This is a genomic window from Pseudoalteromonas sp. APC 3358 (assembly GCF_030408075.1).
GTDB lineage: Bacteria > Pseudomonadota > Gammaproteobacteria > Enterobacterales > Alteromonadaceae > Pseudoalteromonas > Pseudoalteromonas arctica.
In genome coordinates, this window is the sequence record NZ_JASDCE010000001.1 from 230,686 (window position 1) to 288,356 (window position 57,671).

The window sequence follows — 57,671 nt, forward strand, 5'->3', positions numbered from 1 at the left end:
GTTTGGTAAATGCCCCGGAAAGTTATACGGGCCAAAAATAGCCACAACGCCATGCGGTTTGTGTCTAATAAACGCTTTTGCACCTGGCATTGGGTTTTCGGTTGTACCGGTACGTTCATGGTACGCTTTAACTGAAATAGCTACTTTGCCTGTCATTGCGCCCACTTCTGTGCGGGTTTCCCATAATGGCTTACCTGTTTCGCATGCAATTATGGTCGCAAATTCTTCGCTGTGTTCTTTTAATTGAGCTGCGAAGTTTTCTAAAATGGCTATACGCTCTTCAAGCGGCTTATCTGCCCATTGTACCTGTGCTGCTCTGGCTGCTTTTATAGCTGAGTTTACTTGATCAGCGTTTGCGCCATTACCTTGCCATACCACATCGCCATTACTTGGATTGATTGACTCAAATGCTGGACCTTGCCCTGCATGCCACTGGTTATTAATTAGGTGTGTATTCATAAATAATTTACAGGCGGAAAAATCGCGCTGCATCTCCTTGACTTAAATTAAGTGCTTTAGCCACATCTTGGCTAATGACGAGAGTATGTTTTGCATGATTGTAATGTGCGTCTTTGGTAAATGTTGCTCTAAAGCCACTTACGCCTTGATTACATACAGCCAGCGTATCAGAGCTATTTTGTGATATGTGATCGAGCTCACCAATAGTAATAGGGCAAACTTGAGAGTCGCGAATGCTGCGAATATTACCAAGCTTTGCTTCAACCGTTGGGCCTGCGTCAAATAAGTCAACGTAGCCTCTGTGCTCAAAACCTTCTTTTTCTAATAATTTTAGCGCAGGTTTTGTTTTTTCATGCACATGCCCAATAACTGCTTGGGCTTTCTTGCTAAGCAAGTTCACATAAATAGGATATTTAGGCATTAACTCGCTAATAAATACCTTATCGCCTAAGCCAACTAAGTGATCCGCTTCTGGAAATTCAATACTAAAAAAGTGCTCTTGCAGCCATTGCCAAAAAGGAGAATGGCCGTCTTCGTCGCTAACACCGCGCATTTCTGCGATAACAGTATCGGCAAAACGCTCGCTATGCTGAGCCATAAATAAAAAGCGTGAACGCGATAAAAATCGACCCGTTAAACCTTTGCGGCTATTTTCGCGCAAAAATAATGTGCATATTTCAGAGCAGCCTGTGTAGTCGTTACACATGCTTAAAATATCAACGGTGTTATATACATTTAAAGTAGGCGAGTGGTGTACTGTTTTACCTAAATGATAATGATATAAAGGCACCGATAAACCTACCGCAGCTTCTATAGCGGTTGTGCCAATAACGTCACCTGTTTCACTGTCTTCTAAAACAAATAAATAGCTTTCATCAAGTGGCTGGTTAATGTTTTTGGCAAAGCTTTTTTCAGCACGTTCAATTTTTTCTTTAAGCTGTGCATCGTCCACAGGTAAAGAGGTAAACCCATGACCGGATTCAATCGCTATTTGTTTAAGCGCGTCAAAATCATTGGCAGTAATAGGACGTAATACTTGCATTTATTGCTTGCTCCAATAGCACGCCTGTAGGCGTGCTAATTTAAACTATATTAACCGTTTACTACATCGCTAACGGCTTTTTCAAAGCGCGCTAAGCCTTCTTTAATATCTTCAAACGGGATAACTAAAGACGGTGTAAAGCGAATTACATTCATGCCCGCTACAAGGTTCATTAAACCATTATTAGCACTTGCTACTAAAAAGTCGCGTGCACGTCCTTCAAATTTATCATTTAGTACTGCGCCAATTAATAAGCCTTTACCACGTACTTCGCTAAATACGTTGTATTTTTCGTTAATTGCGTTTAATCCGTCACGGAATAATTGCTCGCGCTCTTTAACACCGTTTAGTACGTCTGGTGTATTTACTGTATCAAATGCCGCTTCAGCAACAGCACAAGCAAGTGCGTTTCCGCCATAAGTAGAACCGTGAGTACCAATTTTTAAATGCTCAGCAATTGGTGTACGAGTGATCATAGCGCCAATTGGAAAACCACCACCCAATGCTTTTGCCGTTGTTAAAATGTCAGGAACAACGCCTAAACCTTCATAAGCGTATAAATCGCCTGTGCGACCAACACCCGTTTGTACTTCATCAAAAATAAGTAACGCGTTATGTTTAGTACAAAGTTCACGTACTTTTTTAGCAAATTCATCTGTTGGTGAAATAATACCGCCTTCACCTTGTAATGGTTCCATCATAACAGCACATGTTTTATCGCTGATCAGCGCTTCAAATGCTGCTATATCGTTAAAATCACAATGTACTATGTCAGCAGGTTTAGGACCAAAGCCGTCAGAATATGCAGCTTGACCGCCCACAGTGACTGTAAAGAATGTGCGACCATGAAAACCTTTATTAAATGCAATAATTTGCGTTTTTTCAGCGCCATATACATCCAGTGCATAACGACGCGCTAGCTTAAGGGCTGCTTCGTTTGCTTCTGCGCCTGAGTTTGCAAAGTAAACTTTATCAGCGAATGTTGCTTCAACCATTTTTTGAGCTAAACGAAGTGCTGGCTCATTAGTCATAACATTCGATAAATGCCAAATTTTTTCGCCTTGCTCTTTTAATGCTTTAACTAATGCAGGATGACAGTGACCCAAACAGTTAACGGCAATACCACCAGCAAAATCGATAAACTCGTTATCATTTTGATCCCAAACGCGTGAACCTTCACCACGAACTGGAATGATTGCTGATGGATTATAGTTTGGTACCATTACGTCGTTAAATAAGTCTCTTGTTACTTGCATTTTTACACCTAAATTTAATGGGCTTAGATAAAAGATTAGTTGCTAACTCAAAGAAGAATATAGCCTTTATTCTTCAGCAAACACGTTATTATTTCTTGTAGAGGTCATTATCGAAGGTTAGCTATTAAAATTGCAGTGCTATTTTGTGAAAAATGATTAAAATAAAAGACAAAATAACGAAGGAAATAACCATTATGATAACTCCACAAGATGAAAAGCTACTTTCTGTACTAAAAACAAACGCTAGAGCGAGTATTTCTGATCTTGCTCGCATGCTTGACTTATCTCGTTCAACGGTACAAAGCCGTATGCTCAAACTAGAAGAAACGGGTGTAATTAAAGGCTATAGCGTTGATTATGGAGATGACTACCTCAGTAAAATGGTATCAGCTCATGTGTCTATAAAAGTAAGACAAAAACTAACAACTAAAACAAATATTGAGCTTAAGCAAATTGATGCAATTTCGCAGCTCTATGCCATAAGTGGTGAGTTTGATTTAATTGCTGTAGTACAGGCTCAAAATTTAGAGCAGCTTAGCCATTTACTTGACGATATAGGAAATCTGGATGGAGTAGAGCGCACAACATCTTCTGTTATTTTAGAAACTAAATTTAAGCGCTAGAGTCAGTGAGTTTTTGTTTTAGTCGTTAAGTGAACACTCGGTATACTTTAGGTAAGTAATAGAAAGGCTAGGGTTTGTTGATCTTTCAAGGTTGAATTTTCAGTAGCCTGTTTAGTATTCAGGCAAGGCAGAGCCTATGCAGTGTGGTTACTCCCCATAAATGGGCGATAACGTAGCATTAATGCCAAACAGGCGCTGCTCAAAGGGTTCTTCCTAGGCGCTATTTACTCTTTGTTGCCTGCATGGATGTAGGTAAGGGGCGTGAGCAAGACGCGGAAGCTTTGCTCGGTTTTTACTTATTCTTACATGGGTGTAAGCCATTAGAACAACGCAGGAGCAGTTATTGAGCCTACTAGGTTACAAATCTCGCGCCGCGATTAAATAGCACCTAATTTGAACAAATTTTAATCCTCAAAGATCAACAGACCCTAGATATAAATGCATTAATTTAAATATTTAAGTGTACTTTTTATAAGCTAATAGCAGTAGAACATAGATTTAAATATTGAAGCCATTGATAAGATACAAAATTTTGTAAGGAGAATTTATGCTTTTTTAATATGCATGACTATACTCATTTTAATTTGTACAATATTTAGTAATGGATTATGCCTGCATATTTTTTTACCCTCTTATTGGGTTTAACTGAGCCTCTTCAGTTTGGAACAAACTTACCCACCAGTGCACCTGATAATGCAGTCAACCAAGTTGAGTGTATTTTATTTGAAATGGGAGCCCCTTTTCAGCTACAAACCTTGCCATGGTTACGTGCACGTCGAGAAGTAAAGTTAGACCGCTTAGATGGTTATTTCACAACTCATTTAATGCCTGAAATGAAGGCCTATGGGCGCATATCATCCCCCATATTTTTAGAAAGCTGGTACTGGTTTACTCATCCAGAGAGCATTAATAAACCAAAAAATAAAATGCGTTATGGTGCAGTAAGAGGGAGTTACCAGGCTAATTGGTTTAAAACTCAGAATATTATTGCTGAGGTAGAAGTAAATTCATTAGAAGAAATAGTAAATGTTATGCACCATAAGCGGATTGATAGAATTCTACTTGATTTAGACGATTTTGAATTAGCAGCCTCAAAGCTAGGCATTAATGAAGATGAGTATCAAAGAGAATTTTTTAGGTATGTACCTTTGGGATTATTTGCTTCGCATTCACTTATTAAACGCTTCCCTAAATTTATGCAGCAGTTTGATGAAAATATAAATACTTGCGCGCAGGCTCCATTTTCACTATCAAAAAGTGAAGAAAAGCAAATACTTGATAGATTGTCCAGTAGCGCTAAAATCTTACTAAACTTACCTAGTTTAGTAGAACAAGTTCAAATAAGTAATGAGTCTCCCTTAAGTGAATCTGAAATTAAAAAACTAGACCGGCTATGGATAAAAGAAAGTAAACAAGTTGAGCACCCTGATGGGTTAACTATGCTTAATTTACCGTTATCTAAAGTATTTAAAAAATGGCAATCTCAATTCAAAGGTGTTGTTACTGAGCTAATATTGACTGATAACCAAGGAAAAAACATCGCTATTAGTAAGCTAACCAGTGACTACTGGCAAGGAGATGAAAATAAGTTTATTAAAACATTTAAACAGTCAAAAGGTTTTAACTTTGATAGCGTCACATATGATGCATCAACACATCATTTTCAAGTTCAGCTAAGTTTTCCTGTTTTAGATGATAATAATAGTCATATTGGAGTGTTGATTTTAGGTGTTGATGTAGAAAAAGCACTTCATTCGTCAAACGAAAAGAGTAATTAACTCATTACCTTTTACATAAGTTAGCTAAGCTTTAATGCTTTAGCTTAGCTAACTAGATGCTATGGAAGTGTTTTTTCTGAAATAGGTTTTTTTCTTATAACTTCTTTTTTGGCTTTATCAAGTTTTATAAAATAAGCATTACCGCCTATGCCTTTAAACTCTTCATCTGTAAATACAATCGTGTTGTCATCAAAAAAGGTGACTGCTTCTTTTTGAGTAACAATCCCTAGGTCTATTTTTGATACATCACCAGAGAAAAACTTATCACCTTCAAAGTTTTCAAATAACCAAAGACTGGTTGAATCAAGTAAGACTAATTTTTTACGATCGGGGCTGAGCGCTGCAGAGGTTATCCAGCATAGTTTTTCAAGCGTGGTACACGTTTTAAAAGAGTCAATTAGCTCAGCATCAAAATTTGCTGCATGATCGCCCACTTTATACACTTTAGTAATACCATCGAAAGGTTCAGTGCGGTTTTTAGTAAATAAATATAAGTGACGACCTAGTGCTACAAATGCTTCTAAATCAAAATTTCGGTCGTTGGGTTTTATTGGACTGCCATCCATTTCAGGGTAGGTAAACTTAATTATTTCGGCTTGGGTTGTGTTTGTTTTTATATCTATTGGGTTTTCTATTTTATAAATAGTGAGCCATCTACGATCGTTTTTGTTATTACCAAAATCCCCTAAAAAAAAGTGCCCAAATTTGTTTTGGGTCATGTCTTCCCAATCAATGTTTTTAGCGTTTTCAACCAAAATTTCTTTGGCAATAGAACCATCTTTGTTAAGGCGGTAAAGCTTGGGTTCGTTGCCTCCGTCGTTAATAGCCCATAGACGTTTTTGTTTATCAAATTCAATACCTGAGATTTCTTTTAATTTAGGATCAACTGAGATTTCTTTTTTACTATAAAGGGTATAGATTGAAGAACCAACAAGTGTGGCTATTATTAAAAAGATGATGGCTATAGTTATTAAAATGCTTTTTTTCAACATGAAAATTATGATATTTCAGAGTATTAAGATGCTGTGTATTATCGCTGATGAAAGTACAGAACAAAAGAATTTTATAAATTTAGGCAATACTTTTGGATTATTTAACTTTAAATTCGATTAAATAAATAATATGTGATGTACGCTTAGTTGGTTCAAATATTGCTCTGTACTACTTAGCTTTTTAAAAAAGATTGTTTATATACTAACCGCACTTTTTAAGTGCAGAAAAAATGAATTGTTGCACTGTAATAATGCGTAAATAAAGTTTTGGTTAACTTACAACGTGTTTAATGATTTTGAATGGAATCCACATCGCCTTTTTGTTTAGTTGTATGGCCTGTGGCAAAGATTAAGTACCCTTTTTGGTTTAGTTGGAGCCTGCTATGTTGAATAAACGTTTTTTTAAAACAAAAGATGAAGCTGAAGTAACCTTTGAATTTTCTCATCCAGAGGCAGAAGAAGTTTGCTTATTAGGCGAATTTAATGATTGGCAACCTGTGCCAATGAAGCTTAATAAAAAACAAGGTGTGTTTAAATTTAAACAACGCTTACCTATCGATCAACAATTTCACTTTCGTTATTTAATAAATGGAGACATTTGGGATAACGACCACCAAGCTGATGGTTATATTGGCAATACATTTGGCACAGAAAACAGCATAGTAAATACTCAACGCATTAATTAAGGCGATTCAATGGATGCTCTTTCGCAGTTGTTTTACCTGCATGGTATTGGCTTTGAATTCACTAAGTATACAGGTGAACAGGTGTTTTTTAGCGAAGACACGCGTAAACGTGCTTTGCAATGTTGCGGTGTTGATACAAATAACGAAGCCGAAATAACTCAACTAACTTATGATTTAGATGCATCGCTTTGGCTGGATTTAGTACCCAGTGTGAGTTTGGTTGACCAAAAAAAGTGCGCTTTAAAGCTTCGTATAGACGAACGTCAGCAGTATTTAGCCGCTACCATTGATGTCCCTTCACTTGGAATGCACATAGCATTTGACAACCTTTATAACTTGGCTGTCACTGGTGAATATTACTTACACGGCGTTCGCTATATTGAGCTGGCACTACCCATAGATAATATGCCAATTGGCTATCATGACGCCAATGTTCAGGTAGGTGAGCAACACGCTATTACACAAATTTGGTGCGTGCCTGAGCAAGTCTATCAAGTTGAAGACACAAAGCGCACAGGGTTATCTATTCAGCTTTACACATTAAAAAATAAAGCGCATTTAGGTATTGGCGATTTTGACGATTTACTAACGCTTACAAAATTATGTAGCTCGCAAAATATGGATTACATATTACTTAATCCACTGCATTTGTTATTTGCTGATATGCCAGAGCGTGCAAGCCCTTATAGCCCTAGTAGTCGGGCTTTATTAAACCCTCTTTATATTTCTATAGTATTAAGCGAAGACGCACAAAATAACGCAGTTCTACATGACCTCATGCAACGAGACGATGTAATTACACTTATAAAAAGTAATGATCAATTTATAGATTATGAAAATGTAAGCCGTATAAAGTATGCGTTATTTGAAGCGCTTTATAATCAGTTTGAATTAACGGCAAGTGATGAGCGTCGCCAAGCGTTTACTGATTTTTGTAATACTCATTCAACTACGTTAAATACCCTCGAATCAGATAACTTAACATTTGATTATTACCTGCAGTGGCAAGCGCATACGCAATTGGCACTGTGTCAACAAAGTTGTGCAGAGCGAGGTATGGCTATTGGCTTAATAAATGATTTAGCTGTTGGTTGTGCGGGTGATGGGGCCGAGTTTAAAAATCAAAAGCCACTATTTAGCCAAGGTGCAAGTGTAGGTGCTCCACCAGATCCATGGGCCGAAGCTGGCCAAAACTGGGGGCTTCCAGCACTAAATCCTCAAAGTCTTAGTAATAATCACTACCAATTCTATCGCTCGCTCATTCGCGCAAACATGCAAAATGTAGGTGGACTTAGAATTGACCACGTAATGGCTATTAGGCGCCTATGGTGGTGCTTTGAAAGCAATGGTGAACAAGATGGCTGTTATGTTTACTACCCGTTTGAGCACTTACTCGCCATTTTAAAAATTGAATCACATATTAATCAGAGTATTGTTATTGGAGAAGATTTAGGCGTTGTGCCGCCAGAGGTAAGGCAGGCTTTGGCATCTAGCGGTATTTTTTCTAACAGCTTATTTTATTTTGAAAAACAACACAGTGGTGAGTTTTTATCGACAGATGAGCTAGCAACACAGTGTTTGTTAATGATAGCCAATCATGATGTACCGCCTTTTACAGGTTGGTGGCAGCATGCTGATTTAAATATTAAGCAACGATACAAGCTTATTACTTGCAATGAATACGAGCAATTAAAGCAACAACGAATAGAAGAGAAACATAGGATACTACGATTTATTAATCGCCATACCAATACAACCGAGCTTCTATTACATAGTAATTCAGTCGAAGTATATAACGCACTAGCATTGTGTTTAGCGGGTTCTCAATCGCGTTTATTTGCAATACAAATAGATGATTTAGATGAGCAGAAGTATCCGGTTAATATCCCCGGGACAGACAAAGAATATCCTAATTGGCGACGTGTATTAACGCATACCAGTGAAGAAATTTTTACCAAAAATGCCTCACTTTTAGCTGCTATCGATTCAATAAGGAAAGGTTAAATGAGCAGTACAACTAATGAAAATAGTTACGATGCACAGGTGCATGCATTAAATACAGGACGATTTAAAGACCCATTTAGCTTTTTAGGGGCACATAAAACGGATGCTGAGGTTGAAATTCGTTTTTACTTACCTTGTGCAATAAGTGTGAGTGTTACATTAAACAATAAAAGTATTAAGGCGCAGCGCTACCAACAAAGTGACTTATTTATAGTCAAAGTTGATGCGCTGCCCACTGCGCCTTATCAATGCATTGCTCAGTACACAAATAGCAGCACTACCTTTTATGATGAATACAGCTTTGAAAGCACACTTGATGCAGAGGCAATGTATTTATTTAACGAAGGCAGCCTTGAACATGCGTACTCTCATTTTGGTGCACATTTTAGCACTCAACAAAATGTAGAGGGTGTGCGCTTTTGTGTATGGGCGCCTAATGCTGCAAGTGTCTCTATTATTGGTGAGTTTAATTTTTGGCAAGCTAATCGCCACTTTATGCGTTTTCATCCTGCAAGTGGTGTATGGGAGCTATTCGTACCAGGCCTTAAAGCCGACATGTGCTACAAATTTGCAATTACCGCTCAAAGTGGAGAAGTACTCGAAAAAGCCGACCCCTATGCATTTAAAATGCAACAAGCACCAGGTACTGCAAGTGTACTGCAGTATAAACCAGAACCTATAACGCTCGGCGCTCAGGCACTTCAAAACAGACAAAAGCGTAATCATATTGATGCGCCAATTAGTATTTATGAAGTGCATTTAGGCTCATGGCAACGCGCTGAAAACAACCGCTATTTAAGTTACACAGAGCTTGCTGACAAACTGGTTAGCTACGCCCTTGAAATGAATTTTACCCATCTGCAACTTATGCCAATAAGTGAATACCCGTTTGATGGTTCGTGGGGGTATCAGCCTGTTGGTTTATTTGCACCTACCAGCCGTTTTGGCGATTACAACAGCTTTAAATACTTTGTAGAGCAATGTCACAAAGCTAATTTAGGTATTTTACTTGATTGGGTGCCTGGGCATTTTCCTAGCGATCCGCATGGCTTACATCGATTCGATGGCACTCATTTATATGAGCATGCCGATAAGCGCCAAGGTTTTCATCCTGATTGGAATACCTACATTTATAACTACGACCGCCCTGAAGTTAAAAGCTTTTTGATTTCAAATGCTATGTATTGGTTACATCAATTTGGTTTAGATGGTCTGCGTGTAGATGCCGTTGCTTCTATGTTGTATTTAGATTACAGCCGAAAAGAAGGCGAGTGGATTGCTAATTGTTACGGCGGGCGCGAAAACTTAGGTGCGATTGAGTGCCTAAAGCAAGTCAATATGCGCAGCTATAAAAACAATCCAGGCATTATGATGGTGGCTGAGGAGTCAACAGCGTGGCCGGGCGTCACCCAAAGTGTTGAGCACAACGGCTTAGGCTTTGGCTATAAGTGGAATATGGGTTGGATGAACGATAGTTTGCATTACATGCAGCACGACCCTTTATACCGTCAGCATCATCATCACGAAATGACTTTTTCGATGGTATACGCTTTTAGTGAAAACTATATATTGCCATTAAGCCACGATGAAGTAGTCCACGGTAAAGGATCGTTAATTGAAAAAATGCCAGGCGATGATTGGCAGAAATTTGCTAATTTACGCGCTTACTACGCATTTATGTGGGCACATCCGGGTAAAAAACTCTTGTTTATGGGCGGTGAAATTGCACAGCGAAAAGAGTGGGGACACGATCATTCTATCGATTGGCATTTACTTGAGCACCAAAGCCACAGCGGTATAAAGCACACCGTAAAAGCGCTCAATACCGTTTATAAAAACCAACCCGCGTTGTATGAGCTAGATTCGAGCGCGGCTGGTTTTACCTGGATAGATAACAATAATAATCAGCAGAGCATTTTAAGCTTTGTTCGCTATGCTAAAAACGCAAAAGACTTTGTGGTTGTTATTGCCAATTTTACCCCCGCGTCCTATGAAAACTACGTTATTGGCGTACCGAGTAAAGGGCGTTATAAAGTTGTTTTAAATACAGACGATACTCAGTTTTTTGGCTCTGGCGTTGAGGTAACTAAAGATTCATCGCAGATAGTTCAGGCAATAAACGAATCAAATCATGGGTTTAAACACAGTATTTCAATTGCCATCGGTGGCTTAACAACTATTTACTTACAAAAGGTTGATGATGAGTAACCAATTTGATGTAGCCCCCGGTAATGTAGAACCACTTGGCTCTAGTGTTATTAATAATGGGGTTAACTTCGCGCTTTATGCGCCAGGTGCAAGCCAAGCCTATGTGTGTTTGTTTGATAAAAGTGGCCATTCAGAAATTCTAAAAATGGCGATGAATATTAACGAAGGGGGTATTTGGAGTATTCATATTTCGCCATTAAGCGCCGGCGCACTTTATGGCTTTAGAGTTGAGGGTGAATATAACCCTAAAAATGGTCAACTATTTAACGAAAATAAACTACTGATAGACCCATACGCAAAAGACTTGTTTGGTGAGTTTACATGGAGCGAACGCCATTATGGGCAAATGCCAATTGGCACTAAAAGCACCGTAAATAATGCGATTGATATACCTAAGTCAAAAGTAGCACCCCCTACGTTGTATGCGCATAAAAAGCCAAACCACCGTTGGTCAAACACGGTTATTTACGAGTGCCATGTTAAAGGCACAACGTGTCGTCATCCTAAAATACCTAAATCTCTACAAGGAAAGTTTTTAGGGTTAAGTCACCCAAGCTTTATTGAGCACTTACAAAGCTTTGGAGTTACAGCAGTTGAGCTTTTACCTGTTCATTCTTTTATTAGTGAGCAATTTTTAACAGGAAAAGGGCTGCAAAACTACTGGGGTTATAACACGCTTAACTTTTTTACCCCCCATAAAGACTATTTGGTAAACGACGATATAAACGAGTTTAAGCAAATGGTGCGCGAGCTTCATGCTGCCGACATAGAAGTTATTTTAGATGTTGTTTATAACCATACAGCAGAGGCGGGGGCCGATGGCCCTATATTATCGCTAAGAGGCTTTGATAACTTAGCGTATTACCGCACAGTGGAGGGTCAGCCTAATGTATATATAAACGATACCGGCTGTGGGAATACCATAAATATTGATCACCCTAAAACACTGCAACTTGTACTTGATAGCCTTCGTTATTGGGTTGAGGTAATGGGAGTTGATGGATTTAGGTTTGATTTAGCGACCATTTTAGGGCGCTCAAAAGCAGGCTTTAGCTCTGCACATACTTTTTTACAAGCAGTAGCCCAAGACCCTGTGCTGAATAAGGTTAAGCTAATAAGTGAGCCTTGGGATATAGGTCCTGGTGGCTATCAGCTTGGGGCATTTCCGCCGCCATGGCGAGAATGGAACGATCAATACCGCGATGTAATTAGACGTTTTTGGCAAAGTGAAACGGGCATTATTGCCAACGTTGCAAAACGTTTGCACGGATCGTTTGATATTTTTGAGCACAGCCAACGTGGACCACTTAATAGCATTAACTTTATAACGAGTCATGATGGTTTCACGCTTGCCGATTTAGTGAGTTATGAAGAAAAGCATAACGAAGCTAATGGTGAGCAAAACAGAGATGGGCACAGTGCAAATCACTCGTTCAACTGTGGAGTAGAAGGCTTTACCAGTGACTCAAAAATAAACGCACTGCGTTTGCAACAACAAAAGAACTTTTTACTTACTTTAATACTCTCAAAAGGTGTACCCATGATTGCCGCTGGCAGCGAAATGGCGCACTCTCAAGGGGGTAATAACAATGCTTATTGCCAAAATAATCGCACTAGCTGGCTTGCCTGGAAAGATTCTCAACTTAATCATTCGCTAACACGATTTATTGATGATGCTTTAAAAATTAGACGTGCGCACAGCGCGTTCAAACACAGTGTATTTTTAGATGATATAGACGAGCGTTTTACCGTTAAGTGGTTTACTGAACAAGGTAAAACCATGACCGACGCTCATTGGCATGAAGATACCAGACAGTTTTTAATGTATAGCTTACTTGATAAGCAAAATAATCATGCATTACTGATGGTATTTAATGCCAGTAAAAAAACAGTTTTTTGCCAAATGCCGCCTTCGCCTATTAATGCGCCGTGGCAAATGGTTTTATCAAGTGTAAATAATGCATCTGTGAGTAGTAATGAAGATGCGATGGTTGAAATTTCAGCACAAAGTAGTTGGGTTTTTAGTGCTAATTTAGAGGATGTAAGTCATGGCTAAACAAAGTGAACAAGTGTGTGTAGTAAAGGGCTGGCAAGAAGGTCCTGTTATAGATGAAAGTACGCTTAAAGATGACTTAACACGGCATTTTTATTATACCCTAGGTCGCGATAAGGTCGGCGAATCAAGACTGTATTTATACCATGCTTTAGCGCTGACTATTCGCGACAGACTTGTTGCCCGCTGCAGAGAAACGAATCAACAAATTAAGCAAGAGAAACGCCGGAAAACGGCTTACCTTTCTCTTGAGTTTTTAATGGGACGTGCGCTGGGTAATGCAATACTAAACCTAGATTTAGACGACCAAGTTGCTGCTGCATTACAAGAATACTGCACAACACTAGAAACGCTTGAAGATGCTGAGCACGACGCAGGTTTAGGTAACGGTGGTTTAGGCCGCCTAGCTGCTTGTTTTTTAGATAGCTGTGCAAGTCTAGCGTTACCTGTCATTGGTTATGGCCTTCGTTACGAATACGGCATGTTTAACCAATCAATTAAAGATGGTAACCAAATTGAGCAACCAGATAACTGGCTGCGCGAAGGGCACCCATGGGAGCTAAGCGCGCCAGAGCATGCAAAACGTGTGAAATTTGGCGGCTACGTGCAAAGTTACACGGATAAATTTGGCCGAGAGCATCGTCAATGGATGAGTTCACAAGATGTATTAGCTGTACCTTACGATGTACCTGTTCCAGGTTATAAAAACAATATTGTAAATACGCTACGCTTATGGAAATCAGAAGCGACAGATGAATTTAATTTGACCGAATTTAATGCAGGCAGTTACTCAGAAGCCGTCGCACAAAAAAACCTAGCTGAACAAATTACCATGGTGCTGTATCCAAACGACAGCAGCGAAAATGGTAAAGAGCTTAGATTGCGCCAACAATACTTTTTATCATCTGCGAGTATTCAGGACGTAGTTGATCAGTGGGTTTCCCAACATGGCGAGAACTTTAGCGACTTTGCTGATTTTCATGTTTTTCAGTTAAACGACACGCACCCAAGTATTGCTGTTGCAGAGCTGATGCGTATTTTAATTGATGATTACGAACTTGATTGGAACGATGCTTGGCAAATCACTACTAAAACAATGGCCTACACAAACCATACGCTACTTCCTGAAGCGCTTGAAAAGTGGTCTGTTTCGTTGTTTTCAAAATTATTACCACGCATTTTAGAAATAGTTTACGAGATAAACGCACGCTTTTTAGCACAAGTTGCACAACAATGGCCGGGTGATGTTAATAAACAGCGTGCATTGTCGTTGATTGAAGAGGGCGATGAGCCGCAAATTCGTATGGCTTACTTAGCCATTGTAGGGAGTTACTCTGTAAATGGCGTAGCAGCACTGCATACCGAACTGTTAAAAGCGGGTTTATTTAAAGAGTTTTACGCACTGTGGCCAGATAAGTTTAATAACAAAACAAATGGTGTAACACCTCGTCGATGGCTTGCACATTGTAATCCCGTTTTAAGTAAATTAATCAGCGAAAAAATTGGTCATGACTGGGTTAAAAACTTTTCAACAATTAGCGACCTACGTCGCTTTTACGATGACAAAGCATTTCATGAGCAATGGCAAAATGCTAAACGCGAAAACAAACAGCGTTTAGTTGATTTAGTTAAGGCGCGCTGCGATGTTGATTTTGACGTATCGATGATGTTTGACGTACAAGTAAAACGTATCCACGAATACAAACGTCAGCTATTAAACATACTTCATGTGATTCATTTATATGACCGTATTCGCCGTGGTGATACCCAAGGGCTTGTTCCTCGCTGTGTGTTATTAGGCGGTAAAGCAGCACCGGGTTATTACATGGCTAAAAAAATTATTAAGCTTATTAATAACGTGGCAGAGGTTATAAATAAAGATCCGTTAGCGGCCCCGTATTTACGCGTCGCCTTTTTACCTAATTACAATGTAACCGCTATGGAAGTGATTTGTCCTGCAACCGATTTGTCAGAACAAGTATCTACCGCAGGCAAAGAAGCGTCGGGTACTGGCAACATGAAGTTTATGATGAATGGTGCATTGACGATAGGCACGCTGGATGGTGCAAACATTGAAATTAGAGATGCTGTCGGCGCTGATAACTTCTTTTTGTTTGGGGCACAAGCTCATCAAATTGATGATATTAAATCGCGTTACAATCCTGAGCACTTAATCGCACAAAATAGCGATTTAAATAATGTAATGCAACTACTCGAAAGCGGCCATTTTAACTTGTTTGAACCATGCTTATTTGACGATATTACAAATGCAATTAAGAGCCCGCACGATCCATGGCTTGTTGCGCACGATTTTGAAAGTTATGTAGCAGCTCAAAAAGAAGTTGATAAAGCTTACGCAGATCAAACCTACTGGACACAAATGAGTATTTTAAATACGGCAGCCAGTGGAATGTTTTCAAGTGATAGAACCATAAGCCAATACAGTGAAGACATTTGGCATTTAGAACCCCTCAATATTAGTGAAACAGACTTAACGACAACTAAAAGCCATGCCACTAACAGCCTAGACTAAATGGAGAGAGTATTATGCCCAATTATGCAAATCGCTACATAAGTAGCCTAACCAGAGAAACTTACGCGTTAATACTGGCAGGCGGACGCGGTTCTCGCCTGCATGAGCTAACCGATTGGCGAGCAAAGCCAGCAGTTTACTTTGGTGGTAAACATCGAATTATTGATTTTCCACTATCAAACTGTATTAACTCGGGTGTGAGACGTGTTGGTATTGCCACACAATATAAATCGCATTCATTAATTCGCCATGTAAACCGCGCGTGGGGGCACTTTAAAAAAGAGCTGGGTGAGTCGGTTGAAATACTACCTGCATCTCAGCGCCAAGGTGATGATTGGTATTGTGGAACCGCAGATGCTGTTTTTCAAAACATAGATATTATTCGTCACGAGCTTCCTAAATATGTGATGATTTTGTCTGGAGATCATGTGTATCGCATGGACTATGGTGCTTTATTGGCTGAACATGTGCAAAAGGGCGCAGATATGACAGTGTGTTGTATTGAAGTGCCCGTAGAGGAAGCCGCAGACACGTTTGGTGTAATGACCGTTGATGAAGAAAACAGAGTGTGTCGTTTTGATGAAAAACCAGCAATGCCTAGCTCCGTACCTGGCAAGCCAGGTACATGTTTAGCATCAATGGGAAACTACATTTTTAATACTGAATTTTTGTTTGAGCAACTTAAAAAAGATTCTGAGAATGAAGGTTCTGGCCGAGATTTTGGTCACGATATTATTCCAGCAATTATAGAAGAGCATAATGTATTTGCTTTCCCATTTAGAGATCCAAACCAAGAAGGGCAGCCTTATTGGCGCGATGTAGGTACGCTAGATTCGTTCTGGGAGGCTAATATGGAATTGGTAATGCCAGAACCACAACTTGATTTATACGACCCAACGTGGCCAATATGGACATATCAAGAGCAACTACCACCTGCAAAGTTTATTTTTGATGACGAAGATAGGCGCGGTATGGCATTAGACTCAACTGTGTCGGGTGGGTGTATTATTTCGGGCTCTGCGGTTAGAAAGTCACTCTTGTTTTCTAATGTCCACGTTCGGTCATTTTGTACCATTGAGCAGTCGGTAATTTTACCCGGTGCGGTTATAAATCGAGGTTGTAAAATTAAGCGTGCGATTATAGATAGGAGCTGTGAAATACCGGCAGGTCTCGAAATCGGTTTTGACAAAAAAACAGATGAAGAAAACGGCTTTAGAGTATCTAAGAAAGGCATCGTTCTTGTTACTCGTGATATGCTCACTGAGCTTGCAAAAAAGTTAGAGCGCCAAGCGCGTGAGAATAAAAAGCTAGCGTAAAACACGTTAAATATTAAGCACGACAACAAAGCTTGCTCATTTATGAGCAAGCCCACACAGGTTAAAGGAAGTAGTAAATTAATGCATGTATTAATGGTTGCAGCAGAAAATGACGCGTTACCAGGCGCAAAAGTAGGCGGTGTGGCAGATGTAGTACGCGATGCCCCAAGGGCGCTCGCAAAGCAAGGTATAACGGTTGACGTTGTTATTCCTGACTACGGGTTTGAGCCGCTTGAGCGTATTTATATAGGTGAAGTAACCGTTGCATTTAATGCTCAACCCCATGTATTAACAGTTTTTCAAGTACAACAAGCCCAAAATAACGTAAGCCAAATTGTTATTAGCCACCCGCTATTTAGTGAATCAGGCAGTGTATATTGTAATGATGCACCGGGGAGGCCTTTTGCAACTGATGCGACTAAATTTGCTTTATTTAATGCAGCTGTCTGCGAAGCATTATTACAAGGTATATTAAAGCGCCCTACAGCGCTACATTTACATGATTGGCACAGCGCCTGCGTTGCAGTTTTACTTAAGTTTGAGCCACGTTATAGCTCACTTAATACCTTACCCATTGCCTACACAGTGCATAATATTGCACTGCAAGGTATAAGACCTTTTAAACACGACGACTCAAGCTTAGAGGCATGGTTTCCGTCACTTAGTTATAATGGCCAGCAACTATGCGACCCGCGTTACCCTCATTGCTTTAATCCTATGCGCAGTGCAATAAATCTTTGCGATAAAATACATGTTGTATCACCAACCTACAGCCAAGAGGTTCTTGAACCTAGTAATTACGAGCATGGTTTTTTTGGTGGCGAAGGGCTTGAGCAAGATCTGCAAAATGCAGCAAGCCAAGGTAAGCTTGTCGGTATTCTAAATGGCTGCGAATATCCAAGCAATGCACTTGAAGGAGCAACTCTCGCTGATTTTTATAGCCAAGCAGAGAACACTTTATTTACTTGGATGGCAAATAGCGAGCAGTTACAAAGCGGCTACTATATTGCTCACCAACGACTACAGCAATTTAAAGCAACGGTTAATAATGGCCCATTAATCACAAGCGTTGGCCGACTTACAGAGCAAAAAGTGTTGTTATTGTGCCAGCAGGTTAATGAGGCTTTAGCTATTGATAAAGTGTGCCAAGTCATTAATGAACATAACGGCAGACTTATTATTCTAGGCTCGGGTGATAAAGAGCTCGAAAGCATATTTACCAAAGCAATGGCGCGTAATTCTAATCTTTTATTTTTGAAGGGCTATGGTCAAGGTGTTGGCGATTTAATGTATCAACTAGGTGACTTATTTTTAATGCCAAGTTCGTTTGAACCTTGTGGTATTAGCCAAATGCTAGCAATGCGTGCGGGGCAACCGTGTTTAGTTCACAGTGTTGGCGGATTAAAAGATACAGTTAAACACCACGAAAATGGTTTTAGCTTTAATGGCGACACGTTAGCAACACAAACGCGTAATTTAATTAGCTGTTTAGACGAAACTCTCTTAATTAAAAAGCAAAATCCTAAAAAGTGGCATAAAATTAAGCACAGCGCAGAGCAAATGCGTTTTTCGTGGCCACAAGTGGCAACTGATTATATAACAACCTTATACCGGTAAATCGTTGCTGTACTTTAAAGTTTAGTGACAAATGTACCTGCTTAGGGTTTAATTACTTAGTATTATATAAAAACTAAGAAGTAGGTAATGTGTCTGTATTTGTTGCAAGGCAAGCAATATTCAATCGAAGTAAAAAAGTAGTAGCCTATGAGCTACTTTTTCGTGATAGTCCAAAAAATTATTTTCCAGATATTGCAGAAGGCCAAGCAACAGCAAGGCTTATTATGGAAAATCAATTAAATTTAGGTACACGCCATATTACATCAGGCAAAAAAGCGCTTATTAATATAGGACCAGAATCATTAAAGCTCGATTTATGTGCTTTCCTACCATGCCAAGACGTTGTGATTGAGTTACTCGAAACCATAGAACCCACCGACGATAACTATGAACTATGCCGAGGTTTATTTCATAGTAACTACAAACTCGCACTCGATGACTTTGTATATAAACCACAGTGGGATCGTTTTTTAAAGCTTGTGAAGCTCATTAAATTTGATATTGCAATTACACCTCTTAGCGAAATACAGCCCATAATTAATAAGTTACAAGCGCATAAACAAATAAAAATACTAGCCGAAAAAATAGAAACACAAGAAGACTATAAGCTCGCCTTTGATATGGGGTTTGATTATTTTCAAGGCTATTTTTTTGCAAAACCTACCATGATCAAACAAAATGACATTGATTATAATTATGGTTTAGTCGTCGCTATTTACGCCGAAATAATGAAAAACAGTCCAGATATAAAAGCTATATCTGGACTGTTTGAGCTTGATGCTGCACTTGCATATAAATTACTGCGTTTAATTAACAGCGGTGTTTTTCCTATACAAAGCCAAATATCGTCATTAAAGCAAGCGCTTGTGTATTTAGGCCATGAACGCCTTAAAAAGTTTGTGAGCCTTATTGTTACTGCTCATACTGCGGGTAAAAAGCCTGCAGAGCTAATGCAAGTGTGTGTTGTACGTGCTCGTTTTTGTGAGTTGTTAGCAAAAAAGGTTAATAAGAGCCAGTCAGGCGAAGCATTTTTAACAGGGTTATTTTCACTGCTAGATGCAATCCTTGATCAACCAATGAGCTTACTTGTTGAAAAACTACCTTTCCCTGATGAAATAAAAACGGCATTATTAGGGGATAAAAACACACTTTATTATATTTTAAACGTTGTTAAAGCATACGAAACAGGAAGCTGGTGGGCACTTGAACAAGCTGTACTTTTGCTAAATATAGACAGTGCTATACTTCCTCCACTTTACCAGCAGTCAGTCGATTGGGCTGACAGTTATAAGAATAATATTTAACGGATAATAGCTTTAATGCGCAATTATAATATGGACTTTATTCGCGGCGTTGCCGTGCTTGGCCTAGTTTACATGAATGCTTACGCCTTCGGCCTTTTTGAATACGGGTATACCTCTTTAACTAATCCTCCTGTTAGCGATTCAATTATTCACACCTTTAGCAGTTTGTTTGTAGACGGGCGTTTTAGAACACTGTTTAGTTTGCTTTTTGGCGCCGGGCTTTATATTCAGTGGCAACGTTATAAGTCTGAATTGCAGTTAAAAAGCAGGCTCTATTGGTTAATCCTCTTTGGTTTAGCGCATGGTTTTTTACTTTGGGCCGGTGATATTTTATTTGTTTACGGTGTATCTGGCTGGTTTGTTATTAAATATTTAGAGAGTGATAGCACTGTTCTTTTAAAAAGAGGACTTGAGTTTATTTTGTTATCGGGTGTAGCTACAGTGCTTATTGTATCTAACGTACCCGATGAAGTGATTTACCGTGATTCAGCACAGTTTATAGATTTATATAACCCACACTATATTGATTACTTTATTAGTAACCTCGCCATGAACACATTGATGCTTGTTATGGTGCCAATAATGACAATGTGGATGTGCGTGGGCCTTATGCTCATTGGCATTTATTTATATAAACAAGACGTTTTTAGTAAAGGCTTAACGACTCAGCAATTAATAGTTTGCGGTGCAATGACCCTTGTTTTTTGTGGAATCAGGCTTTATGCATCACAGCTTAATGGCAGCTTAGGATATGGGGTGCAAGAATTTGTAAATATGTTTGCGGCCCTAGGTATGGCTACGCTATATATTCATTTAATTGTTAAATTTTGCAATAACAGGGCACACGTCGGCATGCTTATTCAACAAGCAGGGCGCTTAGCATTTACTTTATATATTAGCCAAACACTCATACAACTGTTGTTATATAAAGTGCTATTTACCCACTGGGTGCTCAGTTTTGATCGTATTGACTATTGGTTAGTTGCAACGGCATTAGTTGCGCTGCAGCTCATATTTACCTTTTTATACAGCCGCTATTTTAATCAAGGTCCGCTTGAATGTGTATGGCGTAAATTAACTAAAGTAAAAATTAGTGCTTAAACGCCTATAAATAGTAAATTAGGGGCGAAAAAATAGTGTGGGTGGTTTACACTACTCGCCTTAAAAATTACTACGCTATAAGTGCCATGACCGAATTAAAACGTTTAAATAAATTTATTAGTGAAACAGGATTTTGTTCACGCCGCGAAGCCGATAAATATATTGAGCAAGGTCGTGTCAGCGTTAATGGCTACTCACCAGAAATGGGCGTAAAAGTAGCCGCTACCGATGTTGTACTAATTGATGGTAAGCCTCTTAAAGCCACGCCAAAGCGCGTTTACATTGCCTACAATAAACCCGTTGGTATAACGTGTACTACCGAAAGTAAAATTCAAAGTAATATTATTCGCGCGGTAAATTATCCTACGCGTATATTCCCAATAGGGCGCTTAGATAGACCGTCTGAAGGGCTTATATTTTTAACTAACGAAGGCGATATCGTTAATAAAATTTTACGTGCGGGCAATAATCACGAAAAAGAATACGTTGTTACGGTAGATAAACCGCTTAATCGTCAGTTTGTTACAAAAATGGCGAATGGTGTGCCTATTTTAGATACCGTTACTAAAGAATGTAAAGTAACGCAAAGTGGCCCCAAAGAATTTAAAATAGTACTTACTCAAGGTTTAAACCGTCAAATACGCCGCATGTGTGAATACTTAGGCTACGAAGTTGTAACCTTAAAACGTACGCGCATAATGAACGTAACACTTAAAGGTTTAAAAGTAGGGCAGTGGCGTCACTTGTCAGATATTGAAATGGCGCAAATAAACGATTCGATTTCTGATTCTGGTAAAACCCAAGAGCACTCGCTTGATACTAATAAGCAATCAGAAAATAATGCACCTTTAGCACCTAAAAAACGTGATTTTCAGGGCGAAAACCCACGACGCTTTAATAATGGTGATCGAAATAATGAGCGTAGTACTGAGCGAAATACAAATCGTAACTCTGAGCGCAGCAACGCTAACACAGAGCGCAAAAATGAGCGCAGTAATACTCCTTACCAAAAGCGTTCTACAACGTATGTGGGTAAGCCAAAAAGCATTAAAGAGAACAAGTCGTCTAATGCTAAATCAGACTCAAAACCAAGTTCGGACCGTATTCTCAGTCTAAAAAAATAATGTGGAGCTAAGTGGTATTCTACTACCACTGTATTTCTTGTACTATTTTACCAAGTGGGCTTTTAACGCCCACTAAGTTTACGTTGTTATTTTGCAAACCCACCAATCTACCTTTATCTAAATACCATCTAAAAGTGTGCTTTTTATAGCTTTTTAAATCCAGTACAGTCAGTTTTGCGCAACTGTATTCATAATCAGTTGGGCAAGTACCTACTTCGAGTAACTGATATTCTTGCTGCCATATATTATCGCCATATTTATTAGCCAGTAACTTTACTGAAATACATACTGACGTCCACAACCATAAGTAAATTAAAATAGGTAAACCGATTGGTATAAATACTGAACGGAATTTCCCGTGCTCAACAATATAATCTTTAACCGTATGTTTAAATTCAAAGTTATTATTGTATTTTTTATATAGGTGCCTAAATAAAGCAACCGATAACACGATCGTCATTATTGGAAATAACGTAAATGTTAAGGTGTTATATATACCGTTGGGAATAAAAGCGGGATCAGCTTGTTCATCCCATGCAAGTAAAACCAGTGGAGGAGCCGTTGCTAAAAGTAGCAGAGCGCTGTTGAATAGTTGTTTAAAGGTCACAGGTATTCACTTATAAAATGCTGCTTGTATAAAGCCCAAATTAGCGCTTAATGTTTAGCTATTGAATGCTAAAGCCAATATAAAATAAGAGTATACCTAAATAAATTGTAATCGCCGATAACGAGTTTTTAGAGCGCAGGCGCTTAACAAGGTCGCGTGTGCCATCAACCATACCGGAAATAACCAGTAGTATGCCCCCTGTAAAACGGTAGTTGTTTAAGTTCACGTTACCACTATCGTCAGTTATAAAGCGTAAATAACCAAAAAGTATAAAAAGACTGCCTGCTATTAGTACTGCAATTTTAAAGTTTTCCAAGGCTTTTCCATAATATTGAGTTAGATATTAAAACGCCACTGAGTCTAGTCAGTGGCATTTAACTATATTACGAATTTGGTATTTATCCATATTTACTTTGCAAAACCACCTAGAGGCTTTAATAGAAGTGGTGACAGTGCAGCATGTTTATCGGTTAGTTCTTTAGGTAAATCACCCAAATGAACCATACGTGTTGGTGTTGCTGCAGCAATCCAGCGCTCTGCATGATCATCCCAGTTTTGGATGTGTATGTGCGAGGCTTCTAAATCTCTAAAGCGCTCATAAACCATAATATCGCCATCTTCAGACATGTAATATTGGTAATTTAGTGTACCAGGCTCTGTTTTTGCACGTTCTACTTGTGAATTCATTACTTCACGAAAGGCATCTAACTGGCCAGGGTTTAGCTTGGCTTCAACAATCCAGCCAAAATTATCAAATGTCGTATCACCGTTTTTGTTAATTTGACTCGTTTGTTCTTCTTCGCGAGAAAAGCCACCAAATGGTTTTAGCCAAAGAGGGCTTAAAGCCGCATGACGCTCACGAACATCATCAGGTAATTCGCCTAAATGCACCATGCGTGTAGGTGCAGCAGCCGCCATCCAACGTGCTGAATGATCGTCCCAATTTTCAATATGTTCGTGTGAAGAGTCTGCATCAGCAAAGCGTTCGTAAACTAAAACATCGCCAGCATCAGACATATAATATTGATAATTTTTAGTGCCAACTTCATTAAGTGCGCGATTAACTTGTGAATTCATCACCGCTTTAAAGTTTTCAAGTTCACCAGCATTAAGTTTAGCTTCTACTATCCATCCAAAATTTTTAAACATGACTTTCTCTACTTAAATAAATTTCCTCTGTATAAGTGAGGCTAAAAAGTTAAAGGCAATTTCTATCGCCCTAGTTAGCATACCTATCGCTTAATTGGTAAGTGCTTAGATAACGAAGCTAAGTGTACAGAGTATTTAAATATTGATAATAATCGCATTTATTTAATCAGTTTATAGTAAATCTATATAATAGTGGTTAGCCTATTTTGCAGGCCATTTAAATTTTTAAGTTAAAATTGCTTTATAGACGTGTTGTTAAGCTATTTACAAGTACACTTAGTTATATGAAGGGTAAGCTGTTAAGATGCGCCGTCTTAATAATGTAGAAAGGTTATAGAAGTAACATGTCAAAATTTTTCTTTATGGGTAAGCCCGACATAATGGGTAAAAATAACAGTAATGGATTTGCGCCAAATCGTACTGCAAAGGTAGGCACAGAGTTGCATCCGTTAACGCTAATTGTAAACTCAGCTGAACGACAATCGGAAATAGAAGCAATACTAGAAGAGCATTCGCTGTTTGCTTCAATTGAAGTTAAAGCAGACGTACCAGAAGATATTCGCGAACTAGACTTTGCGCTTAGCAAGTCAACACCACAAGTATTTGATAAAGTACCAGAGCGTAACGCACCTTGTGTATGTGGTAGCGGCAAAAAATATAAAAAGTGTTGCGGTTAGTTTCTTAACAACTAAATATGTAGCCTTTCTTTTTTAATCGGTATTAAATAAAAATGCCACAGGATTTTGAGCCTGTGGCATTTTTTAATGTTAACCAATTATATGTTTAACTACTTACGTGGCTCGTAATCAATTCTAAATATAACCGTGTAAAGTACTGGCACTACAATGAGGGTTAGTATGGTGGCAAAGCCCAAACCGAACATTATGGTTACCGCCATTGACTGAAAAAACACGTCAAATAGCAGCGGGATCATACCCAAAATAGTAGTTATAGCTGCCATTGCAACTGGTCGTACACGGCTCACACCAGAGTCAAACACGGCTTCATAGGGCGATTTACCTTCCCTTAATTCAAGATTTATTTGATCAACTAATACAATACCGTTTTTAATTAGCATACCGCTTAAGCTTAACAAACCAAGTAGCCCCATAAAGCTAAACGGCGCATTCATAGCTAACAAACCCGCGCTTACACCAATAATAGCCAACGGCACAGTTGCCCAAATAACAAGTGGCTGTTTGAGCGAGTTAAAAAGTAGTACGGTTACTGCAAACATAGCTAAATAGCCCAGTGGTAATGAGCCAAATATTGCTTTTTGAGCTTTGCTTGATGACTCAAATTCGCCGCCCCATTCTAGTTGGTAACCACGTGGTAGTTCCATGTTCTCTATTGGGCCGCGAATACGCGCAAATAATTTAGCGGGCGTTTCGTCCCCTAATACATTGTGATCGGCCATTACTGTAATAGTACGTTTGCGATCGCGGCGCATTATTAGGCTGTCTTCCCACTGCACATCAAATTCGTCTACAACTTGAGTCACTGGTACAAATACACCCAATACTGGGCTGTATATTTGAAGGTCGTGTACGCTTTCTACGTTTAAGCGCTCGTTAGCAGGAGAGCGAGCAATAATGGGTAGCAATTGGGTACCATCGCGATATACACCCACTTGTTTACCCGATAAGCTCGTTAGTAATACATTGTCTAAGTCTGATTTACTAATACCTAATCGACGTGCTTTTTGCTCGTTAAATTGCGGGCGAATCATTTTGGTACGTGCGCGCCAGTCATCACGAATATTGTATGCACCATCGTCGCTACCAATCAATTCTTCGGCTGTAGCAGCGAGTTGTCTTAAAACAACAGGATCAGGGCCCGAAAAACGTGCTTCTATTTTTGCATCAGTAGAGGGGCCGATTTCCATCGGTTTAATTTTAAGCTGTGCAGAGAGTGCATGATTGCTTGAGTAATCACGCACTGTTTGCATTACAGTTGCTACGGCTTCTCTGTCGGCAACACGAATAATTAATTGGCCGTACGCTGGGTATGATTTTTCTGGCGCGTAGGTAAGCATAAAGCGCGGTGCACCTTGGCCTGTAGTACTTGTTACTTCTTCAACAAGGTCTTCTTTTTGCAAAAACTCTTCAAGCTTTTTAACGCCCTCAAGGGTTGAACGAATATCAGAGCCTTGCTCTTGCCAGTAATCTACATAAAACATAGGTGTATTAGAGGCAGGAAAAAACGACTGTTTTACAGAGCCAAAACCAACAACCGCAGTACACAGTAAAACAACCATTAATATAAGCGTGGTTTTTCTAAAGTGCAGCGCTAAATCTAAAATCGCTTTGTAACCGTTAAAAATAAAACCTTTATATGGGTCTTCATCTTCTTGGCCTTCTTCGTTTTTAAATTCGTTTTCTTTAAACATTAAATTGGCAAAAAATGGCGTTAGCGTAATGGCTGTTATCCAGCTTAATAAAAGCGAAATAAACAACACCCAAAACAAGCTACCGGCAAATTCACCACTGGCATCAGAGCTTAAACCAATTGGCGCAAAGGCAGTGACTGCAATAACTGTTGCACCTAATAAAGGCCATTTTGTTTGCTCGACAATATTAATAGCCGCTTTGAGTTTTGTTTGGCCACGTTTAAGGTTTATCAGTATGCCTTCAGTGACGACTATTGCGTTATCAACCAGCATCCCTAGAGCAATAATAAGTGCCCCAAGCGATATGCGTTGCAAGTCGATAGCAAACAACTTCATAAATATAAACGTACCCAGTACAGTAAGCAGTAAAATACCACCAATTAAAATGCCGCTTTTTAAACCCATAAATAACAGCAGTACAACAATAACAATCGCAATGGCTTCAAGTAAGCTGATAATAAAACCATCAACCGATTTTTGAACCTCTTGTGGTTGGTTGTATACCGAATTTATGTGAATACCATGAGGGCGTTGATATTCAAGTGATGCTAAATGCTCGTCTATGTTTTTACCCACATCAACCACGTTAACACCCGACATAAACGACACGCCAATAAGTAAAGCTTGCTGAGAGTTATAACGAATAATGTTATTTGGTACTTCTGCGTACTCTCTGTAAACCTTTGCTACATCGCCTAAGTAAATAAGCTCATTGGCACCTGATTTTGAAATTAATAAGGTTTCGAGCTCTTTTACATCTTTAAATTCGCCAGTAGGATGCAAGCGAATTGATTCATCGCCCACGCGAATTTTACCCGCGTTAGATACCGTATTTTGCGATTGCAATAACTGGAATATATGGCTTGGCGCAATACCTAATTGAGCGAGTTTACGCGTAGAAACTTCAACCATTACTTGCGCTTGTTGTTGGCCCGCAACGGTTACTTTACTAACGCCTTTAACCAATACCAGTTCGCGCTTTAAAAAATCGACGTAATCTTTAAGCTCATCATACGAATAACCATCGCCGGTTACCGAATACATAACACCGTAAACATCGGCAAAGTCGTCCAAAATAGTGCTTGGGTAAACACCACTAGGTAATGACGGAGAAAGGTCGTTAATTTTACGACGCATTTCATCCCAAATTTGGCGAAGCTGCTCTTTACGATAATTGCTTTTCATTTCTACAGAAATTTGTGATTTACCGTTAGATGAAATAGACGTAACGTAATCAACATAAGGCAATTGCTGAATCGCGTTTTCAATCGGAAAAGTAACTTCTTCTTCAACTTGTTGCGGCGACGCGCCAGGGTACATAGTAATAACCATGGCTTTTTTAAGCGTAAACTCAGGGTCTTCTAGTTGCCCTAAATCAAAGTACGACACACTACCGCCAATTAATAGCAGCAGCGTAAACATCCAACTGATTACTTTTTTCTCTATGGAGAGTTGTGCAAAGCTCATAATTATAAGCCTCGCTCTTTATTCCATGCTCTTACTTTCATGCCTTCTTTTAGTGAATGCACACCGGCAGAAACCACAATTTGGCCTTCTTCAATACCGCTTAATACTTCAATACCATCGCGGTGCAACTGGCCAACCTTTACAGCTTGTTTATGCACTTGGCTAGTTTTTGAATCAAAAAGCCATACGTAGGCGTTATCTTCAATTGATTCTTGCGGCTCAGAAAACACCGACTCGATAGGTAAGATTGTATAAGCAACTTGCGAGCGCGTTACTTTACTTAAATCAATAAGCACGCTACCCGTCATACCGGCTAGTAAATTAAAGTCCTCAGGTACTGGTAGCGAAAATACAACCTTATAAGTAAGTGTTGCAGGATCTGCTTGGGTATCCCACTCTTTAATATCAAGTATGTATTCTTTGTCGTCAAAGCCATCAAACTTTACAGTAGGGTGATAATCGGTGCCTTTTTTAAAGCGAGCGACAATTTTTTCAGGAACCTGAATTTCTACGTCCATTAAATCGCGTGTTTCTAAGCGTAATATATTTTGCTTTGCTTGAATATTTTCAAAGTTTTTAACAAACACCTTAGCCACTGTGCCTGAAAATGGTGCGCGTAGTTCACTGTACTCAAGGTTCGTTTGTGCAATTTTAAATGCAGATTCAGCAATTTGCATATTAGCAGTGGCTTGATCTAATTCTGATTGGCTGGTGATTTTTTTCTCAAACAATTGCTCAATACGACCAAGTTGTGATTTTGCCAATTCAAAGCGCGCTTTACGTTCGTCAAACTGTAATTGAAAATCTTCTGGATCCAGTTTTGCTAATAAATCACCTTTTTCAACGTGTTCACCAGCAAGCACAGGAAACTTAACAAGTTCGCCGTTTACCCTAAAAGCAAGGTACGAGCCTTGGTTTGCAACAACTTCAGCAGGAAAACTACGAATGTTAATTTGCGTATCATGACCTATGTTGAATAATTTAACAGGGCGAATAGGCTCTTCTTTAACTTGTTGTTCTGGCTCAGAACAGGCTATTAAGCTAAGTAAGGTCGTTGTTAATAAACATAGACGAAAGAGTTTCATGTCTTCTCCGTTGCAATGATGGCAAAATAATTAAGTGCAGCATACGCTGCAAACATATAAAATAAAAATCATTAAATTTTAGAAACTCAATAAGTTTTATTTATGATGTTGCAGAGCGGTATATGAAGCTGAATCAATTAATAATTTTAGATGCCATAGTGCAAAGCGCAAGCTTAAGCGGAGCAGCATTAAAGCTACATAAAACGCAGCCCGCGCTTACACTCGCAATTAAAAACTTAGAAGCCAAAATAGGATTTGAGTTACTAGACAGAAGTAAGTACCGATTACAGCTTACTGAAAAAGGGCGTGTTTTTCACCGCGAAGCGCAGCAACTACTGCATGCCAACGACGAGCTAGCACAGCTCGCTAAAGAATTGGCACTCGGTAATGAACCCCAATTTAGAGTTTGTTACGAGCAACTTTGTCATATGCAGAGTTACAACGAGATCATAAGTAATACTTTTAGGTTGTTTACCAGCACAGAGTTTAGCTTAACAAGCGGGAAGCGCTTTATTTCGTTAGAGCAAGTAAATAGTGGGCAAGCCGAATTAGGCATTGGCCCGTGGTTTGATTTATTTCATGCGACAGGCGATTTAGAAAGTGTACCCATAGGCAGGCTTGATATTGGTATTGTGAGCGCTAAAGGCTTGCTCCCTCAAAAACTCACCTATAGCGAACTGCAAACGTATCCGTGTTTAGCCATGTTTGAAAGTGACTTGAGTATCGACAGCGACAGGCTATCGTACTCAAAAGGCTCCGCCATGATGAAAATTGATGATGTATCGACCCTAAAATCGTTTTTACTCTCAGGTGCGGGTTGGGCAATGATGAGCCTAGAGCACTGCGACCCTGAAATAAAAGCAGGCTTACTTCAAGAAATACACATAACTGACCGAGAGCATAAATTTAGCGCGCAAATTAGAGCCTTTAGGCAGCATGCAATGCACCACGGCCCTGTAGCGCGTACTATCTGGGAGCAATTTAAACAATTAAGTAAGGAATATTCTAACAACAATGGATATTGATAAAGAAACGCTTATTTATACTGTTATCGCAGGCATACCAATAGGCAAAGTAGCAAGTTACGGGCAAGTTGCAGCTCTTGCAGGCTACCCGCAAAACTCACGGTTGGTGGGGCGCTTATTAAAAATGATGCCAAACGACTCGGTTATACCTTGGCATCGCGTAGTGAATAGCCAAGGTAAAATATCATTCCCTGAAGATAGCGAAAAATACCAAGAACAGCGCGAAAAGCTACTATCAGAAGGTGTGCTGTTTAAAAGCGACAAAGTGAATATGCGCGAGTGCAGGTGGGAGTGATGTGACTATTATGGGCAGGTAAGGTGCGAAGCCACGCCATCCGACAAAAATGATGAATTTACTACAAACAACTAGACTTACCGCGTTGATGAAACTGAAGATTACTTTTTAAAGCAAAATATCAGTTTTGAGTGTTTTATAACTTGGGAGTTAAGTGGGTGAGCAAAGAGATGGACGGCTTTGTGCTAACTGCAGACGGTCAGATGTCATAATGTCTGAAGTCAAGATTTGATAACCATATAGAAAGCTCTTTGAGTTTTCCGATACAGTTGTGTTAACCAAAACATAAACTGTACCTCGAGGAACTTAGTATGAAACTATATGGTGGAATTGACTTGCATTCAAATAATAGTGTGATTGCTATTATTGATGAACAAGGTGAAACGCTTAGCTGTAAGCGTTTAAATAATGACATGTCTGTCATTTTATCTTTTTTAGCCCCTTATAAAGACAAGCTAGCAGGACTTGTTGTTGGATCAACATTTAATTGGTATTGGTTAGTTGATGCATTAATGGATGATAAGCTTTGTTGTTTTGTTTAATACTGATTCATCATACTTCACATCTCCTTCAACACATGCTTAGAGAGCCTAATTGTTTTTTATTTTAAGAACCTTTAAAGATAAAGCTTTATAGTGGCTTAAATAATGCATGTATTTTGTATGAATCATGCTGAAACTTAAAAGGACGTTTTAATGGCGCTATCAGTAGTAACAAATACAGCATCACTCAACGGGCAGCGAAACCTTAATAAATTCGGTAAAGACCTTGAGGTTTCAATGCAACGTCTATCTTCAGGTATGAGAATTAATAGTGCAAAAGATGATGCAGCTGGTATGCAAATATCAAATCGTTTGACTTCCCAAATTAATGGTATATCAGTTGCTCAACGCAATGCCAATGATGGAATATCTATATCGCAAACTGCTGAAGGAGCTATGGAAGAGTCTTCGAGTATCCTACAGCGAATGCGAGTATTGTCTTTACAATCTGCGAATGGCTCAAATAATGGAGATGATAGGGCTGCACTACAAAAAGAAGTGACAGCGTTGCAGCAAGAAATAACCCGCATAGCGGAAACTACTCAATTTGGAAGTATTAGTTTACTTGATGGTACGTTTGGTACAAAGCAGTTTCAGGTAGGTGCTAATGCAAATGAAACAATTAATTTAAATTTGAATGATGTTTCTGCTGACGCTATTGGAATTTATAAAATTGAACCAATTTATTTTCCTGCAGCACCATACCCTTTAGATACAATTACATCTTTGAGGTTTTCAACTTCTGATTTATGGACCTTAAATGGCGAAAGTATCAGTATTCCAGCAGGTACTGGAGCTAGTATTGTTGCTGACGTTATTAACAATAGTGGTGCTGATGTACTTGCCTCTACAAAGTTAGAAGCTCGGATAGAAGGACTAACTTCAGCAGATAATGGTGTTATGAGCTTTAAGAAGGGAGGCATAGTTATAGATAGCTATGATCTGAGTAAATATAGCGGTAACTTTGACAGATTAATGGAAGATCTTCAGTCTGATGGTTATGAAGTGATAGAAAGAGATAATGTAGCAGGGGCTACATCCACTTCATTTGATGTGTTCGGTGTTGATGTTGATGGCTTAGATATGACATCATCTCCAACAGTTAAGCTAGGCCAACTTGTTGATGGCGCTCCAGTTGGTGCTCTACAGTCACCAGTAAACCCTAACAATGGAGCATCTGTTTTCTCTAAATTAGAATTGTCCTCTTCAGATGAAATTAGCGTCAATGGAGGAGATGTTAATCGTTACTTAAATGTACCTCAAACTGGTGGAGTAAGTATATTAGATCATGTTGATGACATAGATATCTCAGGTGAAAACTCTGATGGGGCACAATCAGCTATCGAGGTAATTGATGCTGCTTTAAAACAAATAGATGCAAATAGAGCAAATTTAGGTGCAATACAAAATCGACTTAATCATACGATTAATAATTTAGCAAATATTTCTGAGAATGTTTCTACTTCCCGCAGTCGTATACAGGATGCCGATTTTGCTATTGAAACAGCTATAATTACAAAAAATCAGATATTACAACAAGCTAGTACTACGGTTCTCGCTCAAGCAAATCAGGTTACTCAAGCAGCCATTAATTTACTTGGCTAAATTACGTAGTCATAAATTTGAGCTATTCGAATTATACAAGTAGTTCTAGCTTATTTAATAAACGTAATTGCTAATTGAAATATAATGGCAAACACACCCAGCAATAACAAATAAGTGCCAAATTGCGTGGCTAAATTGGGTGCTTTTAGCGCTGTAAAATAATGTACCTAAACTATAAAAAATACCGCCGGCAAGTAGCCAATAAAGTGCTTTTACATCAACACTAGAATAAAGTGGATACACTATAGCCAGTGCAAACCAACCCATGAGCAAGTAGGTGGCGAGTGATATTTTTTTATTACCGTTTTTTACAAATACTTTGTACGCAACTCCTGCTAGTGCCACAGTCCAAATAAATGTAAGTGTGGCCCATGACCAAGCACCGGTTAATGAGATTAATAAAAAGGGAGTGTAGGTGCCGGCAATTAATAAGTATATGGCGCAGTGATCGCACTTTTTATAAAAGGCTCTTAAGCGCGGTTGAATACTGGCGTGGTACAAAGTGGACGACAAAAACAGTACAAATAGACTGCTGCCATAAATTACAGTACTTACATACGCTTTAGTGCTGGTGGCTTGGCTAAATAAATCCCACATAACAAATGCGGCAAATACAATACCAAGTGCATGGCTAATTACGTTTAGTTGTTCTTCTTTTTTAGAATAGGGCGCTTCTAACGACATAACAGATCCTACCACTATTTGAATGAATTTTAGTGTACAAGTGTACGCTGAGTTTTTCAATATTATAATTTTTATATGAATACAATAATTTATTGTTTTTCATAAAGTTGAAACATCAATTTAACCAACGCGTAATTAATAAGACGTAAAAAAGTCGTAATAGTTCGTTAGATTACTGGTAATTCCTAAAAACAATTAACCGGACGAACAGTGAAAAACATGAAAAATAAATTAACAACACGGCCTTTTCTTAAACTTACTAAATTGTCTGTGGCGATGATTTGCGTTACATCAACAAATAGTTTTGCAGATCAAACCATAAATAAAGAACTTGATGAAATAGTGGTTGTTGCTCAAAAGCGTGCGCAATCAATACAAGATGTGCCCGTAACAATAAGCGCCTACGATGGCGACTTTTTAGAAAGCTTGGGTATAGGTGAACTAGATACTTTATCTGAAATAACACCAGGGCTTGTTATTCAAGAGCAAAGCCCTAACAACCCGGGCTTTGTAATTCGTGGTATTACGTCTGATAGTGGGTCGTCTCAATCATCCCCTCGTGTGTCTATTTATTATAACGGAGCAGATGTATCACGCTCTCGTGGCTCATACTTTGAGCTTTTTGATGTAGAAGGGATTGAAGTTGTTAAGGGACCACAAGCGACACTGTTTGGAACAGCAGCTTCTGTAGGTGCTATTAGTGTAGCAACACGTAAACCAGAAAAAGATTTTTCGGCTCAATTAAAAGCATCCGTTGGTAATTACTCGGCCAAAGGTGCTAGTGGCTTTGTAACGGGTGGCAATGATTTATTGCAAGGCCGTGTTGCTTTTACTTATCGTGAACGTGATGGGTTTATAAAAAATATTGCAGGAGATAGTAACTCCCAAAATCCGGCTGGGTTTAAGCAAGATGATATGCATGCTATTGAGCGTTTTTCTTATCGTCCGTCTTTACGTATTACACCTAGTGACGATTTAACGATTGACTTGGTGTATACGTATGAAAAAAATGATGATTCGGGTACATCTTTTAAAAATGGGCTTTATGCACCAACCGGTGGTGATACAAGTCCATATAGCTTTGTTGAAATGCCAGGTAGTCCGTATGCAGAGTCTGTGTTTGGAAAAAAAGACTTAGGTGTGGATCGCACAGTTAACGATTTAAATTTGACTGTAAATTGGGATGTAAGTAACGATTTAACAATCACCTCAATTACTGCAGGGCGTAATTTTGACTCTTTAGAAGTGTTTGATGCTGATGGTACGCAAGCATGGTTTTTAGAATTTGCAGAAGCTGCTGAGGGCGATCAATTTAGCCAAGAATTACGCGCTGTTTATACGCAGAATAAGTTTACTAGTATTTTTGGTGTGAGTTACTTTGAAGAAGATGGTAGCCAGCGTATTCCATTTAGTACAGAGGAGTCTATATTTTTAAATTGCTTGGGCGTATTGGGTTCAGGTGTTCCTTGTATTAATAATGATGGAAGCGTTAATATTTTAACGTCAGCATTAACAGGTGGTGCAATAAACGAGTTGCCATATTCACTAGAGTTTACAAACTATGGTGAAAACAAAGCGTATTCAGCGTTTGCTGATGTAACTTATGCTGCAACTGAGGCACTAGAGTTAACAGCGGGTCTTCGTTATATTAAAGAAGAAAAGCGCAGTGGCTATAGCTCTGCTGCACCCAATAGTGTTTTAACACAAGCGCCATTGTTTACGGTTGATACAAATGGTGAAACATTCTATGGCGATGCTGATTATGATGATTGGCTGCCACGTTTTAATGCGCTTTATATAATAAACCCTACTACAAATATGTATGCGACTATTTCAAAAGGGCGTCGTTCGGAAGTACTAGAAGTGAGTTCGGCTAACAACGAACAAGGAAATGTCGAAGCCTCTATATCAGAAGTCCCAGCGGAAATTATTTGGAACTACGAAACCGGTATTAAAGGCAAAGCGCTTGACGGGCGTTTAGATTACTCTGTCGCTGTATTTTATCAAGATTACTCTAACTTTCAGGTTACGTTACAGGATGATGAAGGCGTTGCGTTTTCTGCTGATGCGGGCTCTGCCATTAATGTTGGCGCAGAGGCTGAGGTAAGGGCGTTAATTAATAATGAGTTTGAGGTATTTGCCAATACGGCTTACCTTGATGCTGAAATAGATGATGATAGTAATAATGGTAACCTCGCAGGCAATAAATTTAGACTACAACCAGAGTGGACGTTTAGTACGGGGCTGTTTTATTCAACAGAATTGTCGAACTCACTTAATTTAACGAGCTCTTTAATATATAGCTACCGCTCTGAAGTGTTTTTTGAGCCAGCAAATGTGCCAATATCAGGCTTAGATATTAGCCAACCAGCGCTTGGATTAGTCAGTGCGCGCTTAGGTATCGCAAATGGTGATGACTGGGCTGTTAGTGTATTTGCTAGTAACTTATTAGATAAAGAGTATTTAGTTGATGCAGGTAATACTGGAGGGGGATTTGGCAACCCAACATTTGTTGCAGGGGCACCTCGCTTTGTTGGTATTGAGTTAACTCTCGGGTTTGGTGGACAATAATACATTTAACTACTTGATATTTTAATTGAGCCACTGCAAAGTGGCTTTTTTATGTGATCACGTTAAAGTGAATTTATATTAGGTAAAAATGAAACAAGATCTAAAAGCTGCTTTACTTACCGCCATTGTTTATCCTGGAGCGGGGCATTTTTCTTTAAAAAAACACCTTATAGGCGCTATTTTTGCGGGTGTATTCTCTGTTCTTTTAATTTTAACCTTTCAAGATATATTTGCGATTGCACAGTGTACTGCAAATGAAATTGTAAACGGAAAAATCCCCATGTCGGTTACGGCCATTTTAAAAGCAGCGCAACAACCATCTGACGCTTGCGCTCAACTCGCTGAATATAAGTATGTACCTTTAATGATTATAATTTGGGTGCTGAGCATTATGGATGCATACCGTTTGGGCAGAAAAGCGCTGCCCACTAAAAAATAAGCCACTTAATCAGAACTCGGTTTGGTTGGCTTATTAATTTTCTTCCCGCATATTTATCCCTGATATTTAGCTATTATTGATGGCGGTAATAATTATTATTACCGCCTTTTCATTTTTATACATATTTTTTGTAACCGAGATTTTTTGCCCGCATCATGTAAACATCGTGTAAATGCCTGTATATACCCAGTAAAATCCTCAAACCTCGTTAAATCGCTCACTTGTTGATATTTAGTTAACTAAAATCCTTATCTTTGTACCTTTTTATTCATTTAATGTTAATAAATAAATGGTACTTTCTGCTCGCCAAATTAACTTTATTTGACTATTAAGTATTGGTTTGGTGTCAATTTATTACGTCAAGCAATGACGACTGATAATTTCAATTTAAGGAAATACGATGAATAACAGTTCAAATAATCACAAAAGAAAGGATTTTAAAGTGGCGAGCTTATCGTTAGCTTTATTATTAGGATGCTCAACAATGGCCAATGCCGCTGTTGAAAAGTTAACGGTGAGTGGAAATCAAATTCTTGCGGGTGGGGAAAGCACAAGCTTTGCAGGACCTAGCCTATTTTGGAGTAACACGGGGTGGGGCGCTGAAAAATTTTATACAGCAGAAACAGTAGCAAAGGCAAAAACTGAATTTAATGCAACATTAATTCGTGCCGCTATTGGCCATGGTACGAGTACTGGTGGTAGTTTGAACTTTGATTGGGAGGGCAATATGAGCCGTCTTGATACTGTTGTAAACGCAGCTATTAGCGAAGATATGTACGTTATTATTGATTTTCATAGCCATGAAGCACATACCGATCAAGCAACTGCAGTTCGCTTTTTTGAAGACGTAGCTACCAAATATGGGCAGTACGACAATGTTATTTATGAAATTTATAACGAGCCGTTACAAATCTCATGGGTTAACGATATTAAGCCTTACGCAGAAACAGTTATTGATAAAATTAGAGCAATCGATCCTGATAACTTAATTGTGGTTGGAACGCCTACGTGGTCGCAAGATGTTGATGTGGCATCACAAAACCCAATTGATCGTGCCAATATTGCTTACACTCTGCATTTTTATGCTGGCACGCATGGTCAATCGTATCGAAATAAAGCACAAACAGCACTCGATAACGGCATTGCACTATTCGCCACAGAGTGGGGAACAGTTAATGCTGATGGCAATGGTGGTGTTAATATCAATGAAACCGATGCATGGATGGCATTTTTTAAAACAAACAATATTAGCCACGCTAACTGGGCTTTAAACGATAAAAACGAAGGTGCATCGTTATTTACTCCAGGCGGTAGTTGGAATTCACTAACATCGTCAGGCTCTAAAGTTAAAGAGATCATTCAAGGTTGGGGTGGTGGTAGTAGCAATGTTGATTTAGATAGCGACGGGGATGGCGTAAGTGACAGCCTTGATCAGTGCAATAATACTCCCGCAGGTACAACGGTTGATAGTATTGGTTGTGCAGTAACTGACAGCGATGCCGATGGTATTAGCGATAATGTTGATCAATGTCCTAATACACCAGTAGGTGAAACTGTTAATAATGTAGGTTGCGTTGTTGAAGTAGTTGAGCCACAAAGCGATGCGGATAACGATGGTGTGAATGATGATATTGATCAGTGCCCAGATACACCTGCAGGTACTAGTGTTGATACAAATGGATGCAGTGTTGTAAGTTCAACAGATTGTAACGGTATTAATACATACCCTAATTGGGTGAACAAAGATTACTCAGGTGGTCCGTTTACTCACAATAACACCGACGATAAAATGCAATATCAAGGTAATGCATACAGCGCAAATTGGTATACAAACAGCATTCCAGGAAGTGATGCTTCGTGGACGCTTCTTTATACTTGTAATTAAGCACGTTTTATAAAATATGCGAAGAAGGTAAATAATACATTTACCTTCTTTTTAAAAGTATTAGCCTTTATAAACACTTTGGTGTTGAGCAGCAATGTTGTAGCTTGGAGAGTTTATGTTATCTATATAGCGCCAATCGGTTGTGATTTGCTCTTTAGTAATAGTCAGTAACATATATCCACGGTGTGATAAGTCACAATAATTTAAGTCGTTTATTAGCAATGTAAGCGAGTCAGCCATTTGCTTTGCTTGTGCTGTATTAAGCGCTAAATAATGCTCCATACCCGGGGATGTAACACCAGGTGTTGCAAACTCTACTCCTACGCTTTCGCCTTTTGCATTTTTTAATGTGCCATGCCACGCATTGTGCGTATCACCTGCAACCACGACTAACTTTTTATTTAATGCGGTAATGCTTTTGTATAATGCTTCGCGCTCGCTTGGGTAACCATCCCACGCATCTAAATTATAAGGCATTAAAGTATTTACGCGTGCGAGTTGCTCGGGTGTTACCGCTTTATGAGCTAACACTGCTTTTTTAATGGTAACAAGCTCTTTTAACACCTGAGGTATTTTAGTGCGATCGGATTGCGAGAATATTTCAGTAGGTAGCCACATTTTAGTCATCAATACTTGCTGGCCCAATACTTGCCATTTTGCATTTGATTTAGTTATTGCACTCGCGAGCCAGTTTAGTTGTGTGTTACCTAGTAACTGCCTATTTGGATTATTTAAATCACTGACAAAGCGCGCAACATCCATTTGTTTGGTCTCTAGGTTTTTATAGTCGCTGTAAGCAAGTTGTTTATCGCGTGCTATTACGCGCGTATCTAGCATGTGCAAGCTTATTAAATTACCAAAATCGAAGGTGCGATATATTTGCGGGCTTTGTTCGCCCATAGGTGGCCTAATTGGCAGCCATTCGTAATAGGCTTGAATAGCTGCTGCGCGGCGCTTAAAAAAGTCACCTTCATCAGGGGTATGATTTTCAGCACCACTTTTATAGGTATCGTTGGTAACTTCGTGATCATCCCATATTGCGATAAAAGGCGCTGCAGCGTGAAGTGCTTGAAGGCCTTGGTCTGTTCTGTAAATAGCATAGCGCTTACGATAGTCGCTAAGGGTAATAATTTCACCGCTGTTATCGGCTGCTAATTGGCGGCCAATTTTTTCAGCATTTTCGGTAGCGTATCCGCCCATTGGGTATTCGTAAATGTAATCTCCCAAATGCAGTACTACATCTAAATCTTTTTGCTTAGCGGCATCAGTGTAGGCATTAAAGTACCCTGCAGGGTAGTTTGAGCACGACACAACAGCCATTTTTATTTGTTCAATATTTTTTATTGGTAGTGTTTTAGCACGGCCTATAGGGCTTTGTGTTTGCAAACCTATAAAACGATAAAAGTACTCTGTGTTTGGAGCAAGTTCTTGCACATCTATTTTTATTGTAAAGTCTCGGCTTTTATCTGTTTGTTCGCGCCCGCCACGAATAATGTTTTTAAATTGAGAGTCACTTGCCAACTCCCAAGCAACAGTAACTTCAAAATTTGATTGAGAAGGAGTTGCACGTGTCCAAATTATTAAAGCATGACTAAGCGGATCGCCACTCGCTACACCGTGTTTAAATTCAATAGCCGATAGAGGTTTGTTTATTAATGTTTGAGCACAACCTGTAATGGCACTCGATACTGCGACGGTAAATATGCTTGCTGCTGAGGTTTTTAAAAAATTTCGACGTGATGAAAGAGTCATACTGCACTTTTTAAATTATTTATAGTGGTGCGCATTTTAACGCGTAGATATGATGTTTTTATAAATGCTAAATGTATTTAGTGTGACGGTATTAATACCTTTAAATCCTTTTATTTATTAACTAAAAAGTAGTCAAAAAATTAAATTAAATGGTTAAATTAACGAGGGATGAATTTTTTAAATTAAAGTGATGCGTGTAAAGTTGTTTAATTACAACTGGTTAAGATTTGTTTTTATGTTGGCACAACCCTTGAGTATATAACTACGTCTAAACAATACACAAACAAGGAATACCATTATGAAACATTCAATTAAAATCGCTATGGCAAGTTTATTAGTATTAGGTTCTGCGCAAGTACACGCAACAGAGGTGGACCTAGATGTAACTGATATATTAACTCAAAGTGTAGCAAGCTATGTTAAGCAAACCACAATCGAGCTTGAAAAATCACTAAAGGAAACGCTTTATTTTGATGCTAAAACTGTTTTAGAGGGGTTATTAGATGAGCCTGTTTTAACAGATAGCACAACGCTTAAAAATACTGACACTAGTATAAAAAACGTAAAATAAATTATTTAAAGGATTAAAACGATGAGCAGTGAACTTGGATTATTTGCATTAATGTTAGCACCCGTAGTCAGTATGATTAGCGCTTATTACTCGGTTCAAGTGTTTAAAGCTATGGGAGGTTGGTTTAATCTTTAGCCAATTATATAGCTGGTAATTAATTCGATTCATACAAAGCTGATCGACTTAGCAAAAGCGCACGTAAATAAAGGCAGAGTGTTTGAAATAAGTAGACTTTATGAAACGTGCGATTTTTCCATTACCCATTTTTATGTTACCTGAAGGTTATACGCGATTACGCATATTTGAGCCTCGCTATTTAAATATGGTTAAAACCGCATTAAAAAATAATACAGGGTTTGTGCTTTGTACGTTTGAGCATGACACGCCTTTTAATATAAGCGCGCAAGGTTGCCTTGTTGATATTATTGATTTTGACCAAGACGATAACGATGTATTATTAATTGACGTATTTGCATCGCAAAATGTGCAAATTAATGATGTTTATCAAGACGAAGACGAATTACGCCATGGCTTGGTATCGCCTTGTAATACGCCGTATTGGTACAAAGATTCTAACAACCAAATTGGTGAACATTACCTACTACACGACGCGCTTAAAAACGTGTTTCAAGGTAATCCGGAACTTAATTTGTTGTACAAGAAAACTCATTTTGACAAACTTCCGTGGATTGCAGCACGTTGGCTCGAACTCCTACCTGTTTCTATTGAGAAAAAACAGCAACTTGCGTTTGAAACGAATTTTGATAACTTACTGAATTTCCTCCATACTGTGATTAATAACGAATTTGCCTAAATTTTATGATCCTAAATTAATTATTGCCCGTATTACTTAATACAAAAGCAATAACGGGATAAATTATTATGGTAAGTCAACAACAGTCACCACGTTGTGAACCTAATACAGGTAAGTACACTGCCATGCCAGAAACGCCGAGTAAAGAGCTCATGCAAGCGCTTATAGATGTTGCGCAATCACGCGATAAAAAAGCGTTTTCATATTTATTTGAATACTTTGCGCCAAAAATTAAACGCTTTGGAATTAAGCAGTTTGGTGTTGAAGCCCAAGCCATGGAGCTTGTGCAAGAGACATTAACGTCTGTTTGGCGTAAAGCACATTTGTATCATAGTGAAAAAGGCGCTGCGACTACGTGGGTTTATACCGTTATGCGTAACGCTTCGTTCGATATGCTTCGTAAAATGAAAAGTAATAAAGAAGAAAATATAAGCGAAGATATTTGGCCGTTACTAAACGACTCACAAGATACGCATCACGAATACAGTGATCATTTAGAAGATAAACAAATTAAGCGCTATTTAGACAAATTACCGATTGCTCAACGCGAAGTGGTAAGAGGCGTTTACTTTCAAGATATGTCGCAAGAGCAACTTGCACATCAACTTAATATTCCAGTAGGCACGGTAAAATCACGGTTACGTTTGGCCTTGCAAAAATTACGTAATGAAATGGGAGATCAGCATGATTAAACATCACCCGAGTGAAACTTTACTGACACAGTATTGCGATGCATCACTTGCTACATCATTGAGTTTAGCCGTTTCTATTCACGTAGACATGTGCCCTGTGTGCCAAGCTAAAGTAGCTAAAATTGAAGCTAGTAATGCAAATGCATTATTTAGTGAAGAGCCTGTTCAATTTGAGAAACCTCAAACTGAGAAATCTGATTTACTTGAAGAATTTGAATTAAACGTACTTGATATGATCATGTCTGATGATTCTATCGATGAAGTTTACGAAGTAGAGCCTGTCTCTATTAAAGTGAATGAGCATAACTATCAGCTTCCACGTGCTTTAACACGTATTTCTCATAGCAAATTTACACAAGTTGGTAAGCTGGCACGATCTCGCGTTTCGCTTGATGATGGTGCGCTGCGTTCTAGCTTGCTACATATTGATGCTGGTGGCGAAATTCCTGAGCATACACATACCGGATTTGAAGTTACTTTACTACTAGACGGTGAGTTTAGTGATGAAGATGGTAATTACGTACCAGGCGACTTTATTTGGCAAGATGGTAGTCATCAACATACACCTTTAACGAAAGATGGATGTTTATGCTTTACAGTTGTCAGTAGTGCGCTACATTTTAATAAGGGCTTCAGCAAGTTACTAAATCCAATAGGTAATTTGATTTACTAAGAGAATATATGCACACAGATATAATAAAAATAGGTATAAGCGCCTGCTTAGCAGGCGAAAAAGTTAGATTTGACACAGGACATAAAAAGTCAAATTTTTGTATGGATGAGCTAGGTAAACACGTTGAATATACACGGTTTTGTCCGGAAGTAGCTGTTGGTTTACCGATACCTCGTCCAACTATTCGCCAAGTTAAAGTGGGTGATACTATTAAAGTATGCCGCCCAGATGGCACCGGCGAAGTAGGCCAACAACTTACTGAATATGGTAAAAAAGTTGCAACTGAACAAGCTAAAGAATTAAGCGGATTTGTATTTTGTGCAAAAAGCCCAAGCTGCGGCATGGAGCGCATTAAAATATACAATGAAGCAGGAACAGGTAATACCTCTGAAGGCGTTGGTTTTTTTGCTGAGCAAATAATGAAGCACAACCCATTATTGCCATGTGAAGAAAACGGACGTTTAAACGACATGCATTTACGTGAAAACTTTGTAATGAGAATTTACGTATTTAAAAACTGGCAAAAATTAGTACAAGAGCCGCTTACGGTTCATAAGCTTACTCAATTTCACTCTCAGTATAAGTACTTGTTGATGGCTCATAACTATCAAGCTTATCGTGATTTGGGGAACCTGCTGGGGACTTATGTAGGCGACGATATAAATGCAGTTGCTGATGAATATATTTTAGGTTTGATGACGGGTCTTAAAAAGCCAGCTTCTCGCAGAAATAATTGCAACACGCTAATGCATTTACAAGGTTACTTTAAAAATGATTTATCGAAGGTTGAAAAACAAGAACTTCGTGATGCGATAGATGAATACCGCGAAGGTTTGGTGCCATTGTATGTACCACTTACCTTGTTAAAACATCATTTGAAGGTTCACCCAAATGAGTACCTTGAAAAACAAGTGTTTTTTAACCCTTACCCTCACGATTTAAAACTACGATTTGGTATTTAATGGATACATTATTTTGGTTTAGGCGCGATTTGCGCCTTTTTTCTAACGAAGCGTTAATTCAAGCGCTAAATAATGGCGCTAAACACGCCATTTTTTTTGTGTATGAAAAACAGTGGCAACAGCACCAAACTGCGCCTATTCAGATTGACTTACTCAAGCGCCGAGTTACTTATCTTCAATCTCAGCTTGCTGATTACGGCATTACTTTACATGTTATTGAAGCGCCAAGCTTTTGTGATTGTACGCGTGAGCTTATTGATTTTTGTAAATCAAACGATGTAAAACACGTAATTGCTAATACAGAATATGAGCTTAATGAAGTAAACCGCGATAAAGCAATTTTGCACGAATGCGATGAGCTTTCAATTACTTTTACTTTGTACGAAGGTGATTTAATTGCACCTGTCGGAACGGTTAAAAATCAAAGTAATGAAATGTATAAAGTGTTTACTCCATTTAAACGAGCATGGTTAAAGCAGTATCAAGATACACACTTTAGTTTGCCTCAATGGCCTTTACCTACTGATCCAATAAAATTTGATGAAAGCGACTTACTAAAAAGTGATGGATGCTCAGATAAGTGGCCGGTTGACGACGAAACACTAGCAACCGTAGTCGATAACTTTATATGTGACAAACTAACAAGCTACGACGATCAGCGTGATATACCCAGCGTAAAAGGCACATCAGGTTTAAGCCCGTATTTAGCACTTGGTATTGTAAGCACAAAACAGCTGCTTATTAATATTCAGCAGCGTTATCCTGATATTTTAACTACATCAAAAAGTAAAACGTTTACGTGGATTAACGAGCTCGTTTGGCGCGAATTTTACAGGCATTTAATTGCTGAATTTCCGAAGCTTTCGCGCGGTGATAACTTTAACGAAAAGTACAACGCCGTAGTGTGGCGTAAAAGCGAAAATGAATTTACAGCATGGTGTGAAGGGCGTACAGGTTACCCGTTAGTGGATGCTGCAATGCTACAACTAAAGCAAACCGGTTGGATGCACAATCGTTTACGTATGGTTGTTGCGAGCTTTTTAACTAAGCATTTATTAATAGACTGGCGCGAAGGTGAGCGCTTTTTTATGCAGCACCTAATTGATGGCGATTTAGCCTCAAATAATGGTGGTTGGCAGTGGGCTGCAAGTACCGGGTGTGATGCTCAGCCTTACTTTAGAGTTTTTAACCCTATCAGACAAAGCGAGCGCTTTGATCCAACTGGCAAGTTTATCCGTAAGTATTTGCCAGAGCTTGAAAACGTGCCAGATAAACACATTCATTTTCCACACACTTATTTAGCCGCAATAGGTAAAGATAAGGAATGTTACTGGCCAGCAATAGTTGATCATAAAGCGGCACGAGAACGTGCACTTGCTGCATTTAAGGTGTGATATGGATAACCAGTTACCAGTAGATAAATTTGTTGAAATATACCAACAGCTTGATAGCACCAATCTTGATTTATTGAGTGATATTTACTGTGACAACATACAGTTTATAGACCCAATGCACGAAATTAATGGCATTGTAGAATTGCGCAGGTACTTTGCTAACTTATACAGCAATGTTAAGCATTGTCAGTTTGATATTAGCGATTCGTTTAATAGCGGCAACAATGCTTTTATCTATTGGACTATGCACTATGCACATCCAAAGCTTTCATCAGGTAAAACTATTTCGGTAGAAGGTCATAGCAAGCTTATTTTTGAAAATGGCAAAATTATCAAGCACAGAGACTACTTTAATGTGGGCGAGTTGCTGTACAAACATATTCCTTTACTTGGTAGTGTTATAAAGCTAATTGATAAAAGGGCAGGTTAATTATGATCACACTTATAACGGGTGCTACTTCTGGTATTGGTGAGCAGTTAGCAATTAAATATGCACAGATGGGAGACACTGTTATAGCTTGTGGCCGTAATAGTGAAAAGCTCGCTGAGCTTGCTAAATACGACAATATTCAAGCATGTAAATTTGATGCAACTAATCTACAAGACATTAAAGAGTCTACTATTGGCTTTCCTCATTTTGACCGTGTTATTTTAAACGCGGGTAACTGTGAATACATAGATGACGCACGAAACTTTGATAGTGCATTGTTTGAACGTGTAATAAACGTAAATTTACTCTCTATGGGGTATTGCCTTGAGGCGCTACTTCCTAAAATAAATTCAGGTGGTCAGCTTGTTTTGGTCAGCTCAAGTGTTACCTATCTTGCGCTACCTCGTTCAGAAGCTTATGGTGCATCAAAAGCGGGTGTAAGTTACTTAGCAAAAAGCTTAGCTGTTGATTTAGATGATGTTGATGTGACTTTAGTTCACCCTGGCTTTGTGAAAACTCCGCTTACTAATAAAAATGATTTCCCGATGCCTATGGCTGTTACCGCTGAAAAAGCCGCAGACTATATGATTAAGGGAATACATAATCGCCGAAAAGATGTTCACTTTCCGTACCGTTTTACACTTATATTAAAAGCATTACGTATTTTACCACTCCCAATTTGGCTTAAAATCGCAAAAGGATTAGCCCGTTGAAAAAAATAGCAATAATAGGAACTGGTGTATCTGGTTTAACATGTGGGCATTTGCTTCATAAACATTACGATGTAACCGTATTTGAAAAAAATGATTATATAGGTGGCCACACTGCAACGGTTGATGTTGATGTATGCGGCATAAAATACGCAATAGATACTGGCTTTATTGTATTTAATGACAGAACTTACCCATACTTTGAAAAGTTACTATCGCGTATTGGTGTAGATAAACAAACAACGCAAATGAGCTTTAGTGTTCATAACGAAGCCACTGGCTTTGAATACAATGGCCATACGTTTACAAGCCTGTTTGCACAGCGTCGTAATATTTTTAGACCTAAGTTTTGGCGATTATTGTACGACATTGTTAGGTTTAACAAACTGTGTAAAGCACTACATGAAAAAGATGATTACCAGTCTGATCAATCATTAGGGCAATTGCTTAGTGACAATCACTTTAATGACTTTTTTAAATACCATTATATTCTTCCGATGGGCGCAGCTATTTGGTCTACCAGTATTAAAGAAATGGAAAATGTAGGCGTTGAATTTTTTGTTAAGTTCTTCTTTAATCACGGCCTTTTAGATGTAACAAACAGACCACAGTGGTATGTAGTACCAGGTGGCTCTCGTCAGTATATTAAGCCGTTGATCAGAGGCTTTGCTGATAAAATTAAACTTAATACAGATATTAAATCTGTTACGCGTCAAAATGATGAAGTAACAATAGAGTTTGCCAATGGTGAATTAAGTAAGTTTGATAAAGTAATATTTGCTTGTCATTCAGATCAGGCGGTTGCACTACTTGGTGATGCGACTGAGCAAGAAAAGTCAGTATTGGGTGCAATAGCTTACACTGAGAATTCAGTTGTGCTGCACACCGATACAAATCTTTTACCAGATAGAAAAGCGGCATGGGCAAGTTGGAACTACCTACTTAATAACAACACTGATAAAGCAGCTGTTGTTACTTACCAAATGAATATTTTGCAAGGTATACAATCGGATACACAGTTTTGTGTAACGCTTAATCACCTTGAAGGAATAAGCCAAAGTAAAATTTTGCGCGAGTTTACTTATCATCACCCTGTATTTAACCAAGAGTCAATTGCTGCTCAAAAGCTTAAACACAGTATTGATGGACAAAACAATAGTTATTTTTGTGGTGCTTATTGGTACAATGGTTTTCATGAAGATGGCGTACACAGTGGTGTAGATGTAGCCAAGCAACTTGGGGTCGAATTTGACTAGTGCAGTGTATTTAGGCGATGTAAAACATCGCCGTTTTGCTGTTAAAGAACATCGCTTTAGTTACCCTTTGTATATGATGTGGGTAGATTTAAATAATCCTCAACAACTAAATGGTGTGCATAAGCACATAGGTACGTCAGGCTTAAAAGCGTTAAAATTTAATGAAGCTGATTATCTTAAAGACACTTCACAACTTGCTAAACGACCTCTTATTGAGCGTGCGCATGATCAACTTGCCAATTTAGGTATTACTGAAACCTTTACTCATATTTACATGCTAGGGCAGCTTCGTTGTTTTGGTGTGTATTTTAGTCCTGTTAATTTTTACTTTTTTGGCCACAACGACACCCGTTTTAAGTACATGATTGCTGAAGTGAGTAATACACCATGGAACGAACGTCATTATTATTTAGTCCCTTTAGAAAAAAAAGTGAACTTTAAGAAGGTTTTTTCCGTATCACCTTTTATGAATCTGGATATGAACTATCATTGGCATGTTAAACAATCGCCTGATAAAACATTGATACACATTGAAAATAAGCGAAATGAAGAGTTATTATTTGATGCAACACTTCGCTTGAAACGTAAAGAACTCACTAACGAAGAGATTAATAAGTTGTTTAAACGTTTTCCGGCCATGACATGGTCTATTTTCAAAGGTATTTATTATCAAGCATTAAAGTTGTTTTTAAAGCGAGTGCCTTTTTTAGGTCACTCAGGTAAGCCATAAAGCACATAGGTAGTCAGGACAATTAATAGGTATTTTAATGGATAAAGTGTCGAGCTTAAATTGCGAACAAAGCACTAATTGGTTAACTAATATATATAAAAAATTAGTGACTAAAGCCTTTTCGTCAATTGAAACAGGTCAAGTTGTTTTAATTGAAGGAAATGAGCGTACAGTTTTTGGTGATGTATCGTCTGCGTTAAAAGCAACAGTAACAGTTAATGATAAAGCTATGTATAAAGCGTTTGCGTTATCTGGGAGTGTTGGCGCTGGCGAAGCGTATATTTTGGGGCATTGGTCTTGTGACAACTTAACTTCATTCATCGAGATATTTGCTATAAACGAAAAGCAACTTGATGAGTTTGAAAAAAAATTCGCATTTTTTAGTAATATCGCACACCGATTTAATCACATAAAAAACAAAAATTCAGAATCGGGTTCTAAGAAAAATATTGTTGCTCATTACGACTTAGGTAATGATTTGTACGAATCATTTTTAAGTAAAGAAATGCTTTACTCAAGTGCTGTATATCCTACAAAAGAAGCGACACTTGAAGAGGCTCAACAATACAAGCTTAAACGCATTTGTGAGCAAGTTGAGCTTCAAAAAAATGATTCAGTAATCGAAATTGGTACAGGGTGGGGGGCATTTGCTATATATGCAGCCACACATTACGATTGCCATGTAACAACAACAACCATATCTGATGAGCAACATGATTATGTAGCTAACAAGATTGTTGAGCTTGGTCTTGAAAGTAAAATAACATTACTTAAGCTCGACTACAGACTACTAAAAGGTAAATACGACAAGCTTGTTTCTATTGAAATGATAGAAGCAGTGGGTCATGATTATTTGCCGAGCTTTTTCACTCAGTGTGGTGAGCTCCTAAAAGACGATGGCGCCATGCTTATTCAAGCAATTACTATTGGCGATCAGCGTTATAAGCATTATTTAAAAAACTCTGACTTTATCCAGCAGTATATTTTTCCGGGCGGATGTTTGCCATCGCTTAACGAAATGAGTGAGCAGATTAAAAATAATACCGATATGGTTATTCATACTGTTAATGATATTGGTGCTCATTACGCAAGAACATTAGCAGATTGGCGAACTCGTTTTATAAAAAGCTGGCCTGATTTAGACCGCTCTAAATTTGATGAACGCTTTTATCGTTTATGGTTATTTTATTTTGCTTATTGTGAAGGTGCGTTTAGAGCCAGAGCAACAAGTACGATACATTTAATGGCGCGTAAACCTCGTTTTACTAGTGATAACGATGATATTGCGCTCGGTTATTAATTTTGTTTTATTTCAAGCAGTGTGGTTTTTATCACTGCTGCTTGAAGCCAATTCGCTACTTTTTAGTGGCTTGATTATTGTTTTAATGTTTTGTTTGTCAAAGCAGAAAAAACAAGACTCCTTACTATTAATTAAAGCCCTACCTTTAGCACTATTGTTAGAATTTATAGCGGTAAAGTTAGGCTTGTTAGAATTTAAAGTTTATCCCTTCCCTCTATGGCTCGTGTTTTTATGGGCTGCATTACTACTTTCTTTAAATACCTCAATGGTTTTTTTGAGTAAATTAAAGCTTTGGCAGGCCTTTTTGGTATGTATGGCATTTGCGCCAGCAAGTTATTGGGCTGGAGCGCGCTTTGAAGTAATAAGTTTAGGTTTACCTTTATGGCAATTCTGGCTCGTTTACGGGGCGCTTTGGTCTACAGTGTTTACTGTTATTCTTTTCATAAACCAAAAAATCAAGTTATTCATCAATCGCTGATCTTCCACAATTTCTATTTCGTAACATTACCCATTGACTCAAAGGGAGCTTATTTTGAAATTTTTACTAAAGGCAGTTACTTTTTATTTGCTTACAACTTCAATTGTTTTAGCTAACACACAATTTAATAAAGTAGGCGAAGCACGAATGGAGTATTTATTTTGGGATGTATATGACGCTGTGCTATTTACCCCTTCAGGTAATTACAGCGCAGGAGCACATCCTGTTAAGTTTAAGCTTACCTATTTACGTGACTTTGACGCTAAAGAAATAGTAAAAGCAACAAATGAGCAGTGGCAACATCTTGGAAAAACAGGGCTGGCAGATAAATACGACAGTAAATTGTTGTCTATTTGGCCTGATATAAAAAAGGGTGACTCACTAACATTAGTGACAAATGAGCAAGGTATGAGCACTTTTTATCATAATGATGAAAAAATGGGTGAAATTGATGAACCTCAATTTTCGAATGATTTTTTAGCTATTTGGCTTGATAAAAAAACCTCTGAGCCAAAATTACGAAAGCAATTATTAGGGAATTAATATGAACATATTAAACACGTTAAAAGCAGCTGTTATGAGCCTCTCGGCTCTACTTTTAATTAGCTGTTCGGCACCAAATGTTGAACATTATAAAAATACATCGCCAAATTTCGACTTTAAAACGTTTTTTAGCGGAAATTTGAAAGCCTATGGTGTTGTACAAGACTTTAAAGGCGAATTGACCCGAAAGCTTATCGTAGATATGAATGCGACTTGGGACGGTAACCAGGGCGTTATTGAAGAAGACTTTATTTATGATGATGGCGAAACCCAAAAGCGAATCTGGAAAATAACGTTAAATGAAGACAATAGTTTAACGGGGACAGCAGCTGATGTTATAGGTACAGCAAAAGGCAAAAGTGACGGCAGCGTATTTCATTGGAATTATGATGTAGAGCTTCCATACGATGGCAGTACTTTAGAAGTGAATTTTGACGATTGGATGTACCTGGTTACACAATCGCGCTTGATAAACCGCACATCTATTGTTAAGTTTGGAGTCGAGGTCGGGGAAGTGACCTTAGTTATCGAAAAAATATAGCTTATTTACCCAGTTGCTTAACTTGCGCCAAAATTGTACTCAAATTAAGTCTTTGTTAACCCAACACGCTGTATTCTACCGAGAATTATTTAAATTTTACTCATTTTTTAAGAATTTAAGCAAAAAATGCAATTTGCTGTTGCTAACTCTTTAAAAATGCATAAAGATAGGTTTTGCGAAGGCAAAATAATAACGAATAGGAATCTAACAATGAATAAAGCTCAATTAGTTGAAAAAATTGCTACTGATGCAGAAATCTCTAAAGCCGCTGCTACTCGTGCTCTTGACGCGTTTACAGGTGCTGTAACTTCTTCTTTAAAAGAAGGTGATTCAGTAGCATTAGTTGGTTTTGGTACTTTCTCAGTAAAAGAACGTGCAGCTCGCACTGGCCGTAACCCACAAACGGGTGCTGAGATCCAAATCGCAGCGGCAACTATCCCAAGCTTTAAAGCAGGTAAAGGTCTTAAAGACCAAGTAAACCCTTAATAGGTTTAACGAATTAAATAAAAAAAGAGCTATTTAGCTCTTTTTTTTTATGTTTAATAAAGACATCAACTGATGCCTTTATATTATAAATTTATGCTTTTAAGGCTTTATCGCCTCGGCCAATGCCAACAGCACCAGAACGTACAACTTCAATAATATCGGTTTCATGACGAAGTGTGTCTAAAAACGATTCTATTTTGTCTGTACTACTCACTAGTTGCAGGCTATAGCTTTGTCGGCCCATATCTAAAATAACACCCTGAAACACATCAACTACGCGGGTAACCGCTGCACGTGTCGTCTCGTCTTGAGCAAATACCTTAACAAGCAATAACTCTCGCTCAATGTGACTCATTTCTGTTAAATCGATAATTTTAAGCACGTCGACTAATTTGTTAACTTGCTTTGTGATCTGCTCAACCACTCTGTCATCACCCATGGTGGTAATGGTAATACGTGATAACGACTGATCATCAGTTGTGCCAACAGTTAGGCTGTCAATGTTGTATGCACGTTGTGAAAAAAGCCCAACAATACGTGACAGTGCACCTGGTTCGTTTTCCAATAGAATAGATAAAATACGACGCATTATGCTTTTACTCCTTTACGTAACCACATCTCATCAATGCCACCTAACTTGATTTGCATTGGGTATACATGTTCTTTCTCGTCTACAAGAATATCTAAAAAGACTAAACGATCGTTTATGCTCATAGCTTTATCGATAGCAGGTTGTAACTCATCAAGTGTGTTTACTTGTATGCCTACATGCCCGTAGCTTTCAACTAACTTAACAAAATCAGGCAGTGAGTCCATGTAAGATGATGAATGACGACCGCCGTAAACCATATCTTGCCATTGGCGTACCATACCTAAAGAGCGGTTATTAAGTGATACAACTTTTACAGCTAGGTTGTACTGCAAGCAGGTAGATAGCTCTTGAATATTCATTTGAATAGAGCCATCACCCGTAATACATACAGATTCTTTATCAGGAAAGGCTAATTTTACGCCCATAGCAGCAGGTAAGCCAAAGCCCATAGTGCCTAGGCCGCCTGAATTTATCCACTGACGAGGATGCTTAAATGGGTAATATTGCGCTGCAAACATTTGGTGCTGACCAACGTCAGAACTTACGTAAGCATCGCCATTAGTGGCTTTATAAACAGCTTCAATTACGGCTTGTGGCTTAATTTTGTCGCCATCTGTGTTGTAGCTTAAACATTTTTGTTCACGCCAGCTGATAATTTGGCGCCACCAATCTTCTTGCGCGCTGCGATCTATTTTAATTGGGCTTTTATCAATACCCGTTTGTAGTTGTTCAAGTACGGTTGCTAAACAACCTACAACTGGTATATGCGCTTTGATTGTTTTTGAAATTGAAGTTGGATCTACATCTACATGTACAATTGTGGCATTTGGACAAAACTTTTTAACGTTATTAGTTACCCTGTCATCAAAACGAGCACCAAGCGCTAAAATCACATCGGCGTTTGCCATTGCTTTGTTGGCCTCAAGCGTACCGTGCATGCCTAGCATACCTACAAAGTTTGGATGTACACCTGATATACCGCCAAGGCCCATTAGTGTATTGGTAATGGGTGCATTCAACGATTCAACTAAATGCGTTAATTGCTCTGACGTATTTGAAATAACAATACCACCGCCAGAATAGATAACCAGTTTTTTGGCCTCTAGAATAGTTGTTACCGCTTTACGAATTTGTTTTGAATGCCCTTTAGTATTAGGGCTGTATGTTCTTAGCTCTGTTGTTTTAGGAAATTCGTATTCAAACTTTATAGCAGGGTTAAGCATATCTTTAGGAAGCTCAACTACAACAGGTCCAGGACGACCTGTACTGGCTATATAAAAGGCTTTAGCTAAGATTGTTGGGATTTCTTTAGCACTTCTACAGTTAAAGCTGTGTTTAACTATAGGGCGAGAACAGCCAACAATATCAGTTTCTTGGAATGCATCGTCACCAATTAAACTTGTAGGCACTTGGCCTGACAATACAACCATAGGAATTGAATCCATGTAGGCTGTTGCAATACCCGTTATACAGTTTGTAGCGCCAGGGCCTGAGGTTGCAAGTACAACACCAACGTCTCCAGTAGCACGAGCATAACCATCAGCCATATGTGTGGCAGCTTGTTCATGACGTACTAATATATGCTCAATATCATCTTGCTGAAAAAGTGCATCATATAAGTCTAAAACCGAACCACCGGGGTAGCCAAATATGTATTTTACCTTTAACTCTTTTAATGCCTGAACTACTAGTTCAGAGCCATTATATTCTTGTTTGCTCATCCTCATTCCTCTGTGCGCTTTTTTTATGCATAAAAAAACCCCCGCGTAGTGCGAGGGTTTTTAAAAAGCAGTATCACCTTTTAATACATCCCCGCTGGGCTTATAACTAAGACCAGTACGAGTACGACTAAAAGGTTAATTTGTGTGTTCATAGTTTTTACTCTACTTAGCAAAACACTGCTTTTAAATTAAAAATTCTGTATAGGTTTATTTTTAAGGGTTTTGAACCCTTATGTCAACCTTGAAAGTAGTTTTTTGCATTTTAAATTCGTTTTGTAGCTTTTTTTAATTTAAATCTGCAGAAATGCTGTATTTAACTGAGTTAACTAGCAGAAATTATGCGTTTTAGGTTGTGTGTTTGATTTTAGTTATAAAAGAGTGTGAAAGACCATTAACTTTTATTGCACATGTTAACTATATGTTTTTATCACATGTTTAAATTTCTATTATTAGGTATGATTACTACATAATTATGTTTGAGGAATACACAGTGAAAAAAGTGACGTTAATTGCGCTTTTAACTACGCTATTAAGCCCTATAGTAGCGGCTAATAATTTAAGCCCGCATGATGTTGGTATAACTAACGAAGAACGTATTTTATATTGGCTTAAAAAAAGAGACCAAATATCCTCTAGTGAGTTAGATAGTTCATTTAAGTCATATATGAGTAACAAAGAAGTTGCCAATCACTCAATTAAAAATGGCTTTAGGCAATTTAAATCCTCCTCTACGGATTTTTCAAACACAAATAAACAACAAGCCGCTTTTTCAACGTCGCTAGTGCCTGATCAAAGCGTTAATGATGTAAAAGTGTTAGCTATCTTAATTGATTTTCCTGACCTCAAACATGACGATGATCGACTTGTAGAGCAAGACACAGATATGTTTTACGCTGATTATTCAACTGAACACTATCAGCAAATGCTTTTTAATACTCAAGGTTATGCGGGCCCTGATGGACAAAGCTTATCAACGGCTGCAGATTATTATAAAACAGCGTCTGGTAATAGCTTAAACTTTAACGGGCAGGTATATGGCTGGGTAACCGCTGATAGTAATGCAAAAATATATGGTGAACGCCAAGGCAGTACGCGTGATAAAAATGCGCCCGCTTTAGTCAAAGAGGCTGTGGAGAAGGCGGTTGCAAAGTTTAATATTAATTTAGCGGACTATGATTTAACTGATTTAGATGATGTAGATGGCGATGGAATTATTAACGAACCCAATGGCATTATTGACCATGTAATGATTTTTCATTCAAGTATTGGCGAGGAAGCGGGTGGTGGTTACCTAAGCACCGATGCTATTTGGTCGCACCGCTATTATGTATTTGATGAAAATAGCGGGCCGAGCGAGATTGCAGGCAGCAGTATTAAACTCTTTGGTTACACAATTAATCCAATTGATGCTGGGATTGGCGTGGTGGTGCATGAGTTTGGGCATGACTTGGGATTATTAGATGAATACGACTTACAATCTAACACGGTAGGTGAGCCTGTCGCGTCTTGGTCAGTTATGTCGACAGGAAGTTGGGCAGGTTCTCCACGAGGCTCAGAGCCTGTTATGTTTAGCCCTTATGCGCTTGAATATTTACAAAATCGATACCAGGGTAATTGGGCTAATCAGCTCACGCTTGATATGGATGAGATAGATGCTAACGCACAGCAAACATTAATTAATACTGCGAGTACTTCACAACTACAAAGCCAAATAAAAATAACACTGCCATCTCGACTCGAAAAATTTAAAATGCCAGTAGAAGGCGATTTTCAATACTATTCAAATACGGGCGACAATGTTAGTAACAGCTTAGTTAATACAGTAACGCTACCAAACACAACTGAGGCACTTACTTTAAGCTTTATTGCTTATTACAGTATTGAGCGCGACTATGATTTAGTACAGGTAAAAGTAAATGGGGAGCCTATTGCTAGTAATTATACGCAAGCAATTAACCCATACTATGGTGACATTGGTCCGTATATATCAGGTGATTCATTTTTTAATAGTGATGCTAAGCAGCCTAACGGCTATTTAACTCATAAGTTTGATTTATCTGCCTATGCTGGGCAAATGATTGATCTAAAAATTGAATACATAACAGATGCGAACACACATTATTATGGTTTTGTTGTGGATGATATGCGTATTGAGCAAAGTGATACCTTAATTTGGCAAAATAATGCACAAGATCAAATTAACACCGAGTTTAATGGCTTTGAAAAAATAGGTAGTTACACATATGCATCGCCATCACATTACTATTTACAATTGCGTTCATACACAGGTGTTGATAGTAGTTTGCAAGCAGAGCAGTACTCACCGGGATTATTATTGTGGTATAGCAATGAATCTCAAGCCGATAACAACACGACAGAGCATCCAGGTAGTGGTTTTGCATTAGTGGTAGATGCTGATCAGCGCTCGATAAATAAAGGCAGTACGCAAACTCCGGCTGCTTCAGCAATTCAAATTCGTGATGCTGCTTTTAGTTTATATCCACAGCGAGCTGGATTAGGTGATGATGATTTATCAGCTATTACAGAGTTTACTGATAAAACCGACTATAGCTTTTCAGCGCAACAGTCATCGGGCGTTGCCCTCCCACAGGTTGGCTTTGGGTTTAATATTATAAGCCAGTCAGCTGATAGTGAAGATATAGAAGTAGAGCTTAATTACGATGTTACTAAAGGTATTAATTTTACCAAAACAGGTTTAATCGTTAATTTTAATGTAGAAGGTTTTGCACTCACGCCTGCGGACAAATTTACGTGGAGTTTTGACGATGGTAGCTCAAGCACAGAGTTAACGCCTACTCATGAATACCAAGACTATGGCACCTATAGCGTTGAGTTTATGGCAAGTAATGATACTTCACAGCAAGTAGCTGTAGCTCAAGTTATATTAGTTGAGCCATTATCTGTAAATGAAATTGAATATGAAATAAACCAAGGAATATTAACAGCTCAAGCTTCGTTTACAGGTGGAGTTGCACCGTATACTTATAATTGGCAGCTAGGGGATGGAAGTACTTTAACGACGCAATCGCTCACTTATAATTATTTATACTCTGGTGATTACCAAGTAACGCTTACAGTGACAGATAACGAAGGCACGGAGCAAACTAAAGCAGTTGATGTAACTGCAACTGTTCCGCTTAGCATAGACGCAAACGTTACAGTAAATGATTTAAGCGCTCAATTTAATGCGCAAGTAACCGGCGGCTTTAATAGTTATACTTACAGTTGGGATTTTGGTGATGGCAGTGCGGTATCAAACTTACAAAACCCAAGGCATACTTATCAAACTGACAGGGCATTTAGTGTAACGTTGAATGTTACTGATACTCAAACAAATGATACTTTTACTAAAGAGTTATCTCTTACAGTGCAAAAGCAACAAAGTAGTTCGGGTTCAAGTGGCGGATCATTGGCAGGTTTATTAGGATTACTACTGTTAAGTTTATTTAGGTTTAATACTAACCTGCATAAATACACCAGGTTGGTATAAGCTTAATTAACAAATAAAAAAAAGCCCGCTAAATTAGCGGGCTATTTAAATTAATAACAAATATTAATTATAAACGGTCAATTACTGATTGAGTGAAATCAGTTGTACCGTGGCTGCCGCCTAAATCGCGAGTTGTACGGTCGCCTGATTTAATTACATCAGCAACAGCACTACGAATACGCTCTGCTGTATCGCCCATATCTAAATGCTCAAGCATTTGGATAGACGCTAAAATTACAGATGTTGGGTTAGCTAGGTTTTTGCCAGCAATATCTGGTGCACTACCGTGTACAGCTTCAAAAATTGCAGCGTCTTCACCAATGTTAGCACCTGGAGCCATACCTAAACCGCCAACTAAACCAGCACAAAGGTCAGATAAAATATCACCAAATAAGTTAGTCGTAACAATTACGTCAAACTCTTCAGGTGTCATTACCAGTTTCATACACGTTGCATCAACAATCATTTCATTTGATTCAATTTGTGGGTAACGCTCAGCTACTTCACGTGCTACTTTTAAAAACAAACCAGATGTTGATTTTAAAATGTTAGCTTTATGAACAGCAGTTACTTTTTTACGACCTTCACGTACCGCTAGCTCATATGCAAAAGTTACGATTTTTTCTGCGCCTTCACGCGTAATTATCGATTTTGCTTCTGCTTCATTACCATCTTC

50 protein-coding genes (2 of these 50 only partly in view) are annotated in these 57,671 nt (G+C 38.5%); 36 read left to right on the top strand and 14 right to left on the bottom strand.

Going from position 1 to position 57,671, the window contains the following annotated elements:
- The 3 genes in view from astD to QL995_RS01080 are tightly spaced (at most 50 nt apart) and all read right to left on the bottom strand, a layout consistent with a single transcriptional unit that may run on beyond the window.
- On the bottom strand, positions 1–459 hold the beginning of the coding sequence (gene astD, locus QL995_RS01070) for a succinylglutamate-semialdehyde dehydrogenase (protein WP_290291787.1). It extends 1,008 nt beyond the left edge of the window; the window shows 459 of its 1,467 coding nt (coding positions 1–459); its start codon is at positions 457–459; its stop codon lies beyond the left edge, outside the window.
- Positions 460–466: 7 nt separating this feature from the next.
- Positions 467–1,501 (bottom strand): arginine N-succinyltransferase, encoded by a 1,035-nt coding sequence (gene astA / locus QL995_RS01075; RefSeq protein WP_007580762.1) that lies wholly within the window; start codon positions 1,499–1,501, stop codon positions 467–469.
- A gap of 50 nt (positions 1,502–1,551) precedes the next feature.
- Positions 1,552–2,757, bottom strand: a complete 1,206-nt coding sequence (locus QL995_RS01080; RefSeq protein ID WP_007580760.1) for an aspartate aminotransferase family protein — start codon at positions 2,755–2,757, stop codon at positions 1,552–1,554.
- Positions 2,758–2,951: 194 nt separating this feature from the next.
- Between QL995_RS01080 and QL995_RS01085 the strand changes: the two genes are divergently transcribed.
- Together QL995_RS01085 and QL995_RS01090 are read left to right on the top strand one after the other, a co-directional pair.
- Positions 2,952–3,380 carry an Lrp/AsnC family transcriptional regulator gene (locus QL995_RS01085; protein ID WP_002958609.1) on the top strand — a complete coding sequence of 143 codons (429 nt, stop codon included), beginning with the start codon at positions 2,952–2,954 and terminating at the stop codon, positions 3,378–3,380.
- Between the two features lie 608 nt (positions 3,381–3,988).
- Positions 3,989–5,158, top strand: a complete 1,170-nt coding sequence (locus QL995_RS01090; RefSeq protein WP_290291795.1) for a cellulose-binding family II protein — start codon at positions 3,989–3,991, stop codon at positions 5,156–5,158.
- Positions 5,159–5,217: 59 nt separating this feature from the next.
- Here the strand turns inward: QL995_RS01090 and QL995_RS01095 are convergent, their stop codons facing one another.
- On the bottom strand, positions 5,218–6,150 hold the full coding sequence (locus tag QL995_RS01095; RefSeq protein WP_007580756.1) for a hypothetical protein: 933 nt from the start codon (positions 6,148–6,150) through the stop codon (positions 5,218–5,220).
- A 383-nt stretch (positions 6,151–6,533) separates the two neighbouring features.
- Here QL995_RS01095 and QL995_RS01100 point away from each other — a divergent pair, with 383 nt between their 5' ends.
- From QL995_RS01100 to rluF, 10 genes are all read left to right on the top strand, one after another.
- Positions 6,534–6,836: an isoamylase early set domain-containing protein gene (locus QL995_RS01100; RefSeq protein ID WP_007580752.1), complete on the top strand. Its 303-nt coding sequence runs from the start codon at positions 6,534–6,536 to the stop codon at positions 6,834–6,836.
- 9 nt (positions 6,837–6,845) lie between these two features.
- Complete coding sequence (gene malQ, locus QL995_RS01105) at positions 6,846–8,840, top strand: 4-alpha-glucanotransferase (RefSeq protein WP_290291799.1); 1,995 nt, start codon at positions 6,846–6,848, stop codon at positions 8,838–8,840.
- On the top strand, positions 8,841–11,048 hold the full coding sequence (gene glgB / locus QL995_RS01110) for a 1,4-alpha-glucan branching protein GlgB (RefSeq protein ID WP_290291800.1): 2,208 nt from the start codon (positions 8,841–8,843) through the stop codon (positions 11,046–11,048).
- Complete coding sequence (gene glgX / locus QL995_RS01115; RefSeq protein ID WP_290291803.1) at positions 11,041–13,104, top strand: glycogen debranching protein GlgX; 2,064 nt, start codon at positions 11,041–11,043, stop codon at positions 13,102–13,104. The genes glgB and glgX overlap by 8 nt, the downstream gene beginning before the upstream one ends.
- Complete coding sequence (locus QL995_RS01120) at positions 13,097–15,634, top strand: glycogen/starch/alpha-glucan phosphorylase (protein WP_007580744.1); 2,538 nt, start codon at positions 13,097–13,099, stop codon at positions 15,632–15,634. The genes glgX and QL995_RS01120 overlap by 8 nt, the downstream gene beginning before the upstream one ends.
- 14 nt (positions 15,635–15,648) lie before the next feature.
- Positions 15,649–16,950, top strand: a complete 1,302-nt coding sequence (gene glgC / locus QL995_RS01125; protein WP_002958601.1) for a glucose-1-phosphate adenylyltransferase — start codon at positions 15,649–15,651, stop codon at positions 16,948–16,950.
- 81 nt (positions 16,951–17,031) lie between these two features.
- The gene (locus QL995_RS01130) at positions 17,032–18,567 is read left to right on the top strand and encodes a glycogen/starch synthase (protein WP_290292450.1); all 1,536 of its coding nucleotides are present in this window, start codon (positions 17,032–17,034) and stop codon (positions 18,565–18,567) included.
- 89 nt (positions 18,568–18,656) lie between these two features.
- Positions 18,657–19,871 carry an HDOD domain-containing protein gene (locus tag QL995_RS01135; RefSeq protein WP_165725473.1) on the top strand — a complete coding sequence of 405 codons (1,215 nt, stop codon included), beginning with the start codon at positions 18,657–18,659 and terminating at the stop codon, positions 19,869–19,871.
- A gap of 30 nt (positions 19,872–19,901) precedes the next feature.
- Entirely contained in the window at positions 19,902–20,972 is a 1,071-nt protein-coding gene (locus QL995_RS01140) for a DUF418 domain-containing protein (protein ID WP_024591775.1), read from the top strand.
- Between the two features lie 86 nt (positions 20,973–21,058).
- On the top strand, positions 21,059–22,096 hold the full coding sequence (gene rluF / locus QL995_RS01145; RefSeq protein ID WP_033012488.1) for a 23S rRNA pseudouridine(2604) synthase RluF: 1,038 nt from the start codon (positions 21,059–21,061) through the stop codon (positions 22,094–22,096).
- Positions 22,097–22,118: 22 nt separating this feature from the next.
- On the opposite strand, the gene QL995_RS01150 is transcribed toward rluF, so the two are convergent.
- From QL995_RS01150 to QL995_RS01160, 3 genes are all read right to left on the bottom strand, one after another.
- Entirely contained in the window at positions 22,119–22,703 is a 585-nt protein-coding gene (locus tag QL995_RS01150) for a hypothetical protein (protein ID WP_169043961.1), read from the bottom strand.
- Between the two features lie 58 nt (positions 22,704–22,761).
- Positions 22,762–23,019, bottom strand: a complete 258-nt coding sequence (locus tag QL995_RS01155) for a hypothetical protein (RefSeq protein ID WP_007580737.1) — start codon at positions 23,017–23,019, stop codon at positions 22,762–22,764.
- Positions 23,020–23,111: 92 nt separating this feature from the next.
- Complete coding sequence (locus tag QL995_RS01160) at positions 23,112–23,852, bottom strand: antibiotic biosynthesis monooxygenase (protein WP_282114064.1); 741 nt, start codon at positions 23,850–23,852, stop codon at positions 23,112–23,114.
- Positions 23,853–24,196: 344 nt separating this feature from the next.
- On the opposite strand from QL995_RS01160, the gene QL995_RS01165 reads away from it, so the two are divergent.
- Positions 24,197–24,529, top strand: coding sequence for a PBPRA1643 family SWIM/SEC-C metal-binding motif protein (locus tag QL995_RS01165; RefSeq protein WP_010552992.1), 333 nt, complete (start codon positions 24,197–24,199; stop codon positions 24,527–24,529).
- Positions 24,530–24,639: 110 nt separating this feature from the next.
- Here QL995_RS01165 and QL995_RS01170 read toward each other — a convergent pair whose 3' ends face one another.
- Together QL995_RS01170 and QL995_RS01175 are read right to left on the bottom strand one after the other, a co-directional pair.
- Positions 24,640–27,708: an efflux RND transporter permease subunit gene (locus tag QL995_RS01170; protein ID WP_290291814.1), complete on the bottom strand. Its 3,069-nt coding sequence runs from the start codon at positions 27,706–27,708 to the stop codon at positions 24,640–24,642.
- Between the two features lie 2 nt (positions 27,709–27,710).
- A complete protein-coding gene (locus QL995_RS01175; protein ID WP_197150268.1) occupies positions 27,711–28,793 on the bottom strand; it encodes an efflux RND transporter periplasmic adaptor subunit in 1,083 nt (360 codons plus the stop codon).
- 122 nt (positions 28,794–28,915) lie between these two features.
- On the opposite strand from QL995_RS01175, the gene QL995_RS01180 reads away from it, so the two are divergent.
- The 4 genes from QL995_RS01180 to QL995_RS01195 all read left to right on the top strand — a co-directional run bounded on the left by QL995_RS01180 (position 28,916) and on the right by QL995_RS01195 (position 32,260).
- Positions 28,916–29,818, top strand: a complete 903-nt coding sequence (locus QL995_RS01180) for a LysR family transcriptional regulator (RefSeq protein WP_290291821.1) — start codon at positions 28,916–28,918, stop codon at positions 29,816–29,818.
- Positions 29,808–30,113 (top strand): MGMT family protein, encoded by a 306-nt coding sequence (locus QL995_RS01185; RefSeq protein ID WP_290291823.1) that lies wholly within the window; start codon positions 29,808–29,810, stop codon positions 30,111–30,113. Before QL995_RS01180 ends, QL995_RS01185 begins: the two co-directional genes overlap by 11 nt.
- Before the next feature lie 311 nt (positions 30,114–30,424).
- Positions 30,425–30,655, top strand: coding sequence for a hypothetical protein (locus QL995_RS01190; protein ID WP_231609613.1), 231 nt, complete (start codon positions 30,425–30,427; stop codon positions 30,653–30,655).
- 153 nt (positions 30,656–30,808) lie between these two features.
- On the top strand, positions 30,809–32,260 hold the full coding sequence (locus QL995_RS01195) for a flagellin (RefSeq protein WP_290291831.1): 1,452 nt from the start codon (positions 30,809–30,811) through the stop codon (positions 32,258–32,260).
- A 54-nt stretch (positions 32,261–32,314) separates the two neighbouring features.
- On the opposite strand, the gene QL995_RS01200 is transcribed toward QL995_RS01195, so the two are convergent.
- Complete coding sequence (locus QL995_RS01200; RefSeq protein ID WP_290291833.1) at positions 32,315–32,944, bottom strand: hemolysin III family protein; 630 nt, start codon at positions 32,942–32,944, stop codon at positions 32,315–32,317.
- A gap of 219 nt (positions 32,945–33,163) precedes the next feature.
- Between QL995_RS01200 and QL995_RS01205 the strand changes: the two genes are divergently transcribed.
- The 3 genes from QL995_RS01205 to QL995_RS01215 all read left to right on the top strand — a co-directional run bounded on the left by QL995_RS01205 (position 33,164) and on the right by QL995_RS01215 (position 37,839).
- A complete protein-coding gene (locus QL995_RS01205) occupies positions 33,164–35,515 on the top strand; it encodes a TonB-dependent receptor (RefSeq protein ID WP_290291836.1) in 2,352 nt (783 codons plus the stop codon).
- A gap of 88 nt (positions 35,516–35,603) precedes the next feature.
- Positions 35,604–35,954 carry a hypothetical protein gene (locus QL995_RS01210; protein WP_197188480.1) on the top strand — a complete coding sequence of 117 codons (351 nt, stop codon included), beginning with the start codon at positions 35,604–35,606 and terminating at the stop codon, positions 35,952–35,954.
- 400 nt (positions 35,955–36,354) lie between these two features.
- Entirely contained in the window at positions 36,355–37,839 is a 1,485-nt protein-coding gene (locus QL995_RS01215; RefSeq protein WP_290291839.1) for a cellulase family glycosylhydrolase, read from the top strand.
- A gap of 60 nt (positions 37,840–37,899) precedes the next feature.
- Here QL995_RS01215 and QL995_RS01220 read toward each other — a convergent pair whose 3' ends face one another.
- On the bottom strand, positions 37,900–39,591 hold the full coding sequence (locus tag QL995_RS01220; RefSeq protein ID WP_290291840.1) for an alkaline phosphatase D family protein: 1,692 nt from the start codon (positions 39,589–39,591) through the stop codon (positions 37,900–37,902).
- A 298-nt stretch (positions 39,592–39,889) separates the two neighbouring features.
- Here QL995_RS01220 and QL995_RS01225 point away from each other — a divergent pair, with 298 nt between their 5' ends.
- The 15 genes from QL995_RS01225 (at position 39,890) to QL995_RS01295 (ending at position 51,171) form a co-directional block, all read left to right on the top strand.
- Positions 39,890–40,162 carry a hypothetical protein gene (locus tag QL995_RS01225; protein ID WP_007580717.1) on the top strand — a complete coding sequence of 91 codons (273 nt, stop codon included), beginning with the start codon at positions 39,890–39,892 and terminating at the stop codon, positions 40,160–40,162.
- Positions 40,163–40,397: 235 nt separating this feature from the next.
- Entirely contained in the window at positions 40,398–40,976 is a 579-nt protein-coding gene (locus tag QL995_RS01230) for an LON peptidase substrate-binding domain-containing protein (protein WP_024591092.1), read from the top strand.
- 68 nt (positions 40,977–41,044) lie between these two features.
- Positions 41,045–41,668, top strand: coding sequence for a sigma-70 family RNA polymerase sigma factor (locus tag QL995_RS01235; protein WP_010552978.1), 624 nt, complete (start codon positions 41,045–41,047; stop codon positions 41,666–41,668).
- Positions 41,661–42,341: a ChrR family anti-sigma-E factor gene (locus QL995_RS01240; protein ID WP_282114071.1), complete on the top strand. Its 681-nt coding sequence runs from the start codon at positions 41,661–41,663 to the stop codon at positions 42,339–42,341. The genes QL995_RS01235 and QL995_RS01240 overlap by 8 nt, the downstream gene beginning before the upstream one ends.
- Positions 42,342–42,349: 8 nt before the next feature.
- Positions 42,350–43,303 (top strand): DUF523 and DUF1722 domain-containing protein, encoded by a 954-nt coding sequence (locus QL995_RS01245; protein WP_165722968.1) that lies wholly within the window; start codon positions 42,350–42,352, stop codon positions 43,301–43,303.
- Positions 43,303–44,697 carry a deoxyribodipyrimidine photo-lyase gene (gene phrB / locus QL995_RS01250; protein WP_290291854.1) on the top strand — a complete coding sequence of 465 codons (1,395 nt, stop codon included), beginning with the start codon at positions 43,303–43,305 and terminating at the stop codon, positions 44,695–44,697. The genes QL995_RS01245 and phrB overlap by 1 nt, the downstream gene beginning before the upstream one ends.
- Before the next feature lies 1 nt (position 44,698).
- Entirely contained in the window at positions 44,699–45,127 is a 429-nt protein-coding gene (locus QL995_RS01255; RefSeq protein ID WP_007580706.1) for a nuclear transport factor 2 family protein, read from the top strand.
- Positions 45,128–45,129: 2 nt separating this feature from the next.
- Entirely contained in the window at positions 45,130–45,840 is a 711-nt protein-coding gene (locus tag QL995_RS01260) for an SDR family NAD(P)-dependent oxidoreductase (RefSeq protein WP_290291859.1), read from the top strand.
- Positions 45,837–47,093 (top strand): FAD-dependent oxidoreductase, encoded by a 1,257-nt coding sequence (locus QL995_RS01265; protein ID WP_290291862.1) that lies wholly within the window; start codon positions 45,837–45,839, stop codon positions 47,091–47,093. Before QL995_RS01260 ends, QL995_RS01265 begins: the two co-directional genes overlap by 4 nt.
- Entirely contained in the window at positions 47,086–47,823 is a 738-nt protein-coding gene (locus tag QL995_RS01270; protein WP_290291866.1) for a DUF1365 domain-containing protein, read from the top strand. The genes QL995_RS01265 and QL995_RS01270 overlap by 8 nt, the downstream gene beginning before the upstream one ends.
- A gap of 37 nt (positions 47,824–47,860) precedes the next feature.
- Positions 47,861–49,123, top strand: coding sequence for a cyclopropane-fatty-acyl-phospholipid synthase family protein (locus QL995_RS01275; protein WP_290291868.1), 1,263 nt, complete (start codon positions 47,861–47,863; stop codon positions 49,121–49,123).
- On the top strand, positions 49,101–49,601 hold the full coding sequence (locus QL995_RS01280; protein WP_290291871.1) for a DUF2878 domain-containing protein: 501 nt from the start codon (positions 49,101–49,103) through the stop codon (positions 49,599–49,601). The genes QL995_RS01275 and QL995_RS01280 overlap by 23 nt, the downstream gene beginning before the upstream one ends.
- A 54-nt stretch (positions 49,602–49,655) precedes the next feature.
- The gene (locus QL995_RS01285; RefSeq protein WP_290291873.1) at positions 49,656–50,144 is read left to right on the top strand and encodes a chalcone isomerase family protein; all 489 of its coding nucleotides are present in this window, start codon (positions 49,656–49,658) and stop codon (positions 50,142–50,144) included.
- A gap of 1 nt (position 50,145) precedes the next feature.
- Complete coding sequence (locus tag QL995_RS01290) at positions 50,146–50,685, top strand: DUF3833 domain-containing protein (protein WP_290291875.1); 540 nt, start codon at positions 50,146–50,148, stop codon at positions 50,683–50,685.
- A gap of 210 nt (positions 50,686–50,895) precedes the next feature.
- Positions 50,896–51,171: an HU family DNA-binding protein gene (locus QL995_RS01295; RefSeq protein WP_002962474.1), complete on the top strand. Its 276-nt coding sequence runs from the start codon at positions 50,896–50,898 to the stop codon at positions 51,169–51,171.
- Between the two features lie 91 nt (positions 51,172–51,262).
- Here QL995_RS01295 and ilvN read toward each other — a convergent pair whose 3' ends face one another.
- Positions 51,263–51,760: an acetolactate synthase small subunit gene (gene ilvN, locus QL995_RS01300; RefSeq protein ID WP_007580691.1), complete on the bottom strand. Its 498-nt coding sequence runs from the start codon at positions 51,758–51,760 to the stop codon at positions 51,263–51,265.
- The gene (locus QL995_RS01305) at positions 51,760–53,484 is read right to left on the bottom strand and encodes an acetolactate synthase 3 large subunit (protein ID WP_197139392.1); all 1,725 of its coding nucleotides are present in this window, start codon (positions 53,482–53,484) and stop codon (positions 51,760–51,762) included. The genes ilvN and QL995_RS01305 overlap by 1 nt, the downstream gene beginning before the upstream one ends.
- Before the next feature lie 490 nt (positions 53,485–53,974).
- On the opposite strand from QL995_RS01305, the gene QL995_RS01310 reads away from it, so the two are divergent.
- Positions 53,975–56,995 carry an immune inhibitor A domain-containing protein gene (locus tag QL995_RS01310; protein ID WP_290291889.1) on the top strand — a complete coding sequence of 1,007 codons (3,021 nt, stop codon included), beginning with the start codon at positions 53,975–53,977 and terminating at the stop codon, positions 56,993–56,995.
- A 67-nt stretch (positions 56,996–57,062) separates the two neighbouring features.
- Here QL995_RS01310 and QL995_RS01315 read toward each other — a convergent pair whose 3' ends face one another.
- Positions 57,063–57,671 carry the 3' portion of an isocitrate dehydrogenase gene (locus QL995_RS01315; protein WP_007580684.1) on the bottom strand. The gene runs 399 nt beyond the window's last position, so the window shows 609 of its 1,008 coding nt (coding positions 400–1,008); its start codon lies beyond the right edge, outside the window — the gene reads right to left on this strand; it ends in the stop codon at positions 57,063–57,065.

Excerpts from the sequence above, each read along its gene's own strand:
- astA (WP_007580762.1), bottom strand. The coding sequence starts at position 1,501 with ATGCAAGTATTACGTCCTATTACTGCCAATGATTTTGACGCGCTTAAA.
- QL995_RS01080 (WP_007580760.1), bottom strand. The coding sequence starts at position 2,757 with ATGCAAGTAACAAGAGACTTATTTAACGACGTAATGGTACCAAACTAT.
- QL995_RS01085 (WP_002958609.1), top strand. The coding sequence starts at position 2,952 with ATGATAACTCCACAAGATGAAAAGCTACTTTCTGTACTAAAAACAAAC.
- QL995_RS01090 (WP_290291795.1), top strand. The coding sequence starts at position 3,989 with ATGCCTGCATATTTTTTTACCCTCTTATTGGGTTTAACTGAGCCTCTT.
- QL995_RS01095 (WP_007580756.1), bottom strand. The coding sequence starts at position 6,150 with ATGTTGAAAAAAAGCATTTTAATAACTATAGCCATCATCTTTTTAATA.
- QL995_RS01100 (WP_007580752.1), top strand. The coding sequence starts at position 6,534 with ATGTTGAATAAACGTTTTTTTAAAACAAAAGATGAAGCTGAAGTAACC.
- malQ (WP_290291799.1), top strand. The coding sequence starts at position 6,846 with ATGGATGCTCTTTCGCAGTTGTTTTACCTGCATGGTATTGGCTTTGAA.
- glgB (WP_290291800.1), top strand. The coding sequence starts at position 8,841 with ATGAGCAGTACAACTAATGAAAATAGTTACGATGCACAGGTGCATGCA.
- glgX (WP_290291803.1), top strand. The coding sequence starts at position 11,041 with ATGAGTAACCAATTTGATGTAGCCCCCGGTAATGTAGAACCACTTGGC.
- QL995_RS01120 (WP_007580744.1), top strand. The coding sequence starts at position 13,097 with ATGGCTAAACAAAGTGAACAAGTGTGTGTAGTAAAGGGCTGGCAAGAA.
- glgC (WP_002958601.1), top strand. The coding sequence starts at position 15,649 with ATGCCCAATTATGCAAATCGCTACATAAGTAGCCTAACCAGAGAAACT.
- QL995_RS01130 (WP_290292450.1), top strand. The coding sequence starts at position 17,032 with ATGCATGTATTAATGGTTGCAGCAGAAAATGACGCGTTACCAGGCGCA.
- QL995_RS01140 (WP_024591775.1), top strand. The coding sequence starts at position 19,902 with ATGGACTTTATTCGCGGCGTTGCCGTGCTTGGCCTAGTTTACATGAAT.
- rluF (WP_033012488.1), top strand. The coding sequence starts at position 21,059 with ATGACCGAATTAAAACGTTTAAATAAATTTATTAGTGAAACAGGATTT.
- QL995_RS01160 (WP_282114064.1), bottom strand. The coding sequence starts at position 23,852 with ATGTTTAAAAATTTTGGATGGATAGTAGAAGCTAAACTTAATGCTGGT.
- QL995_RS01165 (WP_010552992.1), top strand. The coding sequence starts at position 24,197 with ATGTCAAAATTTTTCTTTATGGGTAAGCCCGACATAATGGGTAAAAAT.
- QL995_RS01170 (WP_290291814.1), bottom strand. The coding sequence starts at position 27,708 with ATGAGCTTTGCACAACTCTCCATAGAGAAAAAAGTAATCAGTTGGATG.
- QL995_RS01175 (WP_197150268.1), bottom strand. The coding sequence starts at position 28,793 with ATGAAACTCTTTCGTCTATGTTTATTAACAACGACCTTACTTAGCTTA.
- QL995_RS01180 (WP_290291821.1), top strand. The coding sequence starts at position 28,916 with ATGAAGCTGAATCAATTAATAATTTTAGATGCCATAGTGCAAAGCGCA.
- QL995_RS01185 (WP_290291823.1), top strand. The coding sequence starts at position 29,808 with ATGGATATTGATAAAGAAACGCTTATTTATACTGTTATCGCAGGCATA.
- QL995_RS01190 (WP_231609613.1), top strand. The coding sequence starts at position 30,425 with ATGAAACTATATGGTGGAATTGACTTGCATTCAAATAATAGTGTGATT.
- QL995_RS01195 (WP_290291831.1), top strand. The coding sequence starts at position 30,809 with ATGGCGCTATCAGTAGTAACAAATACAGCATCACTCAACGGGCAGCGA.
- QL995_RS01200 (WP_290291833.1), bottom strand. The coding sequence starts at position 32,944 with ATGTCGTTAGAAGCGCCCTATTCTAAAAAAGAAGAACAACTAAACGTA.
- QL995_RS01205 (WP_290291836.1), top strand. The coding sequence starts at position 33,164 with ATGAAAAATAAATTAACAACACGGCCTTTTCTTAAACTTACTAAATTG.
- QL995_RS01210 (WP_197188480.1), top strand. The coding sequence starts at position 35,604 with ATGAAACAAGATCTAAAAGCTGCTTTACTTACCGCCATTGTTTATCCT.
- QL995_RS01215 (WP_290291839.1), top strand. The coding sequence starts at position 36,355 with ATGAATAACAGTTCAAATAATCACAAAAGAAAGGATTTTAAAGTGGCG.
- QL995_RS01220 (WP_290291840.1), bottom strand. The coding sequence starts at position 39,591 with ATGACTCTTTCATCACGTCGAAATTTTTTAAAAACCTCAGCAGCAAGC.
- QL995_RS01225 (WP_007580717.1), top strand. The coding sequence starts at position 39,890 with ATGAAACATTCAATTAAAATCGCTATGGCAAGTTTATTAGTATTAGGT.
- QL995_RS01230 (WP_024591092.1), top strand. The coding sequence starts at position 40,398 with ATGAAACGTGCGATTTTTCCATTACCCATTTTTATGTTACCTGAAGGT.
- QL995_RS01235 (WP_010552978.1), top strand. The coding sequence starts at position 41,045 with ATGGTAAGTCAACAACAGTCACCACGTTGTGAACCTAATACAGGTAAG.
- QL995_RS01240 (WP_282114071.1), top strand. The coding sequence starts at position 41,661 with ATGATTAAACATCACCCGAGTGAAACTTTACTGACACAGTATTGCGAT.
- QL995_RS01245 (WP_165722968.1), top strand. The coding sequence starts at position 42,350 with ATGCACACAGATATAATAAAAATAGGTATAAGCGCCTGCTTAGCAGGC.
- phrB (WP_290291854.1), top strand. The coding sequence starts at position 43,303 with ATGGATACATTATTTTGGTTTAGGCGCGATTTGCGCCTTTTTTCTAAC.
- QL995_RS01255 (WP_007580706.1), top strand. The coding sequence starts at position 44,699 with ATGGATAACCAGTTACCAGTAGATAAATTTGTTGAAATATACCAACAG.
- QL995_RS01260 (WP_290291859.1), top strand. The coding sequence starts at position 45,130 with ATGATCACACTTATAACGGGTGCTACTTCTGGTATTGGTGAGCAGTTA.
- QL995_RS01275 (WP_290291868.1), top strand. The coding sequence starts at position 47,861 with ATGGATAAAGTGTCGAGCTTAAATTGCGAACAAAGCACTAATTGGTTA.
- QL995_RS01280 (WP_290291871.1), top strand. The coding sequence starts at position 49,101 with ATGATATTGCGCTCGGTTATTAATTTTGTTTTATTTCAAGCAGTGTGG.
- QL995_RS01290 (WP_290291875.1), top strand. The coding sequence starts at position 50,146 with ATGAACATATTAAACACGTTAAAAGCAGCTGTTATGAGCCTCTCGGCT.
- QL995_RS01295 (WP_002962474.1), top strand. The coding sequence starts at position 50,896 with ATGAATAAAGCTCAATTAGTTGAAAAAATTGCTACTGATGCAGAAATC.
- ilvN (WP_007580691.1), bottom strand. The coding sequence starts at position 51,760 with ATGCGTCGTATTTTATCTATTCTATTGGAAAACGAACCAGGTGCACTG.
- QL995_RS01305 (WP_197139392.1), bottom strand. The coding sequence starts at position 53,484 with ATGAGCAAACAAGAATATAATGGCTCTGAACTAGTAGTTCAGGCATTA.